The organism is Vibrio kagoshimensis, from assembly GCF_050337535.1.
Classification (GTDB): Bacteria; Pseudomonadota; Gammaproteobacteria; order Enterobacterales; family Vibrionaceae; genus Vibrio; species Vibrio gallaecicus.
This window is the reverse complement of the sequence record NZ_JAKJSZ010000009.1, coordinates 173,015-230,685: the sequence shown is the minus strand read 5'-3', so window position 1 is coordinate 230,685 and position 57,671 is coordinate 173,015. Positions and strand designations below refer to the sequence as shown.

55 protein-coding genes and 1 pseudogene (2 of these 56 running past the window's edge) are annotated in these 57,671 nt (G+C 39.8%); 28 read left to right on the top strand and 28 right to left on the bottom strand.

All coding sequences use genetic code 11. From position 1 onward, the window contains the following. Together L4C37_RS10920 and L4C37_RS10915 are read right to left on the bottom strand one after the other, a co-directional pair. Positions 1-1,137, bottom strand: the 5' portion of a protein-coding gene (locus L4C37_RS10920) for a PqiA/YebS family transporter subunit (RefSeq protein WP_429768584.1). 105 nt of this gene lie to the left of the window's left edge; only the first 1,137 of its 1,242 coding nucleotides appear in the window; the start codon lies at positions 1,135-1,137; its stop codon lies off the left edge, out of view. 111 nt (positions 1,138-1,248) lie between these two features. Continuing rightward, positions 1,249-3,045 (bottom strand): ABC transporter ATP-binding protein, encoded by a 1,797-nt coding sequence (locus L4C37_RS10915; RefSeq protein WP_137373311.1) that lies wholly within the window; start codon positions 3,043-3,045, stop codon positions 1,249-1,251. 91 nt (positions 3,046-3,136) lie between these two features. On the opposite strand from L4C37_RS10915, the gene L4C37_RS10910 reads away from it, so the two are divergent. From L4C37_RS10910 to rmf, 14 genes are all read left to right on the top strand, one after another. Next, the gene (locus tag L4C37_RS10910) at positions 3,137-3,610 is read left to right on the top strand and encodes a GAF domain-containing protein (protein WP_137373264.1); all 474 of its coding nucleotides are present in this window, start codon (positions 3,137-3,139) and stop codon (positions 3,608-3,610) included. A gap of 97 nt (positions 3,611-3,707) precedes the next feature. Then, a complete protein-coding gene (gene proQ, locus L4C37_RS10905) occupies positions 3,708-4,331 on the top strand; it encodes an RNA chaperone ProQ (RefSeq protein ID WP_137373263.1) in 624 nt (207 codons plus the stop codon). Between the two features lie 17 nt (positions 4,332-4,348). After that, positions 4,349-6,346, top strand: a complete 1,998-nt coding sequence (prc, locus tag L4C37_RS10900) for a carboxy terminal-processing peptidase (RefSeq protein WP_429768583.1) — start codon at positions 4,349-4,351, stop codon at positions 6,344-6,346. A 231-nt stretch (positions 6,347-6,577) separates the two neighbouring features. Then, the gene (locus L4C37_RS10895) at positions 6,578-7,240 is read left to right on the top strand and encodes a hypothetical protein (protein ID WP_429768582.1); all 663 of its coding nucleotides are present in this window, start codon (positions 6,578-6,580) and stop codon (positions 7,238-7,240) included. A 198-nt stretch (positions 7,241-7,438) separates the two neighbouring features. Beyond that, on the top strand, positions 7,439-10,045 hold the full coding sequence (gene pepN, locus L4C37_RS10890) for an aminopeptidase N (RefSeq protein ID WP_429768580.1): 2,607 nt from the start codon (positions 7,439-7,441) through the stop codon (positions 10,043-10,045). A 134-nt stretch (positions 10,046-10,179) separates the two neighbouring features. Continuing rightward, positions 10,180-10,398 carry a DUF2835 domain-containing protein gene (locus tag L4C37_RS10885; protein WP_429768579.1) on the top strand — a complete coding sequence of 73 codons (219 nt, stop codon included), beginning with the start codon at positions 10,180-10,182 and terminating at the stop codon, positions 10,396-10,398. Positions 10,399-10,614: 216 nt separating this feature from the next. Next, entirely contained in the window at positions 10,615-15,468 is a 4,854-nt protein-coding gene (locus L4C37_RS10880) for an NAD-glutamate dehydrogenase (RefSeq protein WP_429768578.1), read from the top strand. A 371-nt stretch (positions 15,469-15,839) separates the two neighbouring features. Beyond that, on the top strand, positions 15,840-16,850 hold the full coding sequence (gene pyrD, locus L4C37_RS10875; RefSeq protein WP_372267702.1) for a quinone-dependent dihydroorotate dehydrogenase: 1,011 nt from the start codon (positions 15,840-15,842) through the stop codon (positions 16,848-16,850). A gap of 205 nt (positions 16,851-17,055) precedes the next feature. Next, positions 17,056-17,601, top strand: a complete 546-nt coding sequence (locus L4C37_RS10870; RefSeq protein ID WP_137373256.1) for a cell division protein ZapC — start codon at positions 17,056-17,058, stop codon at positions 17,599-17,601. 510 nt (positions 17,602-18,111) lie between these two features. After that, complete coding sequence (gene rlmKL, locus L4C37_RS10865; RefSeq protein WP_273296120.1) at positions 18,112-20,232, top strand: bifunctional 23S rRNA (guanine(2069)-N(7))-methyltransferase RlmK/23S rRNA (guanine(2445)-N(2))-methyltransferase RlmL; 2,121 nt, start codon at positions 18,112-18,114, stop codon at positions 20,230-20,232. A gap of 35 nt (positions 20,233-20,267) precedes the next feature. Beyond that, positions 20,268-20,510, top strand: coding sequence for a glutaredoxin family protein (locus L4C37_RS10860; protein WP_429768576.1), 243 nt, complete (start codon positions 20,268-20,270; stop codon positions 20,508-20,510). Beyond that, positions 20,488-22,404, top strand: a complete 1,917-nt coding sequence (locus L4C37_RS10855) for an ABC transporter ATP-binding protein (RefSeq protein WP_429768575.1) — start codon at positions 20,488-20,490, stop codon at positions 22,402-22,404. Before L4C37_RS10860 ends, L4C37_RS10855 begins: the two co-directional genes overlap by 23 nt. A 6-nt stretch (positions 22,405-22,410) precedes the next feature. After that, positions 22,411-24,111, top strand: coding sequence for a DUF3466 family protein (locus L4C37_RS10850; protein ID WP_429768574.1), 1,701 nt, complete (start codon positions 22,411-22,413; stop codon positions 24,109-24,111). 147 nt (positions 24,112-24,258) lie between these two features. After that, a complete protein-coding gene (rmf, locus tag L4C37_RS10845) occupies positions 24,259-24,432 on the top strand; it encodes a ribosome modulation factor (RefSeq protein ID WP_137373251.1) in 174 nt (57 codons plus the stop codon). Between the two features lie 124 nt (positions 24,433-24,556). Here rmf and fabA read toward each other — a convergent pair whose 3' ends face one another. Then, positions 24,557-25,072 (bottom strand): bifunctional 3-hydroxydecanoyl-ACP dehydratase/trans-2-decenoyl-ACP isomerase, encoded by a 516-nt coding sequence (gene fabA, locus L4C37_RS10840; RefSeq protein WP_137373250.1) that lies wholly within the window; start codon positions 25,070-25,072, stop codon positions 24,557-24,559. Positions 25,073-25,157: 85 nt separating this feature from the next. After that, the gene (locus tag L4C37_RS10835) at positions 25,158-26,807 is read right to left on the bottom strand and encodes a S16 family serine protease (RefSeq protein ID WP_429768573.1); all 1,650 of its coding nucleotides are present in this window, start codon (positions 26,805-26,807) and stop codon (positions 25,158-25,160) included. Between the two features lie 188 nt (positions 26,808-26,995). Between L4C37_RS10835 and matP the strand changes: the two genes are divergently transcribed. From matP to L4C37_RS10810, 5 genes are all read left to right on the top strand, one after another. After that, positions 26,996-27,448: a macrodomain Ter protein MatP gene (matP, locus tag L4C37_RS10830; RefSeq protein ID WP_429768572.1), complete on the top strand. Its 453-nt coding sequence runs from the start codon at positions 26,996-26,998 to the stop codon at positions 27,446-27,448. An 8-nt stretch (positions 27,449-27,456) separates the two neighbouring features. Next, a complete protein-coding gene (locus L4C37_RS10825; protein ID WP_137373247.1) occupies positions 27,457-27,765 on the top strand; it encodes a DUF3634 family protein in 309 nt (102 codons plus the stop codon). Positions 27,766-27,887: 122 nt separating this feature from the next. Further along, positions 27,888-28,196 (top strand): hypothetical protein, encoded by a 309-nt coding sequence (locus L4C37_RS10820; protein WP_429768571.1) that lies wholly within the window; start codon positions 27,888-27,890, stop codon positions 28,194-28,196. A 135-nt stretch (positions 28,197-28,331) separates the two neighbouring features. Further along, positions 28,332-29,552, top strand: a complete 1,221-nt coding sequence (locus tag L4C37_RS10815; protein ID WP_429768570.1) for an HDOD domain-containing protein — start codon at positions 28,332-28,334, stop codon at positions 29,550-29,552. A 289-nt stretch (positions 29,553-29,841) separates the two neighbouring features. Continuing rightward, positions 29,842-30,210 (top strand): phage protein, encoded by a 369-nt coding sequence (locus L4C37_RS10810; RefSeq protein ID WP_171734765.1) that lies wholly within the window; start codon positions 29,842-29,844, stop codon positions 30,208-30,210. Positions 30,211-30,248: 38 nt separating this feature from the next. Here L4C37_RS10810 and L4C37_RS10805 read toward each other — a convergent pair whose 3' ends face one another. From L4C37_RS10805 to L4C37_RS10745, 13 genes are all read right to left on the bottom strand, one after another. Next, positions 30,249-30,959, bottom strand: a complete 711-nt coding sequence (locus L4C37_RS10805) for a phospholipase D family protein (RefSeq protein ID WP_429768569.1) — start codon at positions 30,957-30,959, stop codon at positions 30,249-30,251. 226 nt (positions 30,960-31,185) lie between these two features. Next, the gene (locus L4C37_RS10800) at positions 31,186-32,079 is read right to left on the bottom strand and encodes a DUF4435 domain-containing protein (RefSeq protein ID WP_429768568.1); all 894 of its coding nucleotides are present in this window, start codon (positions 32,077-32,079) and stop codon (positions 31,186-31,188) included. Continuing rightward, a complete protein-coding gene (locus L4C37_RS10795; protein ID WP_429768567.1) occupies positions 32,076-33,185 on the bottom strand; it encodes an AAA family ATPase in 1,110 nt (369 codons plus the stop codon). Before L4C37_RS10795 ends, L4C37_RS10800 begins: the two co-directional genes overlap by 4 nt. Positions 33,186-33,666: 481 nt before the next feature. Continuing rightward, positions 33,667-33,912 carry a hypothetical protein gene (locus tag L4C37_RS10790; protein ID WP_429768604.1) on the bottom strand — a complete coding sequence of 82 codons (246 nt, stop codon included), beginning with the start codon at positions 33,910-33,912 and terminating at the stop codon, positions 33,667-33,669. A gap of 144 nt (positions 33,913-34,056) precedes the next feature. After that, on the bottom strand, positions 34,057-35,481 hold the full coding sequence (locus L4C37_RS10785; protein ID WP_429768566.1) for a zonular occludens toxin domain-containing protein: 1,425 nt from the start codon (positions 35,479-35,481) through the stop codon (positions 34,057-34,059). Between the two features lies 1 nt (position 35,482). Next, positions 35,483-35,827 (bottom strand): hypothetical protein, encoded by a 345-nt coding sequence (locus L4C37_RS10780; protein ID WP_429768565.1) that lies wholly within the window; start codon positions 35,825-35,827, stop codon positions 35,483-35,485. Between the two features lie 4 nt (positions 35,828-35,831). After that, positions 35,832-37,172, bottom strand: a complete 1,341-nt coding sequence (locus tag L4C37_RS10775; RefSeq protein ID WP_429768564.1) for a hypothetical protein — start codon at positions 37,170-37,172, stop codon at positions 35,832-35,834. A gap of 120 nt (positions 37,173-37,292) precedes the next feature. After that, positions 37,293-37,511: a hypothetical protein gene (locus tag L4C37_RS10770; RefSeq protein ID WP_429768603.1), complete on the bottom strand. Its 219-nt coding sequence runs from the start codon at positions 37,509-37,511 to the stop codon at positions 37,293-37,295. Between the two features lie 16 nt (positions 37,512-37,527). Then, positions 37,528-37,755 carry a hypothetical protein gene (locus L4C37_RS10765; RefSeq protein WP_061033427.1) on the bottom strand — a complete coding sequence of 76 codons (228 nt, stop codon included), beginning with the start codon at positions 37,753-37,755 and terminating at the stop codon, positions 37,528-37,530. Between the two features lie 15 nt (positions 37,756-37,770). Then, on the bottom strand, positions 37,771-38,112 hold the full coding sequence (locus tag L4C37_RS10760) for a DUF1293 family protein (RefSeq protein ID WP_137373238.1): 342 nt from the start codon (positions 38,110-38,112) through the stop codon (positions 37,771-37,773). Continuing rightward, positions 38,100-39,212 (bottom strand): replication initiation factor domain-containing protein, encoded by a 1,113-nt coding sequence (locus L4C37_RS10755; protein WP_429768562.1) that lies wholly within the window; start codon positions 39,210-39,212, stop codon positions 38,100-38,102. The genes L4C37_RS10760 and L4C37_RS10755 overlap by 13 nt, the downstream gene beginning before the upstream one ends. After that, positions 39,202-39,402, bottom strand: a complete 201-nt coding sequence (locus L4C37_RS10750) for a hypothetical protein (RefSeq protein WP_137373236.1) — start codon at positions 39,400-39,402, stop codon at positions 39,202-39,204. Before L4C37_RS10750 ends, L4C37_RS10755 begins: the two co-directional genes overlap by 11 nt. 3 nt (positions 39,403-39,405) lie before the next feature. Beyond that, entirely contained in the window at positions 39,406-39,597 is a 192-nt protein-coding gene (locus L4C37_RS10745; RefSeq protein ID WP_429768561.1) for a hypothetical protein, read from the bottom strand. A 212-nt stretch (positions 39,598-39,809) separates the two neighbouring features. Between L4C37_RS10745 and L4C37_RS10740 the strand changes: the two are divergent. Together L4C37_RS10740 and L4C37_RS10735 are read left to right on the top strand one after the other, a co-directional pair. Continuing rightward, a pseudogene (locus L4C37_RS10740) lies at positions 39,810-40,163 on the top strand (DUF3693 domain-containing protein); the annotation flags it as partial. Between the two features lie 79 nt (positions 40,164-40,242). After that, on the top strand, positions 40,243-40,611 hold the full coding sequence (locus L4C37_RS10735; RefSeq protein WP_429768560.1) for a regulator: 369 nt from the start codon (positions 40,243-40,245) through the stop codon (positions 40,609-40,611). A 348-nt stretch (positions 40,612-40,959) separates the two neighbouring features. Here L4C37_RS10735 and L4C37_RS10730 read toward each other — a convergent pair whose 3' ends face one another. The 11 genes from L4C37_RS10730 to L4C37_RS10680 all read right to left on the bottom strand — a co-directional run bounded on the left by L4C37_RS10730 (position 40,960) and on the right by L4C37_RS10680 (position 48,816). Further along, a complete protein-coding gene (locus tag L4C37_RS10730) occupies positions 40,960-42,180 on the bottom strand; it encodes a secretin N-terminal domain-containing protein (RefSeq protein WP_429768559.1) in 1,221 nt (406 codons plus the stop codon). A gap of 5 nt (positions 42,181-42,185) precedes the next feature. Continuing rightward, entirely contained in the window at positions 42,186-42,407 is a 222-nt protein-coding gene (locus L4C37_RS10725) for an antitoxin MazE-like protein (RefSeq protein ID WP_429768558.1), read from the bottom strand. Further along, on the bottom strand, positions 42,404-43,555 hold the full coding sequence (locus L4C37_RS10720) for a zonular occludens toxin domain-containing protein (protein WP_429768557.1): 1,152 nt from the start codon (positions 43,553-43,555) through the stop codon (positions 42,404-42,406). The genes L4C37_RS10725 and L4C37_RS10720 overlap by 4 nt, the downstream gene beginning before the upstream one ends. A gap of 3 nt (positions 43,556-43,558) precedes the next feature. After that, positions 43,559-43,918: a hypothetical protein gene (locus L4C37_RS10715; RefSeq protein WP_429768556.1), complete on the bottom strand. Its 360-nt coding sequence runs from the start codon at positions 43,916-43,918 to the stop codon at positions 43,559-43,561. A 2-nt stretch (positions 43,919-43,920) separates the two neighbouring features. After that, on the bottom strand, positions 43,921-45,450 hold the full coding sequence (locus tag L4C37_RS10710; protein ID WP_429768555.1) for a hypothetical protein: 1,530 nt from the start codon (positions 45,448-45,450) through the stop codon (positions 43,921-43,923). 65 nt (positions 45,451-45,515) lie between these two features. Further along, on the bottom strand, positions 45,516-45,752 hold the full coding sequence (locus tag L4C37_RS10705; protein WP_429768554.1) for a major coat protein: 237 nt from the start codon (positions 45,750-45,752) through the stop codon (positions 45,516-45,518). Continuing rightward, positions 45,745-45,867 (bottom strand): hypothetical protein, encoded by a 123-nt coding sequence (locus tag L4C37_RS10700; protein ID WP_429768553.1) that lies wholly within the window; start codon positions 45,865-45,867, stop codon positions 45,745-45,747. Before L4C37_RS10700 ends, L4C37_RS10705 begins: the two co-directional genes overlap by 8 nt. A 111-nt stretch (positions 45,868-45,978) precedes the next feature. After that, a complete protein-coding gene (locus L4C37_RS10695) occupies positions 45,979-46,293 on the bottom strand; it encodes a chemotaxis protein (RefSeq protein WP_429768552.1) in 315 nt (104 codons plus the stop codon). Between the two features lie 74 nt (positions 46,294-46,367). Continuing rightward, complete coding sequence (locus L4C37_RS10690) at positions 46,368-48,350, bottom strand: replication endonuclease (protein ID WP_429768551.1); 1,983 nt, start codon at positions 48,348-48,350, stop codon at positions 46,368-46,370. A 2-nt stretch (positions 48,351-48,352) separates the two neighbouring features. Continuing rightward, complete coding sequence (locus L4C37_RS10685) at positions 48,353-48,622, bottom strand: hypothetical protein (protein WP_429768550.1); 270 nt, start codon at positions 48,620-48,622, stop codon at positions 48,353-48,355. Between the two features lie 2 nt (positions 48,623-48,624). Further along, positions 48,625-48,816, bottom strand: coding sequence for a hypothetical protein (locus L4C37_RS10680; RefSeq protein ID WP_429768548.1), 192 nt, complete (start codon positions 48,814-48,816; stop codon positions 48,625-48,627). A gap of 247 nt (positions 48,817-49,063) precedes the next feature. Here L4C37_RS10680 and L4C37_RS10675 point away from each other — a divergent pair, with 247 nt between their 5' ends. The 7 genes from L4C37_RS10675 to L4C37_RS10645 all read left to right on the top strand — a co-directional run. Continuing rightward, positions 49,064-49,432, top strand: coding sequence for a DUF3693 domain-containing protein (locus tag L4C37_RS10675; protein ID WP_429768547.1), 369 nt, complete (start codon positions 49,064-49,066; stop codon positions 49,430-49,432). A 215-nt stretch (positions 49,433-49,647) separates the two neighbouring features. Beyond that, the gene (locus L4C37_RS10670; RefSeq protein ID WP_429768546.1) at positions 49,648-51,084 is read left to right on the top strand and encodes a site-specific integrase; all 1,437 of its coding nucleotides are present in this window, start codon (positions 49,648-49,650) and stop codon (positions 51,082-51,084) included. A 38-nt stretch (positions 51,085-51,122) separates the two neighbouring features. Beyond that, complete coding sequence (locus L4C37_RS10665) at positions 51,123-52,679, top strand: hypothetical protein (protein ID WP_429768545.1); 1,557 nt, start codon at positions 51,123-51,125, stop codon at positions 52,677-52,679. Further along, positions 52,676-55,177 (top strand): hypothetical protein, encoded by a 2,502-nt coding sequence (locus L4C37_RS10660; RefSeq protein WP_429768544.1) that lies wholly within the window; start codon positions 52,676-52,678, stop codon positions 55,175-55,177. Before L4C37_RS10665 ends, L4C37_RS10660 begins: the two co-directional genes overlap by 4 nt. 150 nt (positions 55,178-55,327) lie before the next feature. Continuing rightward, positions 55,328-55,804 (top strand): hypothetical protein, encoded by a 477-nt coding sequence (locus L4C37_RS10655; protein ID WP_429768543.1) that lies wholly within the window; start codon positions 55,328-55,330, stop codon positions 55,802-55,804. Positions 55,805-56,339: 535 nt separating this feature from the next. Further along, positions 56,340-56,894: a hypothetical protein gene (locus tag L4C37_RS10650; protein ID WP_429768542.1), complete on the top strand. Its 555-nt coding sequence runs from the start codon at positions 56,340-56,342 to the stop codon at positions 56,892-56,894. 531 nt (positions 56,895-57,425) lie between these two features. Next, a protein-coding gene (locus tag L4C37_RS10645) for a hypothetical protein (RefSeq protein ID WP_429768541.1) crosses the window boundary here: on the top strand, positions 57,426-57,671 show its start. Its footprint extends 1,122 nt past the window's final position; 246 of the gene's 1,368 nt are visible here — the first part of the coding sequence; it begins with the start codon at positions 57,426-57,428; its stop codon lies off the right edge, out of view.

Here is a 57,671-nt window from a genome sequence, read left to right as displayed (position 1 = left end):
AACTGCACCAAAGCCCGGTGTAAAGTTCAAAATTTGTCCACGGTCAACTAATGTCATCATTATCGAAATAACGAATAAATCCATCACAGACCATTTTCCAACCCATTTAACAACGAAGTAAACAATCATCCTCTGCTTATGGAAGACGGAACGTTTAAATTGGATGCATAGCAAGATGTAAGCAAGCCCTAAAATTTTCGCAACAGGTACAACAATACTAGCGACGAAAATAATAATGGCGATGCCATACATTTCACTTTTGATTAATGACGCTACACCAGAAAATATGGTGTCTTCTAAGCGCTGACCATTTGTTATCAGTATAGAAATCGGAATGACGTTCGCAGGTATTATCGCAACCGATGCCGCTATAAGCAGTGCCCACGTTTTTTGAATCGAATTGGGTTTTCTGTGGTGAAGCTTTTGATGACAACGCACGCAAGCTCCGTTTTCAGGCTGTGAAAGGTGGCAATTGTGGCAATGCACGGTTTTATTCTCGAAATCATATTGAGACTCTTGGGTCCACGACTCCCAGTAACGCCTTACACTGATTCGAGTGATCAACAACACGCAAAACAATTGTAAAAGTAGCAATCCAACTAAACCTACACCAATAAAAATATCGGAATAATCTTGCAGCTTAAAACATGAGATCGCGACACTCACTAAAAATACATCGAGCATCATCCAGTGCTTTAAAGTCTGAATAGTCTTTAGAGATAACTTAAGAGGTATAAACCATCTGAAATGCAGGGAAGCGTGAGCCACTAAAACTGAAAAGCAGACTAGAAACGGGGCGATCGAACTGCAGAATAGGATTAAAAGGGCGAGCAGAGGGAAGCCTTCGCCCATTAATGTCACCATACCTGAAGGTAACGTTGCAGGGATCATCACCCCTATAAGACGAATACTAATAAAATCAAAAAAATGAGAGGGTATAAATAGCAATAAGCATGTTACTGCTAAAGCTAGGTTTCCGGATAAACTAGGGCTCCCGCCTCTATAAAGTTGTGTACCACATCTCGGGCAGTAAGCTGTTTTACCAGAAGGAACAGAGACGCGCTCTACAGGTAGTTCGCAACCCTGACAAAGACGGACATTGGTTGTATCACATTGATGCTTGGTTGAGACGGTCATGCAGCCTTCCTGATAGGTGAGAAGGCAACAAGGGCACGTATAAGTGAAACGTGCCCGACAAGGTTTATCAATGACTGCTCAAATGAGCAGGCATTCATAAAATGTAAAACGCTAGGCGTGCGACTGTACACTCCCATAAAGTGTTTGATAGAGACCTTGTTGTTCAACCAGTTCGCCATGTGTTCCTGTTTGGGTAACTTGCCCATCTTCCAATACATATATTAAATCAGCTTGTTTCACGGCTGAAAGTCTATGAGCAACAATGAGCGTTGTTCTATCTTTAAGAAACTCACTTAATGCTTTATGAAGAGCGGCTTCAGTTGCGGTGTCTAAAGCCGACGTTGCTTCATCAAGAATAACAAACTTCGGGTTACTGAGCACCATTCTAGCAATAGCTAACCTTTGTCTTTGCCCGCCTGATAAGCGAACACCACTACGACCAATCTGAGTATCTAACCCATCACTTAGCTGAGTAATGACATCTTGCATTTGTGATACTTCAAGTGCACGCCATAAAGCCATTTCGTCGTAGTCTTCACCAAGAGTCAGATTATGCCTTAAGGTGTCGTTAAAGAGTATAGGTTGTTGTAATACAACTGCTATTTGATTTCTTATTATGTCGAAGCTGATGTCTTCTGTCGTCTCACCATTGAAACGAATATTACCGGAATCTGCTTGGTAGACACCAATCAAAAGCTGTATCAACGTAGATTTACCACCACCACTTGCGCCAACAAGTGCGACTTTCTTCCCTGCGGGTATTTCCAGCGATAAATCATTTAAAACAGTGTTTTCTAAATTGTAAGAGAATGTAACGTTTTCTATGGAGACGTCAACTTCTTTATTAGAAGTAAACGGGTTGACCTTACTAATTGGTCGGTACTCTTCCTCAAGTAGTAAAAGGTCATTGATTCGTTTCAAGGCTGCCTTAGCGCTATACCAAGAGAATTGAATACCTAATAACTCTTGTACAGGACCTAACATAAACCATAGATAGCCAAAGACAGCGAAGATTTGACCGATAGTTAAGTCGCTGAATAACACCATCAGCATAGCAACAGCTCTAAAAAGTTCGAAACCCAATAAAAAGAGAAGGAATGAAACTCGGCCTGCCGCTTCCGATTGCCAAGCATATTTATCAGCATCTATACGAACCTGATTAGCTTGCGCTTTTAATTCGTCTAAAAAAATTCTTTCTTTATTCGCGGCTCTTAGTTGGTAAATGCCGTCTAACGTTTCAACTAAACGATTTTGAAAATGCTCAAATGATTGGTTCTCACGTTTCTTTAGGTGCTTAACCTTACTGCCTAGCTTTCTTGAAAAGTAAATAACAATGGGGTTAACAAGTAAAATGAAAAGTCCTAGTCGCCATTCAAGCCAAAGCAGCACGCCAGCTGTACCTATTACTGTAAGAAAACTGACTATGAACTTAGAGAGCGTTGAACCAATGAATTTATCAATGGTCTCTATATCCGTAATTAAATGAGCATTGATACCGCCGCTGCCTTTGGTCTCATATTGTCGAATACTGATCCGTCCCAGCTTTTCTATCATTTTGCTACGCATATGATAGGTCACTGTTTTAGATACGAGAGTGAATTGGCGCCCTTGTAGAATATTTAATGCTTGGCTGACGGAGCGCATTAAAATAACTAGAAGTAGGGTAAGTGCAATATAGCCAGTAGGGGTTTGCATGGAAGTGGGTAATAGCATGTTCATCATGTCTAACCCAGAAGCAGGCTTATTTAAGAGCACTTCATCAACCATTAAAGGCATTAATAGAGGGATAGGGACACTAACTAGTGTCGCAAGAATAGCGATTACGTTAGCAAACAGTAATTTGGACTTGTGCTTTTTTACTTGTTTTATTAGCCAAGAACGGCTAATAGTGTCATTTGAATTTTTCATTTGCAATGAGAATAAGTCCTATTTAGGTGTTTTGGTCGCATTTTACGGAGTTCTCTTAATAATGGAAGTGTCAATTTAACCGGAAGTTAATATGAAAATAGAACATTACCAGCGCTTAACCAAACAGGCAGCAGCGTTAATTGAATCTGAACCAGATTTTATTGCAAATCTAGCCAATATCAGTGCATTACTGTTTATGGAGTTAGATGACCTTAACTGGGCTGGTTTTTACTTACTAAAAGAAGATGAATTGGTTTTAGGCCCTTTCCAAGGTCAACCTGCTTGTGTTCGAATTCCTGTGGGTCGTGGCGTTTGTGGAACTGCGGTTTCAACAAACAGTATTCAGCGTATTTATGATGTGCATGAATTCGAGGGACACATAGCATGTGACGCTGCAAGTAACTCTGAAATCGTTATTCCTTTTTCTATTAATGGAAAAGTGGCGGGCGTATTAGATATCGATAGCCCAAAAATTGGTCGATTTAGTGAAATTGATGAAGAAGGTTTAACGTTTTTCATGGTGGAAGTGGAAAAGCTGCTCAATTCGCACGCGAACAAAGCATAAATTATTCTCTTACTGTGGTTTTTCCTCTGCATGTCTCTATAATACGTAAAAATATTTTCTTAATGCTCGCGGAAGACCGCAAAAACCAGGAACCCACATGGAAAACACTGAAAAGTTAAAAAACAGCAAAGAAGTTATCGCATATGTTGCTGAATGTTTCCCTAAATGCTTTACTTTAGAAGGTGAAGCAAAACCACTTAAAATTGGTATTTTTCAAGATCTTGCTGAACGTCTTAGTGAAGATGAAAAAGTAAGTAAGACACAGCTTCGCGCAGCGTTAAGACAGTACACTTCATCATGGCGTTACCTGCACGGCGTAAAAGTTGGTGCAGAACGTGTAGATCTAGACGGTAACGCTTGCGGTGTATTAGAAGAAGAACACGTTGAGCATGCAAAAACTACGCTTGCTGAAAGCAAAGCTAAAGTTCAAGCTCGTCGTAAAGAACAAGCACAAAAAGCACGTGAAGAAGGCAAAGCAAAACCAAAAGCGAAGAAAGCTCAACAGCCTCGTCGCCAAGCGCCTAAAGCACCGAAAGTAGAAAAACCTGTAGAAACACGAGCTTTAAATGCTGATGAGTTCATCGCTGGCAAAGAAGTGAATGTGAACATGGGTAAAGGAAACATGGCTGCGACCATTGTTGAAATCAATAAGGAAGATGTGCGTGTTCAGTTAGCAAACGGCCTACAAATGGTTGTTAAAGCGGAGCACTTGCGCGCTTAAAGGAGATACTCCTACGCATGAAATGCCGTTCAAAATTGACACTGATTGCTGCTAGCTTATGGCTAGCGGCATCATCAGCTCAGGCTTTAGAAGCCAAACTTAACCTAGATGACTTACCTCTTCTTGCTCCAGAAGTTCAACACGAAACTGCGAGCAAACGCGTTACTTCTCGATTTACGCGATCTCACTATAAACATTTCAATCTCAACGACGATTTTTCCAAAGCTATTTTTAATCGTTACGTAGAGATGCTTGACTACAACCGTAATATTTTTACGCAAGCCGACATGGATTCTTTTGAGCCTTTATCTATTCAATTAGATGAGCAGCTTAAGTCGGGTAATAATCAGGTAGCTTTTGATGTTTATAATCTATCCATGCAGAAGCGTTTTGAACGTTTTCAATTTGCCTTATCACTTCTTGATACTGAAATTAAGTTTGATGTAGATGAAAGCATTGAGTTAGATAGAAGTGAAGCAGCTTGGCCTGCCAATACCAAAGAAGTTAATGAATTATGGCGAAAACGCGTTAAATATGACGCATTGAACCTAAAATTAACGGGTAAAGAGTGGCCTGAAATTCAAGAAGTGTTAGAAAAGCGTTACAACAATGCGATGAAACGTATCACTCAATCGCGTAACGAAGATGCTTTTCAGCTTTACATGAATGCTTTCTCTAGAGAAGTCGATCCTCATACTAGCTATCTTTCTCCTCGTAATGCAGAACAATTTCAGTCAGAGATGAATCTATCTCTTGAAGGGATCGGTGCTGTTTTACAAATGACTGACGATTACACTGTTATCCGTTCTTTAGTTGCTGGTGGACCTGCGTCTAGCAGTAAACAACTAGGCGAGGGTGATAGAATTGTGGGTGTTGGACAAGATGGCGAAGAAGTGGTTGATGTCATTGGATGGCGTCTAGATGATGTTGTCCAGTTGATCAAGGGTCCTAAAGGGACAAAAGTGAAGCTGCAGATCTTGCCTGATGGTAAAGATGCAAAAAGTCACGTTGTCACTATTGTTCGAGATAAAATTCGTTTAGAAGACCGTGCTGTTAAGTCCGAAGTGATTGAAAAAGATGGACGTAAGATTGGTGTTTTAGAAGTACCAAGCTTCTATGTTGGCCTATCGAAAGACACTGATAAGTTAATTACTGAACTTAAGAAAACCGGTGTTGATGGCATTATTGTTGATCTTCGTAACAACGGCGGTGGTGCATTAACTGAAGCAACGGCTTTATCTGGCTTGTTTATTGAAGAAGGACCCGTGGTTCAGGTTCGTGACAGCTACGGTAGAGTTAAAGTTAACAGTGATACTGACGGTGAAATTAGTTATCAAGGTCCACTTACTGTTTTAGTTAATCGTTACAGTGCTTCTGCGTCTGAAATTTTTGCTGCAGCATTGCAAGACTACGGACGTGCGATCATTTTGGGTGAAAATTCATTTGGTAAAGGTACCGTGCAGCAACACCGTTCTTTGAATCATATCTATGACTTGTTTGATAAAGAGTTAGGGTACGTTCAATATACTATTCAGAAATTCTACCGCATTAATGGTGGCAGTACGCAGAATAAAGGTGTTATTCCGGATATTGCTTATCCAACTCCCGTTGATCCTGCTGAAACTGGGGAAAGTGTTGAAGATAATGCTTTGCCTTGGGATAGCATCGATAAAGCAAAATACCAAGTGTTACAGCGTAATGAATCTGAAATAGCTAAATTGACGAAAGCTCATGAGTTACGTATTTCTGGTGATATGGAATTTGGTTTTATTGAAGCAGATATTGCAAAATTCAAAGCTGATAAGGATGACAACCAGTTATCGTTAAATGAGAAAGTGCGTAAGCAAGAAAGTGATGACGCTGAAACACTGCGGTTAGAGCGTATCAATTTACGTCAGAAAGCAAATAAGTTAGATGCTTTTGCTTCACTTGATGATGTACCTAAAGACTATGAAGTTCCTGATGCCTATCTTGATGAGTCAGTGTCAATTATGGTCGACATGATCAAAAAGTAGCATTTCTTGTAACCTTAAATGATTACTTTTACTAAAGACTGATTTTAGTTATCAAAAAGGCGAGCTTTTAGAGCTCGCCTTTTTCAGTTTTAGCTGGAGTAAATGCCGCTAGAATTAATACCACTATTGAGTGAATTCTTTATTCACGAGCTTAAATTAGTGATTCAGATCAAATTTTTTCGCGTTCTATGAGTTAAGTGCCTAAGCTTAAAGAAAACATAGGGGGTGACTATGAAATGGATACTAATACTTTTGATTTGCTTTAGCTTGAATGCTTGGAGCAGTGAAGTGAAAGATAATACTGATCTCTCACACTTTGACTTACCATTATTACTTGGTGATTGGTATTTATTAAACCCAGAGCCTGATAGTGCTGCGGAAAACTTTTTAGCGATAAAGTTAACGTTAGAATCAAACTATACGTTTAAAATCGACATTCAGAAAAAAGATTACAGCGTTGATCACTGGGAAGGAATGTATACCGCTAATGATGACACGATCATTCTCGGCTTAAACACTTCTGAGCCACAAGTTTATGCTTATAGCAGTAATCATAATATGCTGAACTTAAATGGCGTGATGTTTACCAAAGCACTACCGAATGCTTTAGCTGGTATCTGGTCAAGCGCTGAATTATCAGGTGATGATCTCCGAGCCAGTAATATTAAAAAAATGGATTTGGTCTTACAGCCTGACTTTATATTTATGTTTAGAGTTTCTGACGAACTAGGCGGAGAAGTTGTACATCGAGGCGTTTATTACACGGAAGGCAACCACCTAGTACTTCTCTACGAGAATGGCGAACATGACACAACGTATACCCTTAATAGTGATGTACTGACTTTAGAGGGACAGGAAGGTGATATGTATGCGGTATTGAATCGAATTCGCTGATTGTTGTCGATAAAATATACTGAATTATATCTTGTGGTTGGTGTTTCATATTTATAGTTTGGTTTTTACTAGCTAAAATGCGAGGTGTTTTCTAAAAACACCTCGTTTTTTTACATTTGTCCTTGAGTTATGTGTTCAAAGCCCTTAGATATAGGTTGTTAGAATACTATTATTAAAAATGCTCAAAAGGACTAAGACATGGCGCATAACCCGCAAGCCAAATTTCGTAAAGATTACCAATCACCTTCACATCTTATATCAGACATCGATTTAACTTTCGACCTGCATGATACTGCTTCAATTATCACTGCAGTTTCAAGCGTCACTCAACAGAAAGAAAGCTCAACGTTAGTATTAGATGGTGAAAACCTTAAGCTTGTATCCGTTTCTGTAAACGGCCAGCCGTGGGAATCTTTTGAGCAATCAGATACAAACCTGACACTCAATGACTTACCTAAAGAGTTTGAACTAATAATCGTAACGGATGTTGACCCTGAAGGTAACAGTGCCTTAGAAGGTCTGTACAAATCTGGAGGTGCCTTCTGTACTCAATGTGAAGCAGAAGGCTTCCGCCGTATTACTTATTACATGGATCGCCCTGATGTTCTAGCAAAATTCACGACAACGGTGATTGCAGACAAAGCTGTTTATCCATTCTTACTTAGTAACGGTAACCGAGTAGACGAGGGTGAAGCTGAAAATGGTCGTCATTGGGTTAAGTGGCAAGACCCGCATCCAAAACCAGCATATCTATTTGCTCTAGTTGCAGGTGATTTTGATGTACTTAGAGATGACTACACGACAAAATCTGGTCGTAAAGTTGATCTAGAAATTTTTGTTGATAAAGGAAATCTAGACCGAGCTAGTCATGCGATGGTTTCGCTTATTAATTCGATGAAGTGGGATGAAGATCGTTTCGACTTAGAATACGATTTAGATATCTACATGATTGTTGCTGTAGATTTCTTCAACATGGGGGCTATGGAGAATAAAGGGCTAAATATCTTTAACTCTAAGTTTGTTCTAGCTAATGATCAAACGGCAACAGATACTGATTACTTAGGCATTGAAGCCGTTATTGGGCATGAGTACTTCCATAACTGGACAGGTAACCGTGTTACTTGTCGTGACTGGTTCCAACTGAGCTTGAAAGAAGGTTTAACGGTATTCCGTGATCAAGAGTTTTCTTCTGACTTAGGTTCTCGCTCAGTTAATCGAATTAATAATGTTCGTACTATTCGTGGTCCTCAATTCGCTGAAGACGCAAGCCCGATGTCTCACCCAATTCGTCCTGAAAAAGTGATTGAAATGAATAACTTCTATACGCTAACTGTGTATGAGAAGGGTAGTGAGATCATTCGTATGATGCATACACTACTTGGTGAGACTAATTTCCAGAAAGGTATGAAACTTTACTTTGAGCGTCACGATGGCACAGCTGCAACTTGTGAAGATTTCGTTCTTTCAATGGAAGATGCTTCAGGTGTGGATTTATCTCAATTCCGTTTATGGTATAGCCAGTCTGGTACGCCTACATTAGTTGTAACAAGCAGTTATGATGAGGATGCTAAGACTTATACATTAAAAGTAGTTCAATCAACTCCTCCAACGCATGAGCAAGAAGATAAGCAGCCATTACATATCCCGTTAGATATTGAACTATATAATCAGTCTGGCGATGTTGTTGAGTTACAATGTAACGGAAATGCAGTGCGTAACGTACTTGATGTCAAAGATTCTGAGAACACATTCGTGTTTGAAAACGTATCGGTAAGACCAATTCCTTCTCTGCTACGTGAATTTTCAGCGCCAGTTAAACTGGAGTATGATTACTCTGACGAAGAACTTATTTTCTTAATGGTTAATGCTCGTAATGAGTTTTCTCGTTGGGATGCTGGTCAAATGTTACTGGCAAAGTACATTCGCATGAATATTCTTAATGTACAACAAGGTAAGCCGTTTGAACTTTCTGCGGGAGTGGTTGATGCATTCCGTGGAGTTTTACTAAGCGATTCACTAGATCCTGCATTCATCGCTGAAATGATCGCTCTACCAAACCATAATGAAGTATTTGGCTGGTATGCTCGTGTCGATATTGATGCTATTGCTTCAGTTCTAAAATCGATGAAACTTACCCTTGCTGTAGAGTTAGAAGGTGAACTTGCTGCGGTTTACCATAGCCATGCGCAGGCAGAATATAATGTAGAGCATGCATCAATTGGTAAACGCACATTAAGAAAGGTTTGTTTAGGGTATTTAGCATTTACCGAGCAAGGAAATGACTTAGTTGTTGCTCTGTATGAAAGTTCTAATAACATGACTGATACAATGGCAGCTATGGGCGCTGCAAATGCTGCCCAGTTAGAGTGCCGTGAATCACTGATGTCTGATTACAGTGACAAGTGGAAACATGATGGTCTGGTTATGGATAAGTGGTTTGCTTTGCAAGGAACTAACCCTGATGAAAATGTGCTAGATAAAATTAAAGAAAGCATGAATCATCAGGCATTTAGCTTGAAAAATCCTAACAGAACTCGTAACTTAGTTGGTGCATTTTTAAATCAGAACCCTGTTCATTTCCATGACAAATCAGGTAAAGGTTATGAGTTTGCAGGTGAAATATTGAGAGAACTCAATAGCAGTAACCCTCAGGTGGCTTCACGTCTTATCGACCCGCTACTAAAATATCGTTTATATGATGAAGCACGCCAAGCTTTAATCAAGAAAGAGCTTGAATCTCTAAAAGCGATGGATAATTTAGCAAAAGATCTTTTTGAGAAGGTTACAAAAGCTTTAGAAGCTTAAACTCAAAAAAATCAACATTTTTGAGATAAGCACAATAAACTCTAACTAAGAGAACAAGTGGTGTACCTAGGTGCGCCACTTTTTATTTACTCGCATTCTTAGGATAGTTACATACACAAATAGGTAGGAGAGTCATGAATCATTATCACTTTTCATTGAACATTACTTATCAGAATTTTTTAGCACATTACTCAGGAGCAGCAAGTAGTGTGCAAGTTATAACGACAACGGGTTTAAGGCTTCAATTGCCAGCAACTCGTTTCAGACCATTTCTTACACAAATAGGGGTTAAAGGGCTATTTAGACTAACAACTGACCATAATAATAAGTTTATAAAGTTAGAAGCTCTGTAAAGCTCTCGTTATTCAGAGAGTTAAAGGGAACCTTAATCACATAATCAAACATTCACCTCCCGCTATTACTAAAATTATTAACCATTTCTCAATAATGCTTTTACAATAAATAAATGCATTATCATTACTTACTGAGCTTTTACTTAACAAATGTTTTGTTCAGCGAGTGAGTAATCCCCCTATAATAAAATACAATAAAAATTGTGGAGTGTGACTATGACCGCACGTGAAACTGTGGTTCCAGTTTTACTTGAAAAAGTGTACAAACTGATTCAAGACAAACTTGACCTTGCTCATCGACCTCTAGTAACGCAACTTGCTCAACATTTGTTTAGCAATGTTTCTCATGATGATTTAATCCAGAGAAACGAATCCGATTTATATGGTGCTGTAGTCAGCTTATGGCACCACATCAATGAAAAAAAAGCCGACGATATTTCTGTTCGAGTATTTAATCCGGCAGTCAGCAGACAGGGTTGGCAATCAACTCACACCATTGTAGAAATTGTTGTTCCAGACAGCCCATTCCTTGTGGACTCTGTCAAAATGGCATTGACTCGTCTTGATCTTTCTTCTCACCTTATGCTTCATAACCCAACGCAAATACTGCGCTCTGATAAAGGGGAAGTCGTTGGTGTAAGCCGCGATGAGGGTGTCTTCCAATCATTGTTCCATATCGAAGTAGACCGTCTAAGTAGTAAAGCTGAAATGACGGCACTTAAAACAGAACTACTGGATATATTTACAGATGCCAGCTTAGTTGTGAATGATTGGCTATTGATGGTTGAAAAGCTTGAAGAAGTCACCAATCAAGTTGAAGCACAAAAAGAAACGATTCCAGTGGATGGTCAACGTTTCGATGAAACATTAGAGTTTTTACGTTGGTTGGGTGAGCATAACTTCACATTCATGGGTTACAAAGAGTATGATCTTGTTTCTATCGATGGTGATACTGAGCTTCAACCGACTAAAGATAAAGGCTTGGGTCTTTTTGCAAATGATGAACGTGTACGCAGTACGAAACTGTCTGAGTTTTCCGATTCAGCTCGCCTTGAAGCTAAAAAGCCTTACGTGCTAATTGTGACGAAAGGCAATACAGCATCACGAATTCATAGACCAGCTTACACCGATTACATTGGCATTAAGAAATTTGATAAAAAAGGCAAAGTAATTGGTGAGCATCGCTTCACTGGTCTTTACACTTCCGCGGTATATAACCAAACGGTAGAAAGCATCCCATTAGTTCGTGAGAAAGTAGAGCGAATCTTAGAGGCGAGCGGTTACCGAAATGGCTCATACTCATATAAAGCACTCCACAATATTCTTGAAAACTACCCGCGAGATGAACTGCTTCAAGCACGTGAAGAAGAACTACTAGAAGTAGGTACTGGCGTAGTTCAAATGCAAGATCGTGATTTACTTCGTTTGTTCGTAAGAAGAGATCCTTTTGGTCGTTTCTTCAGCTGCATGGTTTATGTCACAAAAGATCGTTACAACACAGAGCTTCGCCGTCAAACTCAGCGAATCCTTAAGCAATACTTTGGTTGTGAGCAAGAAGTCGAATTTACCACTTACTTTTCAGAAAGCCCTCTAGCAAGAACGCATTACATCGTCCGTGTTGATAATAACAATATGGATGTCGACGTTAAGACAATTGAGCAGAATTTAATGGAAGTATCTTCATCTTGGGATGATCGTTTATCAGAGTCTATCGTTGCGAACTTCGGTGAAAGTAAAGGTTTACCATTGTCTAAAGAATATATGCGTGCATTCCCACGCTCATATAAAGAAGACATGATGCCAGGTTCAGCGGTTGCAGATATAGAACGTTTAGAAGCACTTACAGAAGACGATAAACTTGGGATGCTTTTCTACCGCCCTCAAGAAGAGGCTGCAGACTCTAAAGCTGTTAAATTAAAACTGTTTTACCATAGTGATGAGCCAATTCACTTATCAGACGTCATGCCGATGTTAGAGAACCTTGGCTTGCGTGTAATTGGTGAATCTCCTTATGAAGTACGTAAAACCAATGGTGTTACTTACTGGATATTAGATTTCTCAATGCTTCATAAGAGCGAGAAGACGGTTGATTTACGTGAAGCTCGTGATCTGTTCCAACAAGCATTTGCGGCAATTTGGGCTGGTGAGTTAGAAAGTGATGGCTTCAACCGTTTGGTGCTAGGCGCAGCACTATCTGGACGTGAAATTTCAATTCTTCGTGCTTATGCTCGTTACATGCGTCAAGTTGGTTTCCCATTTAGTCAGCAATATATTGAAGACACACTTTCTCATTACCCTGAATTAGCTAAAGGGCTGGTGGCATTATTTGAGAAACGATTTGATCCAAAACTGAAAGGCAGCAAAAAAGGTCAAGCGGATCTGATCAAGAAGATCACAGAGCAGCTAGACCATGTTGAAAGCTTGGATGATGATCGTATCATTCGCCGTTACATGGAAATGATCAGCGCAACTCTACGTACTAACTATTATCAGCTAGATGCTAATAAGCAATTCAAACCTTGGTTAGCATTGAAAATGAAACCAAGCGAGATTCCTGACATCCCAGCGCCGGTTCCTGCATTTGAAATTTTTGTTTATGCACCTGACATTGAAGGTGTGCATTTACGAGGCGGTAAAGTTGCTCGTGGTGGTTTACGTTGGTCAGATCGCCAGGAAGATTTCCGTACAGAAATCCTAGGTTTGGTGAAAGCGCAACAAGTTAAGAATACTGTTATCGTTCCTGTAGGTGCGAAAGGCGGTTTCGTTTGTAAACGTCAGCACACAATGACAGGTCGAGATGAAATCTTCGCTGAAGGTCAGCGTTGTTACAAACGTTTTATCAGAGCATTACTGGATGTTTCGGATAACATTATCGAAGGGGAAGTCATTCCGCCTAAGAGTGTTGTTCGTCATGACGAAGACGATCCATACCTAGTTGTTGCAGCAGATAAAGGTACGGCTACGTTCTCAGATTTAGCAAACTCTGTTTCAGATGAATACAATTTCTGGCTGGGCGACGCTTTTGCTTCTGGTGGTTCAAATGGTTATGACCATAAAGCAATGGGCATTACTGCCAAAGGTGGCTGGGAGTCAGTTAAGCGTCACTTCCGTGAAATGAACATTAACTGTCAAACCACTGACTTTACTGCTATTGGTGTTGGTGACATGGCGGGGGATGTATTTGGTAATGGTATGTTGCTTTCTAAGCATATTCGCCTCCAAGCTGCGTTTAACCACATGCATATTTTCATTGACCCTAATCCTGAGTCAGCCCCTAGTTGGGAAGAACGTGATCGCTTGTTCAAGCTACCTCGCTCTAGCTGGGAAGATTACAATAAAGATCTTATCTCGCAAGGTGGTGGCATTTTCTCTCGTCGTGCCAAATCAATAGCCCTGACTCCAGAGATTCAGAAGATGCTTGGTACAAAGAAAGCATCAATGGCACCTAATGATTTGATCAAAATGATCTTATCAATGCAGGTCGATCTTCTTTGGAATGGTGGTATCGGAACTTATGTTAAGTCGTCGAAAGAGACTCATACAGATGTTGGTGACCGCGCAAATGATGTGCTCCGTATCGATGGTCGAGATCTTAAAGCTAAAGTTGTAGGCGAAGGTGGTAACTTAGGTATGACTCAATTGGGTCGTATTGAATATGCGCTGACAGGTGGACGCGTAAATACCGACTTTGTTGATAACGTTGGTGGTGTAGATTGTTCAGATAATGAAGTGAACATCAAAATCTTCCTTAATGGGCTGGTTTCAAACGGCGATCTAACAGTTAAGCAGCGAAATCAAATTTTAGAGTCAATGGAAGATGAAGTCGGCGTTATTGTTCTAGATGATGCCTACTGCCAAGCTGAATCAATTTCTGTAACTGAACACCAAGGTGTTGGTTTAGTAAAAGAACAAGTTCGATTCATTCACACTATGGAGAAAGCAGGGTACTTAGATCGCGGTCTAGAATATATCCCTGATGATGAAACCCTTTTAGAGCGAGAGAAACTAGGGCAAGCATTAACTCGACCTGAGTTATCTGTATTAGTTGCTTACGGAAAGATGGTTCTGAAGGAAGATCTAGTTTGTGATGAAATCGCTAACGATGAGTTCCATGCACAGCAGTTGACACAGTACTTCCCAACTGCGTTACGACGTAACTATTCAGAGCATATGGATAACCATCCATTACGTGCTGAAATTATAGCGACAGCATTAGCTAACCAAATGGTTAATGAAATGGGCTGTAACTTTGTGACCCGATTACAGGAAGAAACAGGCGCTGATATTGTTGATATCGCTAATGCCTATGCCGCTTCTCGTGAAATCTATGGCTTTGGTCAAGTCCTTAAAGATATTCGAGAGTTAGATAATGTTGCTACATATGGTGCTCAATATGAATTGATATTCCATGTACGACGTACAATGAGAAGATTAACTCGTTGGTTACTAAGAAACCGTACAGGGAAACAATCTGTAAAAGCGTTAGTAGAACTCTATCAAGGTGATGTTCATGCAATAACTGAAACACTTGATGAAATGTTGGTGGAATCAGAGGTTCAAGAACATAACGCAATTGCTCAAGTTTGGATTGAGCAAGGTGTTGGAGGAAAATTGGCTAATTTTGTTGCTCGTTTGTCTAGTCTTTACTCAGCACTGGATATATCCACAGTGTCCCGTGAAACAGGTAAAAACATCCAACAAGCATCTAAACTGTACTTTAATTTAGGCGACAGACTGTCTCTGCATTGGTTCTTAAAACAAATTAATGGTCAAGCGGTGGATAACAACTGGCAAGCACTGGCAAGAGCTGCCTTTAGAGAAGATTTAGATTGGCAACAACGTCAATTAACAGGTCAGGTACTTAACTGCGGCTGCGCGAGTGACTTTGATGTGATTAAAGCATTAGACGAATGGATGGAAAGTAACTCCATTTCATTACATCGTTGGGAAAGTATTCTAAATGAGTTCAAAGTTGGTTCTGTACATGAATTCGCTAAGTTCTCAGTTGCACTGCGTGAATTGATGTTACTTAACTTAAACTGTTCAGCAAGTTCAGACAAAACAAGTTAATCGCATTTTTACAGTTACTAAGTTCTTAAAGCTTTAAGCTTAGATTTAAACATATAATAATTGAGACAAGGATAGGGTAGTTAAACGCTACTTTACCTTGTCTTTTTTGTATCTAACAATTGTATTCAATACTTTTCTGACATGAGTAAACGTTTGCTTGATTAATCTAAATAACATTTAGATGTTAGATTAATATCTACTTTCTTGTATATAGGCTTTTTACTAGAAGAAAGTAGACTAGATTGCTAAAAATCAAATACTCGGACGATATTTGAAATAAATAGGGTATAACTTGCTATTAAGTTTGTATTGTTCGTGAATTAAGTAAATAATACCGCCCCGTTCACACGGGTTTTTCTATCGGAGGCACAATGCTTTACCGTCTAGCCAGAACTGGCTTTTTCCAACTTGATGCCGAAAAGGCACATGATCTTGCGATTCAAAATTTCAAACGCTTTACTGGCACACCTATTGATCTTTTGTACCGTCAACAATTACCTAATCGACCTGTAGAGTGTATGGGTTTAACTTTCAAAAACCCTGTTGGTTTAGCTGCCGGCTTAGATAAAAACGGCGAATGTATTGATGCATTTGGTGCTATGGGGTTTGGTTTTGTTGAAGTAGGTACGGTTACACCTCGCCCACAATCTGGTAATGATAAGCCACGTTTATTCCGTCTGGTTGAGGCGGAAGGCATTATTAACCGAATGGGCTTTAATAACCTAGGTGTCGATAACTTAATTGAGAATGTAAAAAAGTCGAATTATGATGGCGTTCTTGGTATCAACATTGGTAAAAATAAAGATACGCCAATAGAGAAGGGTGCAGACGACTATATTATCTGTATGGAAAAAGTGTATCAGTACGCTGGCTACATCGCGGTAAATATTTCTTCTCCAAATACTCCAGGGCTACGCTCACTACAATATGGTGAGGCTTTAGATGAACTTCTTGCAGAGCTTAAAGCTAAGCAGTCAGAACTAGAGAAGAAACATGGTAAGTATGTACCATTAGCACTGAAGATCGCCCCTGATCTTAGTGATGATGAGATCTGCCAAATTTGCGAGTCGTTGATCAAAAATAAGATCGACGGTGTGATCGCAACAAATACAACTTTAGATCGCAGCATTGTAGAAGGTATGAAACATTGCAATGAAGCGGGTGGGTTAAGTGGACGTCCAGTTCAATCACGAAGCACTGAAGTTGTTCGTCGTTTACACGAAGAGCTTGGCGATGCCTTACCAATTATCGGCGTAGGTGGTGTGGACTCTTACGTTGCTGCTAAAGAAAAAATGATGGCGGGCGCTAAGCTAGTACAGGTGTACTCTGGCTTTATTTATAAAGGTCCAAGCTTGGTTCGTGACATTGTTAAAAATCTATAGTGACTTTGTTGAAAACCTACAACAAAAGCATACAAACTATAATTTGGTCATAAGGTACAGTGTAACTATCTGACTTTTAGCTAATTTACATAAAAAAGAGGAATTCATTTCCTCTTTTTTTTTGCCTATTCAACAGTAAAATTACTGCAAAGGAAGGTAATTAAGCGTTTTACCTAATGGATTATTGACTAGTGTGAGACGAGCAATGCTTAAACCCAGCGATACATGGAATTGGTACTACGATGAACAGCTACGTTCATTGATGCTAGATCTAGGACAAGATATGGTTTTCAAAACTAATCTAGTTAAGAAAACGCTGGTGGACTGCGCCTTCAAACACAATGAATTTACCGTTGATGATGCCTCCTCATATCAAACCTTTAAAGAGCAAATTAGTGGCTTGGGTCTTACAGAACCTCGTCAAGCTGAGCTAGCTCTGTATTGCGTTGCCGCTAAACGATTCCACAAGCCTGTACAGCCTAAAAGTTGGTTCTTCGACCAGCAGAATAGCGCTTATTGTGAACCAGTAGAAGGTGATATTGTCAGGTTAAATAATGAATATAGTCTAGGCTATTTTATTATTTTAGAAGTGGGGGATTCATCAAGTCTATGCGCTTCTGTTGATTTAGACGAGTTTAACTTATCGCCCTCTAAAGTATTGAAATTTGGTGACTCTATTAAGGTCATGCATGACAGAATGGTGTGTGCAAATATGATACTCCACTCAGCTCCAATTGCTCTTGTCGGTTAATCCTCCCTTAAAAAAGTAATAGACTCTCTTCTTAGTCTTACCCAAACTAGATTTATCCTACCTCTATCGGCTTATATGCCGATTTTTTTTATCCAAAATTTAATGAATAAAGCAGACGTATACTTCTAGTTTTGAGATATATGCAGTACACCGCAAAATTTTTTTGAATTGCTTTTACCCCTTAAATCACCTTAGTCCCCCTGAATAATCAAAATAATTCCCCATTACTAGTGCTTATGTTGCTGAATTACATGTTTATTTTTTTCTGGTATAGTCCAGTTTTACATTGAATATAAATTCACTTTGGTAATTGAATAGAAGTACTTTAGTGAAAGTGATTAAAAGTTTTGAAAAGGACTGCTTCTGATATAAGCGCGGCGACATGGGGGTCTTTACTGGTGAATTGGTAAGCAATCATTTGGAATATTGCGCTAAAAGAAGTGTTTAGTGTGACGCTTAACTCAGAAATTCAGGTATAATCGGGTTCATTTTTATCAATAAAAGAACACTATGAATCAATATCTAGCGGTTACCTCAAACGGTCTTGAGAATTTATTAGTTGAAGAACTAACCCAACTAGGCATTACTAATGCAAAACCTGTTCAAGCAGGTGTTAAATTCAAAGCAACTAATGAGCAAATTTATCGTTGTTGTTTGTGGAGTCGTTTGGCTTCTCGATTTGTACGTGTTTTGTCTGAGTTTACTTGTCAAGATGACATGGACCTCTACCTTTCAACGACAGCGGTAAATTGGGTCAATCAATTCCACAGCTCAAAACGATTTGTTGTTGATTTTAATGGTACCAACCGTGAAATTCGTAACAGCCAATACGGTGCGATGAAAGTTAAAGATGCCGTAGTTGACTGTTTTGAGAAGAAATCTCTACCTCGCCCTTCGATCAGCAAGGAAAGCCCTGATATTCGTATTCACGTCCGCCTTCATAAAGATAAAGCGATTCTAGGCGTTGATATGGTAGGCAGTGGCTTACACCAACGTGGATACCGTCCTGAATCTGGTCGTGCTCCTTTACGTGAAACGCTTGCTGCAGCAATCCTGTTACGCAGTGGCTGGGATGCAACAAAACCTTTCTTAGACCCAATGTGTGGTTCAGGCACTTTGGTGATTGAAGCTGCGATGATGGCTGCGAATATGGCTCCGGGTGTAAAGCGTCAGAAGTGGTGCTTTGAGTCATTAGAAGATTTTGATGCAGAGCTTTGGGCTGAAGTTAAAGCTGAAGCCAATGTTCAAGGTCGACGTGGCGTGAAAAAGGTAGAATGCAAATTCTATGGCTATGACAACGATGCTCGTATGATTCAAACTGCACGAGACAACGCTCGCAGAGCCGGTGTTGAAGAGCTTATTGAGTTTGAGGTTGGCGATGCTGCTCTATTGAAGCGTCCTGCAACCTTTGATAACGGTGTTATCGTTTCTAACCCACCTTATGGTGAGCGTCTAGGAACCGAACCTGGACTAATTGCTTTATATACTGCATTTGGAGCACAACTTAAATCAGAATTTGGTGGCTGTAATGCTTCCATTTTTTCTAGCTCTGACGAATTGCTAAGTTGTTTACGTATGCGTGCGGATAAACAATTTAAGTTGAATAATGGTGCATTACCTTGTCACCAAAAGAATTATTCAATTTCTGACCGTCCAATGTCTGATCGCCCAACACAGCAAGAAGAGCAGTTAATTGCTCCTGATTTCGCTAATCGTCTAAAGAAGAATATTGGAAAAATCGGTAAGTGGGCTAAGAAAGAGAAGTTAGAGTGTTACCGTATTTATGATGCCGATCTTCCTGAGTACAATGTAGCTATCGATGTTTATCCCGGTCACCTTGTGATTCAGGAATATGCAGCGCCTAAAGACATCCCTGAAGAAAAAGCAAAACGCCGTCTAACCGATATTATTCGTGCTGCAATTCAAGTAACCGGTGTTGAAGCGAACAATGTTGTGCTTAAAGTACGTCAGAAGCAGAAAGGTCGCTCTCAATACCAAAAACTGTCTCAAGACTCTTCAAAGATGGAAGTGAATGAGTACGGGGTTAAATTGATCGTTAACCTTCATGATTACCTAGATACCGGCCTATTCCTTGATCATAAACTGACTCGCCGTCGTCTTGGGGAAATGTCAGCAGGAAAGGACTTCTTGAATCTATTTGCTTACACAGGTAGCGCGACGGTTCATGCTGCAGTAGGTGGAGCTCGCTCTACAACAACGGTTGATATGTCGAACACTTATTTAGAGTGGGCAAAAGAGAACATGTCTTTGAATGGTCGAGTAGGTCGTCAACACCAATTTGAACAAGCTGATTGCTTGCAATGGCTTGCGAATGCTAAAGGTGAGTACGACTTGATCTTTATTGATCCGCCAACATTCTCTAATTCAAAGCGTATGGATCAAACGTTTGATGTCCAGCGTGATCATATCCAATTGATGGAAAACCTGAAAAGGCTCCTAAGAGAAGAAGGGACAATTGTTTTCTCAAACAATAAGCGCCAATTTAAAATGGATTTGGAAGGTTTAGAGTCATTAGGTCTTAAAGCGGAGAATATCTCATCTAAGACTTTACCTTTAGACTTTTCTCGAAATAAACATATTCATAATTGCTGGTTAATTACACATAAGTAATAACCTCAATTATTTAGATAGTAAGGACAGTTAAAGTGCTGACACTATACAGTACTGAAGGGTGCCATCTTTGTGAGATGGCATTTGAATTGACGGAACAACTTAACATTAGTCACCTGGTTGAAGTTATAGATATTGCATTTGATGATGTTTTATTTTCTCGTTACGGGGTAACGATACCGGTGCTTAAATTTCAAGAATCAGAACTTAATTGGCCATTCGGCCTTCAAGAACTTAACGATTGGTTAAACAATAATGGCATTACTGACAATACATAACGGGCAACTTGCCTTTGGTGATCACCCACTACTTGATCATGCTGACTTCACTCTACAAGAAAACGAGCGAGTTTGTTTAGTTGGACGTAATGGTGCAGGTAAATCAACGTTAATGAAGATCTTGTCTGGCAATATCATCATGGATGACGGCAAGATGCAGATCACTCAAGATGTTGTTGTTTCTCGTTTAGAGCAAGATCCACCTCGCAATGAACAAGGTACAGTTTATGAATATGTATCTGGTGGTTTGGCTGAAGTAGGTGAGCTGCTTAAGGAATATCACAACTTGCTCGATATTATCGCTGAAGATCCAAGTGAGAAAAACTTAAACCGTTTGACTCGAGTTCAAGAGAAACTTGATCACGCTAATGCTTGGCGTTTTGAAGATCGAGTGAGTAATGTACTTGCGGCGTTAAAATTGACGGCGAATACAAAATTGACCGAACTGTCAGGTGGTTGGCAGCGTAAAGCAGCCTTGGCACGCGCACTTGTCTGTGACCCTGATGTTCTGCTTCTTGATGAGCCGACAAACCACCTTGATGTTGCAACTATTGAATGGCTAGAGACATTTCTTAAAGATTTCCGTGGCTCCATTATCTTCATTTCCCACGATCGCGCTTTTATCAAGTCAATGTCAACGCGCATCGTTGATCTTGATCGTGGCAAGTTAAGCTCTTTCCCGGGTGACTATGAAAATTATCTTCTCGAAAAAGAAGAAGCTTTACGTGTTGAAGAAATGCAAAACGCTGAGTTTGATAAAAAGTTAGCCCAGGAAGAGGTATGGATTCGTCAAGGAATCAAAGCTCGCCGTACGCGTAACGAAGGGCGTGTTCGTGCACTTAAGAAGCTGCGTGAAGAACGACAGAGTCGCCGTGAAGTGCAGGGCAAAGCAAATATTCAAATTGATACATCATCACGTTCGGGCAAAATCGTATTTGAAGCAGAAAATCTTAATTTTGCGTTTGAAGGTAAAACCATTGTTACAGATTTCAGTTTCAATATTATGCGTGGTGACCGTATAGCACTGATTGGTCCAAATGGTTGTGGTAAGAGTACCGTTCTTAAGCTACTTCTTGATCAACTAAAACCTGATTCAGGGCGACTGCATTGTGGCACTAAATTAGAGGTTGCGTATTTTGACCAATATCGTGAGATTCTTGACCCTGAAAAATCAGTAATTGATAATTTAGCGGATGGCAAACAAGAAGTCACAGTCGGTGGCCGCGAGCGTCATGCTCTTAGCTATCTTCAAGATTTCTTATTCTCACCAAAGCGAGCTCGAACTCCAGTTAAAGCGCTATCCGGTGGTGAGAAGAACCGTTTATTGCTTGCACGTATCTTCCTTAAATCTAACAACTTGTTGATTCTTGATGAACCAACCAATGATTTAGATATCGAAACATTGGAACTTTTAGAAGATTTGCTTGCCAACTATGAGGGTACATTGCTTCTGGTTAGTCACGATCGTCAGTTTGTTGATAATACAGTGATGACAAGTTGGATCTTTGAAGGCGATGGTGTCGTTGAAGAATTTGTAGGTGGCTACCATGATGCTCAACAGCAACGAGCACAAGCTCTTCAGTACCGAGAGATTGAAAAGCCAGCAAAGGTAGAAAAAGTTGTTGAGGAAACTCCCAAAACAGTATCACCGAAAGTTAAAACTAAGAAGCTATCCTATAAGCTGCAACGAGAGCTAGAAGCATTACCTGCGCGTTTAGAGGAATTGGAAACCGAGATTGAAACTTTACAGGTAGAAGTTAATGACCCTGATTTTTTCGCAAGATCTGTAGAGCAAACTAAACCTATCTTAGACAAGCTCTCTGCAACCGAGCATGAGCTGGAAGTCGCTTTTGAGCGTTGGGAAGAGCTCGAAGCACTACAACAGGAAAGTTAAGAATTAATGAGTTGTACAAAATTTAAATTAACCACAGTTGCTGCTTTAGTTTTAGCAGCAACTCAAGCAAATGCCGCAATTTATGATGTTGTCGAAGTAACCCCTACGGGATTAACGACTCAAGCAACGGAGTATTTTGGTGTAGCAGTGAAGCCTGAAGACATTGACAAAACAACGGCAACACCTGATGAGTTATTAGGTTGTTTCGGTTCAACTTCATGTTCTGAAAGTACTTATCCAATTGCTGTGGAATCTAGAGTGACTCTAGAAGGCGTGAGTTATCGTGAAGAAGTTCCATTTGCTATGGATAACCGATTCTACTATCTCGAAGATTATGGGAATTTCGAAGATTATTGTGCTGGTTTGTTGCAGTATTCTACATGTGAAGGCTGGAGCTCATTACGTTGGAATACATGGGTGTCTGAACAAGACATGTCTCACGTGAATGCGGAAGCTTTCATAGAAGGTGTTGGTAAAGTTGGATCTTATAATACTGTCATTAACTCAATTGATGAGACGTCTCAGCCAGTTGGAGTTCAATCAGACGGTTCTAGTATCAGACACAATGCCCTAGCTACTGCGACAGTTACAGCTTCTACAGAATCACGAGCTTGGGATTCTATAACTGTAAATGGAAAAGTCTTTAACGTAGGCAGCATATCTACTGCTGTAACTAATGATTACGGTAATTATTTCTCATCAAAAGCAGCGATTTGGAACACAGATAGCTCTGTGCCTGTTTTGTCTGAATGGGGCACAAGTGTCGTCGAGAAAAGAGGCGACTATATGGCACAAGGTAGTATGCGTGCAATTACTTACGATAATGCAAGTGATAAACTTTATACGGTTGGTTACAACGCAAACTATGCAAGCAGTGATATCCAAGACATGAATGCTAGTGTATTTGTAATTGATACTTCCTTAACGAATATTGAACCTCTGACTATTTCAGGTCCTCAGGTAGATTCTGGTGGTGATTATAAATATACCAATAGTGTAGCAACAGATATTAACGATAATTTATTGGTTATCGGGCACGCCAAAAGACGAATTGCAGAAGAAGGTACTCTTGATAATAAAATGTTTATTTCTCAAGTAACTTCTAGCAATAACTCAGCATCTTTACCTACTGCTACTTTCATTGCTGGTGGTATTTTCTTCTCTGGTGTTGGCGGTAATGCACGTTCTGTAAATAACTTTAATGAAATCGTAGGACAAGTTGATGCAGAGTCTATACGTGAAGTAGATGGTAAAGAGAGGCGTCATCGTGGGTTTATTTACCCGTATTATGATGCCGCGACAACCGGTACTGAAGTAACACGTAGGGCTATATTCAAAGATCAAGCTTGGTGGCTAGATGATCTAACTAATGACGGTAATGTTTCAGGAAACAATAATATGTATCGTATCATCGATGCATCTGATATCAACGATGCTGGTGTAATCTCAGCAACTGCATATCGATGCTCTGTTGGTGGAGTAGCACAAGGGTACGATACAACGTCACATAATGCAGAGTGTAAGTTTGGGAGCGGTGGTAATGAAGAAATTGTTGCGGTTAAACTTATTCCAAGAAGTAGTGCTTCTTCAGATGATATCCAAGCTCGTGGTACTGAAGTAGCTAAAGTTGAAAGATCAGGCGCAGGCTCTGGTTTACTTTCTATTGCTCTTTTAGGGTTATTGGGTTTCCGTAGAAAGTTCAAATAATTTAATACTATTTAGCACAAGTTCACGCTTTTGAACTTGTGCTTTTTTTTATCTTGAGAAAATTAAGTTAATGGTCAATCTTTAAAGTTGGAGTTAAAAAACTCCATCGTTGTACGAAAAAATTAATACCCGTATGAGGACTGCACTATGAAGAGACAAAAACGTGATCGCTTAGAACGAGCACAATCTCAAGGCTATAAAGCTGGCTTAAATGGAAGATCTCAGGAAGATTGCCCTTATAATCAAATGGAATCGAGGTCTAATTGGCTAGGTGGTTGGCGAGATGCTAGAGATGATAAGCAGGCAGGTCTCTACAAATAACATGATTTAAATAAGGCTTCTATGATGAAGCCTTATTTAAATCATGTTAATGCACTATAACTAAATAGGTTGATAGAAAATTAAAGGCAATCATTGAGATCACCTTTAATAAAAGAAACTTTATTTAAAAAGCAGAGGTATCTTGGAATAATCCAACTTTTAAATCTTTAGCAACATAAATCTCTTTGCCATCTACAAGCACACGACCATCAGCTAGTCCCATAACTAAACGACGGTTCACAACACGCTTCATGTGAATTTCATAGGTTACTTTCTTAGCTGTAGGCAAAATTTGACCAGTAAATTTCACTTCACCTACACCAAGTGCACGGCCTTTACCTTTGCCGCCAACCCAACCTAAGTAGAAGCCAACTAATTGCCACATAGCGTCAAGCCCTAAACATCCAGGCATTACAGGGTCACCAGGGAAGTGACAGTCAAAGAACCAAAGGTCAGGAGTAATATCCAATTCAGCTAGAATTAGACCTTTACCGAAATCACCCTCAGTTTCAGACATTTTTGTAATGCGATCCATCATCAGCATATTTGGTGCTGGTAATTGTGGACCTTCTGGCCACAGCTCACCTTGGCTAGATGCTAATAGGTCTTCACGAGTGTAAGAATCAGGTTTGTTTTGCATTATCAATTACTCCAATTTTTGATAGGTGCATCTTAGTGAACACGTGTACGCCAAACAAGTCCGATGAGTACTAGACAAACCAGTACTACGAAAATAGAAGCTTAATACGTTCCACGAATCCAGGCGGGTGCTCATGTCTTTCAAAGTTTTCAATACGCTCTGCAATTTTACTCAGAACGTTTTCTTCATTCTCATCTCTAAATGGTTTATTCATTATTAGAGGTATAGCTTCATCAACATTAGAAACAGACCAAATATTAAATTGTCCACTTTTAATGCTTTCTACCAATTCATCTTTTAAAGCAAGATGTTTTAAATTTGAGGTCGGTAAAATTACGCCTTGGTTGCCAGTAAACCCTTGGTGTTTACAAACATTATAGAAGCCTTCAATTTTTTCATTTAAGCCGCCAACAGCTTGTACACGACCAAATTGGTCTACTGCACCAGTAACAGCAATTTGCTGGTTAATAGGGTATTCAGATAGGGCGCTCACTAGTGAACAAAGTTCTGCAAGGGATGCACTGTCGCCATCAACTTCACTATAAGATTGCTCAAATACGATGGAGGCAGAGTAAGGTAGCGGGTCCTCTAAATTGAGTGAGCTACTTACAAATGCTTGCATAATCATCATGCCTTTTGCATGTAAATTACCACCAAGCTCGGCTTTACGCTCAACATCAGCAATATCTCCATCGCCGAAGTGAATAACGCATGAGATACGGGCTGGTTCACCGTAAGAAATTGGGTGACCAGGTACATCGATAACTGTCAGACCATTAACCTGGCCAACTTGCTCACCATCAGTTTCGATAATGACTTGCCCATCGAGAATATCATCCATAGCTCTTTCTGGAAGGTAAGACTCTCGGTAATACTTATGCTCTAATGCGAGAGTGATGTGCTGTGGGGTGATCTCTTGATTGCTTGATTCAATTGCAGCTTCACTTAATAATGAGTTATGCCAGATAGGGCAAAGTGGAACATAGTGCTGATCTTCTGTCTCTCTTGCACCGGCTTTCATTATTGAAAGGATGGAATCATTTGAAAAATTAGGGAGATCAAAACGTGCTTTAAGCCATTTTAAATAACCTAGATACTCTAAAAAGTTTTGGTCTGTTAACTTTAAATCTTGTTCTAACTCGCTGAATAAACAGAAACCTGTTTGTACATCACTATCAAGAAAGTCTAAATCACCTAGTTGTACGCGATCACCAACGACAATTAGCTTTACGTTATAAGTACGAGAAGTGCTGACAGATGATATGTGAACCGGATTACTATTTATATCTTCAATACTTTCACCGAGAAGAGCTGACTTTAAAAGTAACCAGCAGCCTGGATTTGCCAGGATCAAGTTCGCCGATATGATTAAATAACCATTTTCAGCCCTAGAAAGTAACCCAGTACGATGAGCGATGACTTCATTATCTTTCACTTCGACTTGATCAAATAAACTTTCAACTTTGAGAGATTCAGTTCTAATTATTGGTTGAGCTTTATCAGCGGAACAAACCGATAGAGACTCTGAAACAAGCTGACGATAAATTGAATTATCAGGAGCATTAACTAAGAGAACCTTAGATAGATTAGAAAGGCATTCAAATCTTCTAAGAGCTGGCTGAAAGCGTTTTTGAATATCTAAAAAAGAATAAGGAGTAATCTTAGGGAACTGTTCTAACTGAGAACTAAATTGATCGTATTGAGGCGTTACATTTCGCCAGTCTACTTGAGTCATCGAGAATTCTAAAAAAGATAAAGAGGTAGGGAGTATATAGAAAAAGCAATGGGGCTAATAGATGAATATTGAAGCTTGATTCAATATAGTAAAAATAAACATGAAGTTAGTCTGCTTTTCATCCACATTGATTGTTAAAACCAGAAACTTGGGTTACGCTGTCACCATGGTTTAAATTGAGTAGCAATATGAAATATCAACAGTTAGAAAACTTAGAATGCGGTTGGAAATGGCAATATCTAGTCAAAAAATGGAAGGATGGCGTAGCGATTACTCAGTACGTTGATAGTAGTGAAGCTAAAAATGCGGTTGATGAATTATTAAAGTTAGAACATCAACCAACAGGTGTGCTCGAATGGATTAATGACAATATGTCTCCAGACCTGGACAATAAGCTTAAACAAGCGATTCGAGCAAAACGTAAAAGACATTTCAATGCTGAGCAAATACATACAAAGAAAAAATCGATAGATTTGGATTATCGAGTTTGGGAAAAGTTATCTCAGCGTGCAAATGAGCTAGGCTGCACTTTATCAGATGCTATTGAATACCTTGTGAGTGAAGCTTCACGTAGTGAAAAGGCAAGTAAAACGGTTACTAGTTTAAAAGAAGATTTAAGCAAACTATTAGCGGATGATTAGGTGATTTCATGATGTATGTAATTCTGGCTGGTGCCATTTTATTATTTTGGCTTGTGCTTATTGACAGACCTGTACTCAAAGTATTGTTTAGAGATGGAACGATTGAAAAGTCAAAAGGGCACTTCCCCCCATCTTTTAGACATAATGTGGTAGAAATTGGGCGTATAACCCCATTTACTGGAGAGGTAAAAGTTTATTCAAAACGTTCTGGTTACCAACTGAGTTTTTCAAAAACAATACCTAAAGGTGTTCAACAGCGGGTTAGAAACGTTTTTCCTCATAATGGTTTTAAATCGAAAGGCGGCAAGAAAGCTTAAGCCTTTATTAACAACCTCATTTCAGGGTTGGGTTATATCTATCCAAAGTTCAACTTATTAGTCTGATTTATCATAGCCATAGCGACATACTTTGTATTTTAAATGTTATGGAAATTAGAAAAATGAAAGTACTGAGCATATTATTCTTTTTGATAGCACCAGCATTAGCTGATGACTCTGAAATCAACCCCATCGCAAAAAAGATCAAATCCCAAATAGTTAAAAGTCTGGATAAATCTACAATGGAATATCAAGGCTATTGCGATGTTACTATTGAAATGAGACATTTTGATACCCGCGCTAAAATACATAGAGTAAGGACTTCAGGTGATAGAAAGCTTTGCAAGTTTGCCAAAAAATCAGTCAGAATTGGAAAGACTTATAAATATGTATTCCCTGAGAAATTCATAAGGTTGCATATAACCCAATAGCCTTACGCACTATAACTAAAAGTTTTAAAAGAAACATACTGTAAACCGTGAAACATAGACTGAATTACATTAATATATCAGACATATAACTCTGTATCTAAAGATACAAATTACAGCAATATAAAGGGAAATAGGTTGCTTTTAACAAATAAACATTACACACCTGAAGCAATTGAAATTACTAGGAAAATAACAGAACAAGTCCAACACAGGTTCAATCAATGGCTAATTAGCCCTAAATATTCAGTTAATCACGATGATGTAGACTTGCTATTAAGCCTAGAAGGACGATATTGCGAAGATGTTATTTTCGATGAAGCCGACCGAATTTCTCGAAACCAAAGAATTTTACTTCTATGTGAGCAGGAACGAGTCACCGCTAAAAATGAAAAAATTGCCGCGAAGCAAAAAACACTGAAAAGTGTTATTGATGATGTAAGTTCTGCTGCAGAAGATATGTTGTGTGCTAAATTTGATTCTACACTGGTGAGCTCATTGTATACGCACTTGCCTGATTTTAGCCTATTTGCCTCCAGTGCATTTTCACCATCCCTAAGCTTTACTAAACTAAATACTCTGGCAGAATCCAGCCGGCAACTAAGCTCGAGCTTAATTGAATTTGTTTCAAACCCAGAGTTTAGTGAGAAATTCGGAAAAAAGCCTAGATTAATTTCCGATCCCAAAGTCGCTATTGGTCTACTTGGCATAGAAAACTGCCGCATGTTATTTCCTGTAATCATGGCGCAGTCAATGCTTAAATGGTCTGATGATAATACGAAACATATAGCTCCCAAAGTCTGGCAACACCTGGTCGTTACTTCATCAGCTACCAAACTCAGACTACAAGAAACTGTAGCTAAAGAAGAGGACGTAGGAATACTATTAGGGGTTTTAAGAACTTTGCCTCTTTTTCTAATTTGTAATCACTTTACCCAAGTATTTGAAGACGCTCTCGTGACAACGATGATGAAGTATAGAGAAGCTATTGATCAGCGAGAAAAGTACTACGCATGTTCAGAAGTGATGCCAAATCTAGAGTTTTTAGCAGCTGTTATTCAAAGAACGGAATTGAAGATAGCCAAAAAACTAATTAAACATATTGACTGGGATGCTAATAGCTCTTACATCCAACAAGCGTTACTAGAAGATATTGACGATCTACCAATCTCTGAGCGCAGCGTTTACGGAGCCGCTTTAGCACAAGCGAGAGCTTTTTCAATCTATGATTCGCTTGAGAGTAGTCAAATATTTAACGTTAAGCATAAACCATATTGGTTCGCAAATGTTCAAATGTCCAACTCATCGATATCGAAGGTCAAAGCTCACAAGCCTGGTAAACTAACATTACAAATGTAATACACCTTCAATTCTCAGACTTGCTTATGTGACGATGTAACACAAGCAAGTTTTACCTCAAATCGCAGTATTTGTTAACGATCAATTTCAAGCGCTCAAGACAGCGGTTCTACCTTTTATCAAAGGCAAGTGCATACCAACTTCTTTAGTCCTAAGCTTTTTTAATGGTTAGATCTGATTGTAGCAACCCCAAATAAAGCATTAGCCGACTGCGTATTATGTCTGTTTATGTTTAATTCCTCACTCATTTGTAAAATCATGCAACCTCTTGTATTTAGAGGTTTAATTGATGAAGTACAGCGAAATGAGTAGAAACTATATTTTTCGCGCAATGGAATGCCAAATGACCAAGGAAGAGGTCGCAAAATTGTGTTTTAAATCTGTGAGAACAGTCACAGGATGGGACGAAGGAAAACCGATGCCACCTGAATGTAAAAGGCTTATGAGGATGGCGAAAGGTCGGGAACTGAGTGCTAGTGAAGACTGGGAACAGTTTAAAATGCACTATGACAAGTTAGAAACTTCTACAGGGCAGCGAGTAACACCGCAACAAATTTTAGCTGGAATAGCATTATTAGAAATACAATCTGAGTTAGAGATAAGGACTTCAACATACTTAATAAGGGTTGCTAGGGCGCTGGCTAAAATTATGAGGTAAAAATAAAGCTCCGAAAGGAGCTTTTTAGTTTGTTTAGATTAAACAACCTCTAGAGCTTCAGGCCAAATAAAGTAAGGCCCAAAGCGTTTGCTGTATTTGGATTCAGCACCTTGCTCTTTACCGGATTCCGTTAGAGTGTGTTTTCCACCTTCTAATGAAAGGTATCCTTTAGTCACACAGGCTTGAAGAAAGTCGTCAGTTTTAAGCCTATGTTTCTTAGCAAGCTTAGAAGAAGTAATCTTGGCTTGTTCAACAACTGTATTTGATTCTTCAGTAGCAGCTGGTTCGGCAGAGTCAGATGAAACCTTTTCTAATGAAATTCTAACCTCATCACTAATACGAATAATGCGCTGAGCTTCATCGTAAGAATCTTTATAAATCTCTGAGTCTTCATCTCTATCAATGAAGATACCCATCTCATTGTTATTCACCTGGCTGAACTCATACAGGTTCAAGCTAGTGATGATGCAAGAGCTTTCATTCATGTAGCACTTAGCATGAAGGTTCTTGCAGAAACTAGTGCGAACGAAAGATAAGCCTTTAAGCCAGTTAATCTCATCCGGTTGAAGTTCGCTTTTTCCATAAACAATTCTGATGTCGATTTTCAATCGATCTTTATCTTCTAATAGCTCTCTGATTCGGTCATTCAGCTTAAGAAAAGGGCTGATGAGTATCAGTCTTTCTGATGCATTCTTAATGAGCTCTTCGAGGTAGTAATTTGTAGCACTTGTGTTTAAAAACTTAGCCATTTCATATCCTTGACATATAAAAACTAACTCATACAAATTACGATGAGAATAAAGCTAAATCAAGGTGGTCAGCTAATACATCAAACATCACGCACAATGTCTATCTATAGAAATCATCTAGAGTATAAGTAAGCAATGAGTTAGTTACTTCAACTGGGCGTTAAGTATTGAGTCTTCATCAAGAAGAAAGAAGCCGGACTCATTGAGTTCAGCTTTTTCATAAAGGCTAAGCGTATTTATTTTTGTATATTTGGATATCTGAAACTATTTTTGGAAAGCAGACCGAATCTGGAATATTGCGTAAAGCAACAGCTGTTTCTAGATCCAACACATTCTTACGGCATTCTTGAATTAAAGCTTTTTTCTTATCTTTAGGTTGATGCTGGGATATTTTATCAATTACTGGCTTATTTAGAGCGATTATTGCTCTATTTGCTAGCCTTTTCATTTGAGCTTCAAAATTATGACCGCGATAAAAAAGAAACAAATTATCTGGCTTTAATCCCATTTCGTCGAATTTAGAACAATCGACATCTGAGATGTCAACTGCTGGAGCTAGCTGGACGCCTGTATGGGTTGCTTTGAGAATTAGCTTTTTAGCTTCTTCTCTCGAACCTGCTTCAAGTAGCTTAACGAAACTTGGATAGTACTGCTGGCTCCAATCTTTAATTAAATTTTCGAAACAAGGAATTTCGTCTACTATATAGCTACCTGCAATATTACAGCAAAGGTCAAGGAAACCTTTAGGATGATAATATAAGTTTTCAATAGAATATGCATAAGTTTGAAAACAAAATTCACTACTTAGTATTTCCTGATTCAAACTATAATAATTATCATAATCTGAATCCATACATACTAAATAATACTTTCCTAACGTTATCTTACCTTCTTTTAATAAGTTGAGAAGGGTACCTTTACCATTTGCTTTAGCTTCAACTCCAACGGCATCTATGTTAAATCCAACAATGCCTTGTTCTGAAAAAACTCTCCCCCAAAACCTTTTGTCATCGAACCCTTCTACATAAATGTTTATCACAGGAGCTATGCCAAAGACATCATATGCTTCTTCTAGCTGATCATCTTCATCGAAATCTGAGCCACCTATATTGATGTTCATTTGACGCCAACCTCAATACACCTGCTTCTCCACCCGTCCTTAACTAACGAGGGGGAGTGTGTAGCAATAATAAATTGGCTTTTCGGTGCGATATTACGCAAATCATTTATCAGTCGCTTTTGCCATCTTACATGAAGTGATATTTCAGGCTCATCTAATAGGAAAACTTTTACTTTGTCCCTGTAATAATAAGTAGAAAATAATAAATATATTATGGTTTTTTCACCACGGGATAACAATCCCCAATGGATTGGTTCGCCAGAACTGGAACTTGCTAACGTATACTTATTTTGCTCATCTCTAACTAAATATTTATTACTGTCTTCAAAGTATGCGTTCAATATTTCAACGATTTCTTCTATTTCTTGCGAACGCTGCGACGCGTAGTTATATTCTTCAGATAAAACAAGATTGGCAAAGTTATTGCCAGAACTTCGAAGTTCTTTTGCTACGAGTTTATCTAAGTGTGATTCAAGAACTTGCATGAAATCACGACAATAAGAAAAACGCTCGTCAATAGAACTTTTGTATAATTTCCAATAATTACCTGTAAATTCGATACTGGAATTAGCAAGATTGTGCATGCTTTGACGATCTTCTTGAAATAGAAACGCAAGAGGAGCTTTAGTCAAATTTTCACTAAATTCATCAGTATCTAGGTCGTTAGGGATATCAACAGTTTTAAGCCACCGTTCACCTTGTTCATTCTTAGTGTAGCTCACATAATTTTGTGAAAAGTCGTTACTATGAATCGTAAAGTGATCTTGGAGAGAGCACAAAAAATCAAAATCATGAGTATCATCAACTGACTCAAGTATTTCCTTAGTTGCGCTATCGAACTCTTTATCATCAAATGATACTGGCATGAGTAAAGTAGTCATATTTACATCATTTGTAAAAGATACTTTAGACGACCAAAATCTATTTTTTGAAGTAGATGGTTTTCTATTTTTTGCTGTGCTATTTAGACTATCAAAGAGAATGTTTAACAAAGAGCTTTTCCCTGAACCATTAGCACCAGTCAGTAGTGTAACGTCTTCATAGAATGGGATAGTAATTTTTTCTTTGCCCCATAAGTTTAAAATTTCAGCACTAGATATAAACAAAGTCATTCCTAAATGTTAAAGCCTTAACCACTTAAGTGGAAAGCGATAATGTTGGGAATATTTTGCCACAAAAAGTTTGTAAACTATAGCAAAATGCAATTTCAAATCAGTAATGACACGCATCGATAGGAGTTTCTACTATCGTTACCGTCAAAAACCTCAAGCAAGGATTGATGGATACTGATAGATAGGTCGAATTTACCCCCGTGATACAACACGGGGGTTGCTGCCCACAGCGTCGCGCTCGCTGTTCAGCTCTCACGACTCACGCGAAGCTGTGAGCAGAGTAGGAAGAGTTGTTAATTATATGGGTTGCAGTAGCAAAAAGCCCCACTGATGTTGTGAGGCTCTGCTAGGGTGATCTTGGCAATGAAAAGGGCGGGTAAGGTGGTTTCATCGAATCAGCTACGCTGCGCTACTTATCGGGAATTCAACTACATCACACCGAGTTACTTCTGTGGTTTCCCTTATCCCTTCGGGACTATTCAACGACAGACTCAAGTCCTTTTAATGCATCGAGATAATCATTTACTGCCATTTCATTGTTGTAGAGCTTGCGCTTCAGCTTTTCATTTAGCATTCGTTCTTTCTGATATAGCTCGTGATATTTAAGTGCATCATACCCACCTTGAACTAGAGCTTTAGACATCGTAGACGTTCGCGTTAATTCTTTTAGCTTGGATAGCATTTCTTCGTGTTGGTCAGTATCTCTAATCGTAATAGCCATCATTTCCCCTCAATGCCGGTTTGTCCTGATTTTATTATGATAGCATTTTATCCATTTCAATCCAGGCTAAACCACCGATTTGATTGCAGTGATCCTAGGGCAAACAACTTGCCGGTTCGCTTTTTGATAGCATACATAGTTATTCTACATACTGAAAATATCAACCGACTTTTGAACATCTTCAACTCTATTACCCATCAAACCATCATTCTCCGATGCTAACGCAACTCCGCTTGATGTTGGTGGGCACGTTAAAACCCTTGATACAGATTTAGAGCGCACTTGAATCAAACAATCATCAATCAAATTGAAGCGGTAGCCGTAGCGATTTAAAACAGAAGAGCGTATATAAAAGGTGTCTACACCTTTATCTATCCTAAAAACAAAATCAGAATACTCACCAAACCCCTTTGGATAAACCGTTCTACTTACTGACGTAAGATAGACCGCAGTTGAGCCATTGAAGACTGGAAAGGCATCAAAGAAAGGATTTACAGCATCAAAAAGACTTTCAGCAGAAGTTTGAGAATCAACATTGCTAGAATCCAACCGAACAGCACTTTCCCCACTTTCAGTAGGAACGTTTTCAGGTACAGGAACGTAAGCCGAATTGGGTAGAGTAGGCGAGTTGGTATCGGGAGCTGGCGCATCAACCGTTTGAACTTCACCCACATCAGAATCAGATAGTACATTAGTTAAATCCCAGAAAAATTTACCGATAGCTAAAACACCAATAAGCATGGCAAGAATAAATTTAGGTGACTTCAATACCGAAATGTCAGACTGAGTAGAGTTGAAGCCGCCCGTTCCTGTCGACTGATAAAGAGCGAATACATCAATAGGAATTTTCTTATTAGTACTGCTAGCCATATCAGCTTTAGTAGAAGGTGCAGTTTTCGTAGATTTGGGAGGATGGTTATAAATACGAGGCTTACGACTTCGAAAAAAAGTATCCGTGGAACGGTGAGAATAAGCTTCACCAGCACAACCTTTTAGCCAGGTTGGGATTGCAGTGTAATCTGGTGTGAGCATAACAATATCCCATTGATATTTTCTATGTCGCATAAACGCACCATAGAAATCGAACGGGTAGAGCAGTCTGTTATTTTCATCCAATTGAGTACGTTCACAATCATCAACATCACCAACATCGAAAGAGTTAGGGTCTACGGGAAGCCAGCGTGAATAGAATAATTCGGTGAAGTCTTTAGGCAGGTAATCTACAAAGTCTGAGAATGGTTTTTGAAGAAACTTCTCACGTTTAAAACCAGCTTCTGGGCAATATAAATCCTGACATTCATCAATCACAACAAATGCACCAAGAGGCATCCAGTTAAACCAGTTTTGCCAAAGCATTACCCCCTCAGAAGATCGAGTAAAGATCCTAATTAAACGAGCTGATTCAGGAAACTTTTCACCCAAAATTTCCTCTATAGACTCTTTAGGCTTTAAACCTTCAATATTGGTTACAACGATACGACCATCCCTTAGAGCTGGGAGAATTTCGAACCATGTAACATAAGCCGTTTTGTAAGCACCATTAGAGCCATGACGAAAGGAAACAGCCATATCACCACCCCATAATTCTTAAAACAAATGCCGTTGCAAACGCATCGACAACAATCCGAACAGCATCAACCACACCAAGCTGATAGCATGAAAATCGAAGGTCTGCAGGCAACTTATTAAAAGCCATATTTAACACCGTATAGACCTCATACTCAGAAAGAAGTAATGACGCTACGCTATAAGCCATCTTCAACATTTCAATTTTTAAATAGATATAAAGCTTAATGAACCAAAACCAAGCATAAGTAAACGCCTCTAAAATCAGGTCTGGGATTGAAGCAAAAAAGTCATAAATACTGCCAAAAACAGTGACAATATAATCCAGTGCATTGTAGAAATATTCCATAGACTTAACCTTTAGAGCGACCAGAAGAAAGTAAAATAAAACCAGCAAATAGAGTGGCAATGAACAAGATAACCGTTCGAATCATTTCAGTATTATCAGCCCCAAGAGAGCTAAAGAGATTGAAACCAACGTCAACGTCCCAGCGACTTAAAGAAAAGGATGTACCATCATAAGAACCATTAGAAAATGACATTTGCCCGAGCTTTAAAGGGGAATCTTTAAGTTTGTTTTTTAGCTGTATTTCTAATTCTTCAATTTCAGTTTGTATAGTTGTTAGAGAGTTAGTGAGAACCGTACCGGATGAGAAACCATCGCCACCCGTAGGACTTGAAAATGAACCAGATTTACCGAGAGCATCTTCAATAGCCCCTTTGATATCACCCTTAGTCAATCCTTTTTCTGAACCATCGCCAGAACCAGAGTTACCACCAGAGCCAGAGTCACCACCAGAGCCAGAGTCACCACCAGAACCAGAATCACCGCCAGAGCCAGAGTCACCACCAGAACCAGAATCACCGCCAGAGCCAGAGTCACCACCAGAACCAGAATCACCACCAGAACCAGAATCACCGCCAGAGCCAGAGTCACCACCAGAACCAGAATCACCACCAGAGCCAGTATCACCGCCAGAGCCAGTATCACCGCCAGAGCCAGTATCACCGCCAGAGCCAGTATCACCGCCAGAGCCAGTATCACCACCAGAACCAGTATCACCGCCAGAGCCAGTATCACCGCCAGAGCCAGTATCACCACCAGAACCAGTATCACCACCTCCAGTACCTTCTGAACCATCACAAGATTCACCAGTAAAATTGTAATGACCGAAAGGGCGAGGGTCACCATTAACGCCACTCGAAATCCAAGTCCCACCAAGTAAATTGGCACGGCAACTATTACGGCAAACAGCACTAACAGTAGAAGTACCAGCAGGGAACGCGATCGTTCCTACAGAGTCACCCTCTAGTTTTTTACATACCTTTTCACATAGACCAGTTTCAGTATTAAGCTCAGTACCTTCTGGACATTCACCAGCTGTAAACATAGTTGTTGTATAAGAAGATTTTCTACCATAACGCTCAGTGCAATCTTTATCGTTATACCAAAGCAGATTATGACGAATATTATTAGACTGAATTTTCCGACCGCCACTAGTTTTCTTATATCTCCCGTAATATTTACCTGCGGTCACCTTTGAACAAATTCCATTCCCTTGTGCAATGATTCCAGCAATAGTACCCGTTTGCCCTTTAAGTTCGTCAATCTGACTTTGATAAACATAAATAGTTGAAGCTAAGGTTTGGAATGAGAATGTAAGGAATAACAAAAACGGTATAAGTCTTTTCATAATAAACCTAATAAAAAAGGGAGCCGAAGCTCCCAATTAATCAACCTGCTATAACCCCCGTATATACGCCATATAGAAATGAGGCGCACATTAAAGAACCAAGGACAACAGAGATAATCATTACTTACGGAGCCAAGCGACTACCATCCCAAGACCGAAACCAAGAGCGGCAATACCAATCACACCAGAAGTGGTTAGCTCGACCATACCTTTACCAGCATTAACGGCAGCAGTAATAGCTGTTTCATTTGCACTCGGGTCAGCGACCGCAGAGCCAGAAGTTAAAGCCACAGAAGCAAGAAGAATTTTGTTACTAGCGATTTGACGTAATTTCATAATAATTTTCCTAAAAGGATTAACGAAAGTGTTTTAATACTCGACCTAATACATGCCCACCAATGAACGTGATTAAGCTTTGCTGTACAACGAATTCATACAAGGATTTGTCGAATTCCAATAATGACCAATCAAATTGACCATCAACCAAGTGCGTTAACTGCTCTTTAGAGACCAAGACATATTCACAAACGTCACCAGACGATTGTTGCAAAATCCCATCAATAACAGTTACGCAAATAGACATAGCACCTAGACCTGATTACTTAGCTTTCATAAAGCTATCGAAGTGCTTTTTAACTTCTTCATCAACCGGAGCCAGTTTGTTTACCAAAATATCGAGCGGATCATTTGGGTTTGCACCAAAGCTCAATTCATACTCTCGGTTAGCCACGAACGCGCGGGTTTGGATAAGTTGACGTGCATAGTCCACATCAATTTTCAGTGCTTGTTTGTTGAAAGGAATGTCAGTCGAAAAGCCAATTCCAGTTTGTTGGAATTTTTCATGTTCGACTTCTTCTACTGCACGAAGGACGCAAAGTTCCGCAAATTCCATACCAGATTTAGGAAAGCGCTTTATGGCAATACCAGTTATTGTAGGCATATTCTTGACTCCAAAATTTCGATTTTATGTTTAGTGTATTCGTCAGGAACTCCCAACGAGGTTTCAAAGTTTGCTCTGCGATGATGCGTAGGAATTAACAAACCAAACGCTTCACCCAAATCGCCTTCAGTCATGGCAACCACTTCAGAAATGGCTTTACCACATTGGCGGCGAACCCAAGCGATTCGAGCCATAAACTCCAATCCAGCTTTCTTTTTGTTGAGTTCAATTTTCATAGGTTCGGCTGGGTCGATACTGGCTGAAAAGTCACAAAGACCAGCGAACGCAGAAGCGGGCGAGGCGAGTAGTGTTAAATCGCACTTCTTTAATTCCACTTCATTGCGGTACCAAATTACTTCAGGGTCAGAAATGTTTTGTTCGAATTTCTTGTTATAAACACGCCAGTAAACCGCAGAAGTTCTAGAGCCAACGAGCACTGCTTCTTCTGATAATTCACCTGATTGGGAGATGCGCTTATGAGGAACCATTGTTGGCCCGCGTCCACGAGAAGCAGTTCGAAATGCTCCCTCATAAAAACATTTCTCAGCATACTTACAGTCAAAAATTCCGGTGTAGTCATCAACACAAAGATCCAAACGGGCTAGGCGAGTGATACCTAAAAGTGACAGCCACCAATACAGCTTTTTGTGAGTGGTGAACTCGAACAACTTAGAGCAACCAGTACCATTAATTTGCACGTATACCGTGTCATTGTTGCCACCGACACCAACCAAGCCACATTCAACCGTTCCAGTTGAGTCATAAATGACCATTGAATCTTCATAACCATGTAAGCCGCGACCGCGCATTGGTGATAAATGAAAATTGAAGACCCTAGACATGAAGTCATCAAAGCGATGAGCCAAAACCTTACGACATTTGTTACGATGTAACTCGATAGATTTGTCGATTGCTTCAGGTGAATTGACGCGACCATCAACACTTAGCTTTTTAAAAACAGGAAACTGTAAGTTGATAAATTCTTGGTCATTAGAACTGTCTAAATGTTTTAACGAACCATAAGAAAATGAGAACGCTAGATGATCAACTTGCACAGGACGAATTTCATCATGGTACTTGTGAGGTTTTTTAGATGGCATGGAAAACACCTTTAACTAAAAGCTCTTGATAGTTGTCGTCAGTGATTTCAATAATCTGAAATGACACCATGCCGTAATGAACTTCGATGAACTGAAAGAAATCACGCTGAGTTTTAAAAAAGTTATGACCCCAAGGAAAGTAAGCATTGATTCCATGGTTCGGTTCATTGTCGAAGTAGATTGAATCCATGAGTTAAGCCTTAATAACTTTCATTAGAGGCCAAGCAGGAAGAAGTCTATTGAAAGCGTCTTTTGAATCGGCATCAGTCAAAGGCATTGCCTTAGATTTGTTAACTGTAATAACAGGAGTAAGACCAGTATCAGTAACAAGATAATGAGAAAGATAACGAGGAAGAATCCCAGAGCAAACTTGAATAATGTACATAACAACCACCATGACTGATTATTGGAATTGACCGACCAAGTGAGCCATTAACGTCAAGGGCAAACAGCCCAGACTTAGCCGGTCAAAATAAAGCCCGTAAACTGAACGAGCATAAATGCGATATGTCGCAACAGTACATGCGATTAATCGCAACTGTAAAGTGCGAAAAATCGGACTTTTCAGGCTATTATTGAGGAATTACGGAGGAAGTTATGTACACGAATGAACTGTTAGATGCCTACAAAAAGGCTCAAAACTACGTACAAGATAAGCAAGTTGCCCATGATTTGGCACTAGAAGCGAATAAGATTAGTAAAATAAGAAAAGGTGTTCGCCAACTTACTGATGAAGAAGCAGTTTTTTTAGCTTCAGGTGCAGGAGTTGACCCTGAGCTAGCATTGCTTGGTTGCCACGCTGACCGCAATGAAAATCCACAGATTAAGCAGTTATGGGAACACATAGCAAAAAAGTACAACGGGCTAGGATTTAGAGCAATATCAATGGCTTGTACAGGATTGGCGCTGGTTGTAGCGACCCCTAATAAAGCACTAGCCAACTGCGTATTATGTCCGATTATGTCAAATGAATTTAGTTACATATCAACAACTAAGGTATATGAACCCTTTTATAATGAAAGGGTATTATATGCACCATCGAGAAATGACCGAGAATTACATTTTTCGTGAATTTATTTGTCGTTTAAGCAAGGACGAAACGGCAAAATTATGCTTTAAAACTGTGAGGACAATCACAGGATGGGACGAAGGAAAACCCATTCCGCCAGAATGCAAAAGGCTTATGAGAATGGTTAACGGGCGTGAATTGTGCACCAATGACGACTGGAAACACTTCAAAATGCATCATGAACGGTTAGAGCTACCAAACGGGCAAGCGGTCACTGCACAGCAAATATTAGCAGGAATCGCACTATTAGAGATTCAATCAGAAGCAGAAATAAAGACCTCTACATATCTATTAAGGATGGCTAGGAGTCTAGCAAGAATTATGAAATAGACGGGTTCCAGTAGGAGAACGCCCCTCTATTGTTGAGAGGCTCTGCAAGGGTATCTTGGCAGTAAAAGGGGTGTTTTTTATTATGCTTCAAGTGACTAGGTTTTCGCCTAATCACTGACTGGGACATACTTTAAATCATGTGGGCGGCTTATCCCTACGGGGTATCTCCGTGACTCCGCTACGCTACGGGGCGATGCCCAAGTATGCGTATAAATACGCACTAAGAAGACTTAGAAAACCAATCAATAAAACGCCAAAAACCAATAGCTATAAAAGCCCCTAGAAACGAGTCTAAAGCTGACATATGGCTCAAAGCATCAACCAAAAGTAAAACTTGATCATCAGTCATCATAGAATCGTTGTCTTAATAACAACCTTTAATTCTTTCTTAACCTGATTCGTACCCTCTGAGCGAAAAATAGCACCGAGCCACGGTATATCCATAAGCAGTGGAACACCCGAAACAGACTTTCTTTCCTCACTTGATATTAAACCGCCTAGAGCAATGGTTTGCTGGTCTTGAACCTTAACTACAGTGCTTAGTGTTCGCTTATTGGTGATAATATCTGTAGCAATAACTGAATTAGTCACAGAGCTAGATTCCTGATTAATCACAAGCACTACATGATCGCCCATAACATGCGGTGTAACTTCTAGTGAAACCCCCACGTCTTTACGTTCTATCTGCTGAATGGTATTGCCTCCGTCAGTAACTTCACTCGAAGTTAAGAAAGGGACGTTTTGACCAACCGTAATATAGCCGCGTTCTCTATCCATGATGAGCATATTTGGACGTGATAGTAGCTCAGTGTTTTCACTTGATTGAACAGCTTTAACCAACGCTGAGAAATCACCACTATTAAATATGAATAAGTTGTCTACGGCTTTATCAATAGAAGTGGGCTGCGTGACAAATCCAGCTTTTCCCATAGCCAGCTCTAAGTTAACCCCAACATCTTTACTATCACCTAATTCATTTTCTGTAATGATTGCCTCTATGAAAACTTGCTTTTGAYGGCGGTCAATCCCTTGTATAAGCGTATCAATTTTTTCTAATTGCTCAGGCGTACCCGTGACAATAATAGAATTACTCGTTGGTAAAATTTGCACATCATATTGGTCTATGGACTGGTCTTTTAACTGAAGGGTTTGAGTAGCCTTTAACATCGAGTTCATTAAATCGACAACCTTAGTATTTCTTACATGCTCCAAACGATAGAGCTTAACCAGGGGAGGATCTAAAACTTGAATTTGTTCTGAATTAACAGACACAGTATAAACACCATTTGAATACTCAAGAGCATAACCATGTGACCTTAAAACAGAATCAAAGAAAGAGGCATATTCATTAGGCTTTAACTCAGGAGCAGTAAAGCTCACATTACCCGTAACACCTTGACCAAGAACAACCGTCTGACCCGTGTAGCTGGCGAACCATGAGATAAACTCAGCAATAGGCGTATCTTTAGATTCAAAAACTTGTGTTGATGGAGCAACCGCAAAAACTGGCGATGATGTTAAGACAGCAAAGCAAAGAAGTATCGATTTAATAAAGTTAGACTTAACCATGGTATTTACCTTTTTTGTGTCACTGGTGACGGGGCATTAAAACGCTCAATTGACACAAAGCGACCAGTGGCAGAATCACGAAGCGTTGAAAGAACTAAAGTAGGGCGAACACGACAAGCTGAAGCACATTGGTGGAACTCCGCACTCATTGAATCAGGAATCCATAACGTGATTTTCTTAAAGCCTAAATCACGCATTCTCTTTTCATAATCTGCATTTCTACTCATTTGCAATACACCGTTTGAGATTGTTTACCAGCTTGCACCGTTACATTGCAACGCGATAAAGCCTGTAATTCGAAGCCCATAGCCTGCAATTCATTACTGGTTAAAAGCTCACCTTTATTGACCAACTCAAAATATGGAGAAGTGTTAGGCGCATTCATAAAACTTTTAATTGAATAGCCAGCCAGCAAATCTGACAAGTTAACCCCTGAAGATTGAGCTGATTCAACTTGTGTGATTTTTTCCTCATCTACTGGCGGAGCAATAAGCAAGAAGTAGGAAACGGCAACAGCAAACCCAAAAGTAAAAGCCATTGGGCGTGACCATTTTTTTAAATATATTTTAGTGAGTCGCATAAACTTACTCATAGTTAAAGGCATCGAATAACGCCCGTGAGTGTAGTAAGGAGGGAGAACCGAATAAACGCCTGCCGTTCCATGATTCGTTTTATCAGTAAATAAAAAGTCACTGGTGACGGGATGTTTAAAAGCCGAAGTGACAGGAACAACAAGGTGATCAACAAAAGCTTGTTTAGTGTCATAAGCCCAAAATAAAGAGGTGCCGAAAACCCACCATTTATCAACCGTGATGGCTTGAGCGTTATCCCCATATTTCACAATACCCATATGGATTTTAGGCAAACGTCCCTTTAGAACCCCAAAGGAAATCAACTTAATCAAATTAGAAACAATAGGTATTTTCATGCGGTCAAAACGTCTACATATTACAAGGTGCTCACCAAGAGCCAAGCGTGCCTGTTTATCAACAATCGCAATATCTTGAACAATGAAAATAACGTCCCAGCCTAACTTTCGAGCATGTAAAAGCCAGTTGATAACAGGTGCTCGACTTTTATCATTCCAAGTTCGAGAGTTGAACCAAGTGCCGCATTCATCGAGCACTAATAATCCATTTTTACGTTCATCATAAGTTTTATTTCCTTTACCAATAGCAAGCAAATCAGGCAGCGTTGGCTTATCTGGAACTCGCAACAAACGAGCACTTCTAATGTTTTTATTAAACATGGATTTAAGGTTGATATTTAAGTTAGTAGCAACAGGAACGCCACGCTCCAAAGCCTCTCGAATACGACCAACAGCGGTTAATGATTTACCATTGCCTAATTTTCCAGTTACAAAATAAACAGGCATGTATTAGCTCCCTGATAGTTTTTCAATTGCATAAAATTGCCATACCCAAACCCAACGTAAGGCTTTGGCTGAAATAATTGCACCGACTGAAAAGATAGAATTATCAGGTACAACCAAGCTGATCGCATGATCCCATTCAGGTGGGGTGAAAAAATTAAAAACTGAAATCATGCCCAAAATGACACCAATAAAACTAGTCGTAATAAAGGCGACAAAAGTAAAAGTTGCTAAATTCACAGCCACATTGCGACTGACAAACTTGGCAATGTAAACCATCAAAGAGCCAGCCATACCAGCTAAGAATGAGCCAGCCGCAGGTAAAGTAAGGTAGCCAGCAATAGCACCAACAATTGGTAATGGCATAATTAACGCCTCACTGCGATATTAGGAACAACGTCATATAGAATTAAGTCCAAGAACGTCATTAAGGTGACAAAAAACAGGAACAAACCAAATATTTCTTTGAACTTTACAAAAGGCTCACAAGGTAAATATTCGTCATAAAACTTGATTGGCTGACACGCTTGAGCGTCAGGAATGAAGCCCACTATAGAATCTAAGAAATCCGTCAAATCGCTTTCACCAAGAAATGGTGCATCAATCTGACCTTGTATTTCAGTCATTAGAGCAGTATCAGCCGCACTAATGGAATCATCTGTAACCTTGGTAATCTGTGAATAAGCATCCTCCGCAAAAGCAGAGGTTAAACCATGCTCACCTTGACAATTTCGAGGGTCTTCATCAGGGTCACAAGGCTTTATTTTTTCAGACAAACTATCTAAAGCCCCCTCAATTGAAGTGGTTTGACCTTGAATAGCACCTTCGAGAGTGGAGGTTTGACCATCAATTGCATACTTTAAAGTGGAAGTCTGACTCTTAACGGAATTAACAATATTGTTACCATTATTATTAATTGCACCAGTTTGCTGTAACAAAAGTTGCTTCTCAGCGCTATGAATAGCAAAGTCTTGATTCATCTGGTCTACGACTGACTCACCAATCCCAAAAGCATTAGAATTAAGCGTAGACAACTGACCATTAATATCACCAAAACCTAAATTCATATCTTTATTCAATGCATTAGCCGATTCATTGGAATCACGATTCAAGTTACGAATAGCGGTAAGCACTGCCGAATCTGTAGTTTCAGTTGGTTCAACTACGTCAGGCTCAGGTTTCTCAAATGATGGTGGATTAATCTCAACAGGTTTTGGGTCAGGCGGCTCAAAGCCTGAAAAAGGAGGGTCAACAGGGTCAGTAGGATCTAAACCGCCTAAACATTCCGGCCAGTTAGGCATACCAAGAGCGCAATGATTTGGTTGAGTGCAACGAGTCTCCAAAGACTCTAAAAAGTCCGAACATTCAAATGTGAAAATGCCACTCTCAGCAGCACATAATTGCTCTGCCTCAAAAATAGTATCAGTGGTTGATTCACGCTCACAAAAAGGCACATCCACACACTCAAAAGTGTCAGGGTCTAACTCTTGAGGAGCTTCACATGTTTCACACATACCAGTTATAGGATTCAATAAGTCTGGCAATTCACACTCAGGCGGGGGAAGCTCACAAACACCCGTATCAGGGTTAATTTCCTTAGGCAAATCACAAGAAGAACGAGAAGCGGTATAGATACTATGAGTGTACCCACCATTAACAACCACTCTATAGTGATTAGCAGAACGATAGAATCTTACAACTTCTAAATTTGGGTAATTACTTGATTTAGTCCCTGCGCAAGTTGAAGAAAGGATATCATCATCCACAATCATTCCAGAAGATATACAGGGAAAACGATAAGGTCCTAATTTACTACCTATAGCAGAAATACCAGCATAAACATTAAAAGAAACACCCATCATCAATAGGAAAAGAGAGAGGCTTTTTTTAATGCTCATAGTATTAGACCAATTTGAGAGTAAGAAGGAATTGGATGCCTTGACCATCCAAACTTTTAAGCGAATTAGTTGATCGCTTTGCCTGCAAATTTCTTGAATAGGGCAATTAGAGCAAATGCAACAACGACTAAAGTAATGATCGGCCAAGTTGCGGTTTCAAGCTCTGTTACCATCGTACTGATAGACGCAAAAGCATCAGTAACAGGGGTAGGTAATGCAGCATTAGCCGAAGCCGATGCACCAAGAACGATTGCGCCAACAAGTGATAGGCGTAGTTTATTTGCTAAAGTTTTCTTATCCATGAGTAGATACCTCTATTGCTTGTTTAAAAGTTAGGAATTGTTTCCCCAAAACCCAACCGAGTCCCAAAGCACCGACAAGTGTCGATGCCAAGTATTCAATATCTAAAGGGCTCATCGTTGACCTCCAGCGATAAAACCAACACCAATCAATAAAGCCAAAGAAGCCATATAAACCAGCATGTAGAGTTGTTCAAATTGCTCAGCAGTCATGACAAACCCCTAAATATTATTTGTTTTGCTGTGCTGGTAAATCGAATAGGTGGAAGCCGTTTAATGCAACGTGCTTACCATCTTCATTACCAAAACTAAATTCTTTGTATTCAACGTTGAATTGCATTCGCTTACCAACGCATGAATTTAAAACTTCACCTGCTTTACCACCGGCCCAAAGTTCTTGGCTGATTTTTACTTCGATGGTGTTCGTTGGATTAGTTGTGATTAGCTTTAATTTACCGACCGTAGTAGCTTCACCCGTTCCACGAATTGCCTTTGTTTCTTGAATGATATCGGTAGCGTCTAAAATCAAACCTTCTAGTTTCATAATGTATTTCCTTTCTTGACGTAAAATTTTTAAAGATAAAAGCGGGAGTTATTGACACAAGTCCAAGGGCGAAATTAATGGTATGTATCCGGCGGGGCTGCGCCCACCGAACACACTCCATTAAAATCGCCAAAGAGCATCATGGCTTCAAGCTCCTCGACATATTCCATATGAGCTTCATATTCTTGAAAGCGTTTGTCTGCCATACGTTCATATTCCTGTTCAGCCTCAAGAGCATCAAAGAAGTCAGTCACACCGCGCATGATGGTTTGTTGCGATGCTAAGAACTTCTCTTTGTTCTCAACTTTCCAATTGCGGAAACGAGTACAAAGGTAGACTTCTTTGAACAACAAGCCAGAAACACGGGCAGGGGCTTTATCACCAAAGCGAGTGTATTCCTGGCCATCGTGTCCTGTTTCTTCTAGCAGCAATTTTTGAACAGCTTCAGGCGCACCATATTGGAGACGAACGTTTTGAGATTGACGCTTGACCATCACGCCACCCATAGCAAAGCAAAAGTCTTTCCAGTCGCCAACATCGGCAGCCTTTCGAATTTTTTCGAGCATGTAATGCTCTGTTTCATCTAAATCTGATAACACAGCGTCATCCTCTTTGAATTCTTCTCGTAAGCGTCTAAATTCACGCCACACCGAAACAGAAGGCCCACCAATAAATTGAAATTGGCGAATCTGATTTACACGCGCCCAGGTGACAACACGCTCAGCGGCTTCAATACCATTCAGGTTTGAGCCTTTATCTTTGTCGATGTGCTGACCATCAATATTTTTAGAGAGGTATTTGGCGACATACCCAACGGCAGAGCCTTTTGATAGGTCGATGTTTTCAGCCTTGAAACGGTACTTGTCTGCGCCTTTTTCATTAGGGCAATCGACCATGCAAATGCTGTTAAATTTTTTGGTTACGCGGTCACGGTCTTTTGATTCCATGAACAGCAAAAAGTGATGGTGTGGTGTACCGTCTTGGTGTGGCTCAGCGATTCTCATCCCATAAACTTTGATGTCATGCTTAGAAAGCCAGCGTCCTAATTTTTGCCAGTTCTCTAATAAATATTGGTGAGTCTGCTTTGCTGTAGGCTTGCCAGCTTCCAACCATTTAGGATTAACTGAGCCTTTAGAATTAGCATGGAAGCGGCTAGGGGATGTGACCGTATAGAAAACTGAAGAGTGATTTTGTTCAGCGGCTATTTCTTCAAAACCACGCAAACGGACAAACATTTCACCGCGTCTAATCTCAGGGTTAGAAACTGACTTAGCCGCTAAATCCGCAATCGTGAACCAGTTATCAGTATCATTACTGTCATAAGCTACGGTTTGCTCTAATGCTTCGGCATTGGAGGCTCTACGCTCACGAGTACGGTTAACCGAAAAGTCAGAGCAGTAGACCTGCTTATGACGCTGAACTAATGCCAAGTCTCTCGCCACTTGTTCAACATGATAAGCGCACTTTCTGCGAAGTTGACGTCGTAAAAATATCTCATCACTCACACGTTCAACCAGAGATAAAAGCTCACCCTTTAAGCACTTATCTATGATTAATTCGTCCGAAAATTCCAACCCAATTGAATCAAGCAACTGACACGCTTTCATAAAAAGAAACTGAGGCGATTCAATACCGATAAGCTCTTTAGTGAATTTACGTGACTTTGAAAAAGCCAACTCTTTAATTTCATCGTCAGACATAGCCGCGCTATAACCGTATTGATTCAAACGCTTATTGGCATCTTCAATTTGGTGTAAAGCTTCTGTGTAGTTCTTATCATCACAAACAGAATGAAATGATCGCGTCATATGACGGCTAAAATCACCATGACGGAAACAAGCGCGAAAAACATCATCACGCCAGTTTGTAAGAATGTTGAGTTTTGATTGGCGGTAACGCTCAGGAAGATTAAACGATTCAATGTATTCACCGAACGCAGACAAGCGAGGCTTTGTAACGTGCTTAACTGTAGAAACAAAACGCTTATTGGGAACTGGCAAACGAGGCGCAGAGAAATGGCGTGCTGGCTCAACTTGAGGCGAATACAAATGATCCATGATTATTGCCCCACAGCTTCAAGAAGAAAACGCTTACCAGACTCTTCAATAAAAGTTTCAATATCTACCTTTTCAGAAATTGAAATCTTACCATCAAGCAATGCTTCATCAATCAATGGACGGGAAGAAGGATTTTCAAGGTAAATTATTTTGAGTTCATGATAAGAATTTAGTGAGATTTCCTGCTTAGGAGCAAAATGAGCAACAAGAGTTATTAGGATAAACACAATAACAATAGCAGCAAACAATTCAGGATTAACTGATTTAAACATAATCAAGCCTCAACCACTTTCATTAGAGGCCAAGCAGGAAGAAGCCTATTAAAAGCATCTTTTACATCAGCATCAGTGCAAGGCATTGCTTTAGATTTATGAACGGTAATAACTGGAGAAAGACCCGAATCGGTCATTAAGTAATGAGAAAGATAACGAGGAAGAACCCCAGTGCAGACTTGAACAACAAACATAACAACCACCTTGACTGATTATTCTGAATTGGGTTTTGACCGACTAAGCCGAGCTATCAGCGTCAAGGGCAAACAGCCCAGACCTAGCCAGTCAAAAGAGAACCCAAACGACCTAGAGAGAGTCAATCAAGAAGTCGCTTGGGGTTTGATACCGATTTATGGGGATTGTAGTAGCTATTAATGGGGATTGTAAATAGCGCAAATTGGGGATTAAAAGGCTACAATAAGTACAAACGGGAGATTAGACATGTATGCAAACAAACTGTTAGATGCCTACAAAAAGGCTCAAAACTACGTACAAGACAAGCAAATAGCACATGATTTGAACCTTTCACCTCAGAAACTAAGCAAAATACGCAAAGGTGTTCGCTATGTATCTGATGAAGAAGCAATTTTTCTTGCTGAAAATTCAGGAATCGACCCAGAGCTAGCATTGCTTGGTTGTCACGCTGACCGCAATGAAAATCCACAGATAAAACAGCTATGGGAACACATAGCAAAAAAGTATAACGGGCTAGGTTTTTCAGGCATATCAACGGCTTGCGGAGGTTTTGCGTTATGGATGATGCAAGCCAAGGAAGCAGTAAGCCAGTGCGTATTATGTATATTATGTTAAATCTTGAATGAGTGTAATGTTGTACACCACCTCTTTTGCATCTTTTCATTGAACATAAGCTATTTACCATAAAGTATATAATAATCAACAGCTTATTATCTTCGATATAAGTTGTTGATTATTAATGTCACAAAACGTTGAAGAGACTTAGCAATGTTAAATCTTCCAGTCTATTATTGTACATTAGCGTTAAATCTACGAGAGTAAATTTGTTCATGTATAAGGTTGAGAAATGTGGCGACGAGTTTTGGTGTATTCTCGATGTGCAAACCACAATGCCACCACTGCTTTCATTTCGTTGGTTAGAATCTAAGTTAAAAGAAAAAGCACTTGGAACCCAAAAATCTTACATGGACTCAGTCAAGCTGTTCTATGACTTTTGGTTACAGAAACATGGAGTTTCTCTGGATTACTCTTTCTATCGTACCGATTATCAAGACGTAGAAGCCATTATTGTTGAGCTTGATGCCTTTTGGGATTTCCTTATGGCTGACAAGCAAATCACTAATATCACAGCACTCCCGTCTTCTATTATCGCAACCGAAGAAACTAACAGAAAAAAACGTACTGCTGCCAAACACTGTGGCGTGGTATGCAACTTTATTAAGTTCTTAAACTCCAACTACATATCAGCCTCTTACGTAGATGAAGACCGTAACACTCTTCGCAGATTAAGAGCGGAAACCGAGTCGAGATTGAATGAAGCTCGTGAAAAATTCAATAAGTTCAATAACTCTGCCGTTAAAGCCTCTAACAACTTCGATGACTTAAAGAGTTTGACTGAAGAACAATACAAAGATTTCTTCAAGGTACTCCTGCCAAATGTGATGAAGCCGCTCAAAAACGACAAAATGGGAGTTATTGAATGGGAGATGATCAAGCCGAACCCTCTCAATCCTATCGTTACTTATCAAGTTCAAATGCGAAATTACCTCTTAACAAATTTACTTGTTAAATACGGATTGCGCATTGGTGAGTCCCTACTCCTTCGAAAGAACTCGTTTAAAAAGTCACGAACAGTCGAAAACAGTTGGATAATGAGCGTTAGGAATCTAACCGATGATGCATTAGATGATGCTGCCATTGAAGATGAACGAAATAACAAGCCTCAGATTAAGACAAAGTTTAGTAACCGACACATTCACATTACTGCTTATGACTACAAGAACTTGATGACCTATTACAGTTTCATTAGATCGCCAGAAGCCAAGCATGACTTTATCTTTTCATCGAGCACCCGCCCTTTTAAGCCATCGAGTTATTCGACTGTAATGACTCAGTTTAAAGTTTTCACTGAATCGTTTAAGAAGCACTTCCCTGAGCATTTTGATCCCGAGTATGCCGAGTCTATAACAAAAAGTATCTCTCCTCACTGGCTCAGACACACGTGGGCTTTCGGCACAATGGAAAACTTATATGGTGAGCTAAAACAAGAGTTTATTGAGGCTGGCGCAGTGAACATAAAAGGGATAATGGCAGAGGTTAGAGATGAATTAAGGACTCTTGGTGGGTGGTCTGTCAATTCAACCATGCCCTCCAAATATGCTAAACGTTTCGAAATGCGCAAAGCAAATGAAACGCTAATGCGCGTCTACAACAGCCATAAAACTGGCGTTACCCTTTATGAGTTCGATGAGGAACTTCCATGGTAAAGCCAATACAACATTCAACCTTCTAGCAGGTGGCAATAATGAGTAACGTAACGCATCCGCATCTAACGAGTAGCCTAAGCCTTATTCCATCCTTTACTGTAGCTCAAAAAGCCTTTATTGATTGCTTAGATTTGCCTACCGTGTTGGCTATTGACATAGCAGCTCAAGACGATACCTCCCACGTTCAGACAAAAAATGACCGTTGGGAGTATGTAAGGTTGGGACGTATTCATGTTCTCAGGTTTGATCTGTCTCCTGAGTGGAACAGGTTACTGAAATTATTGGTAATAAAATACTCTTCTGGTCACTTAGCCCCAGTTTCACAGGAGAAGTTTTCCACAATTAAGACGTCTATCAAAACGTTAGAGGGCGTCTCCTACGAGGCATTTTATAAATGGCTAAAAGTTCGTGCTGCAGCTGACAATGCCTTCGGATATTTCGAAGTTAAATCGATCACACGATACCTTGTAAGAATGGGGTTCCCAGACTTTGACATTGACGATCTAGAGTCATTGGTGCGCATTCCTGTCCCATCAACTACCGATCCATTCCTTCGCTATCAAGATGTCGAAGCCACAATGCCGACTCATTTCAAAAACCTTATAGTTAATCGGTTGGTTGAGTTCGGCACGCAAGAAGGACTTTCAGCCCTTAGCAACAAACAGCTAAAGGATTTATCTGTCCTCGCCATTTCTTATGCTGTCGGTTGCCGCCCCCAACAGTTTGCAAAGCTGATCGGAGGCTCTGTTAAACTGCATGCAATGAATCATAAAACTGGCTTAAAACGATATTTAATAGCGGTTCCATTGGTGAAACAAAGCGCAGTGACTGACTCTACCACACCCATCGCGTTGAGTAGCGAAATCGGTCGCATTATTGATGAATACAAGAAGAGGTTTGATATTGAAGATGGCGATACTTTGTATCCCTATGATGGCGATAAGAAACATTCATTATCCCAACAAATGCATAAATCTCTCAACGAAGCTCTGCTGTTTATTCAACCTGATGACGTAAAGGTGGCTATCGAAAATGAGCGGATGGATCCCCCTACTTACACGCTCTATGATTTCCGACACAACATTGGTCATAGTATGGCAATGCTTAATGCGTCAGCGGAAGAAATTGCAATGGTGCTTGGTCATGCTTCTACAGTTGCTGCCAGTTATTACATCCAAGCTACCCCAGATATAGCCCTATTGAAACATAAAGCGCTTGGCTCGAACCCTGTTTGGAAAGGCATGATGGGACTGCTTTTAACGGGCTACTCTGTGGGTGAAGCGGAATGGAAGGGATATTTTGTCTCGGGGATCATTCGGGGTACGTTAATAAAGCGCGTTGGGGGATGTAAAAGACACCAAAAAAAGTGTCATCTTCAGAAGGTGCGTAGCTGCTATGGATGCTTTTACTTTAGGCCATTCAGGGATATCAACAAACATAGAAAGGTTCTCGATATCATAACTGAAGAATTGATTGATGTTGTTGATGTGTCGCAGGAAGGTCAAGGTGTACTTAACCCTCTTATTGATACTGCAACCCAGACTAAAAACGAAGTTGAAATGGTGATTAACCGCCTTGAGGGTGGCTTTCGATGAAACAAAACTACGAACAGCTAAATAGTTTTATATCCCTGAATAAGTCGTTCTTCGAGGATGCACTTTTACCTGAGATTAATGCAAGTAACGAAAAATACTCTTGGGATTCTAATTACTGGACACTGGGAGGTGCTTCCTCAGGCGTGTTTGCGACCAACCTAGCACAAATAAATTTTGTTCAAATCCAAAGTAATAAGACGAAAGGTCTCTTCAAAGATGATGAAGATAAATTAGATACTGTTGGCCTAAATCCAGTTTTTTCTGAATTTATAAAGGCTTATTGTGCGTCACTGTTCCGTGATAAAACAGCATCTGGTTCGGTTGTACGTAACACGCACTTGTTCTTTAAGCGTGTCTATGTGCGTATGTTGATGAATGGAATTGAACCTCATCCTGTTAATATCACTTCAGAATTTGTGCAGGAAGCTGTTGACCTATGTGCTCAATCCCGAACAGGCAAATCAGCAGATATTAATGCGTCTAATGACTACATACTAGCGAACCAAATTATCAAAGAATTGAACTATCTTGGAATAACCCAAACCGTATTAGAGATTGAGACAAAACAAACGAGCATTTCACTGAATTACACTGAGCAAGTTAAGAATGAACAGAAGCGAAAAGGTGAAGCTAAAAATAATAAAGATAAAAATCTGTCCATTCAAACCTTCTTAAATATCGTTGCATTACGTTCTTTAGTTCAAAATGATGGAGAAAAAATCGTTCTCAACTTTGTATTGTTACTGATGGTGACAGGCTTTCGTCATATGGAAGCTGCAACTGTCCGATATAGCAACTTTAAAGTTGTGGAAATTAGTGACCCTCACACGAGAGATGCCATGGAGAAACGTGGCTTAACTACCTTTTTTGTGGGGCTCAAATACGGTGGTAGAAAACAGGCTGGGGTTCGGACACACTGGTTTGAGCCGATGACCGTCGATTTACTCGAAGAAATTTTAGTCGACACGATATGTCTCACCGAGAAACTTCGTCGTCAAGTAGAACATATAAGAACCACTGATTTTAAATCGCTTCTACCGTTTTCATGGGTTGGCAATCATATTCCTGAGGTTATTGATTTACGCCCCTACTTCGCTAATCTCGATTTAATCGTCGATGATGTTTACGAGTCTTATGCGAAAACAGTGGTTTCGCGTGGTCGCAGTGCGGCACGAGACTACGCCAACAAAAAAATGTTGGGCTTTGGAGTACACCCCGCTTCAGAAGTTGATACCGGAAAAAGTCATGGTAAAGAAAAGCGATACAACTACAGTGATATCGATACGTTCGTTAAAGCGTGCTTGGAGGCAGATGTTGGGACTTCATCGGACTTAATTTGGCGATATACAGACTCTGGTAGTAAAGAAGTTATTAGCACGTCATACGAAAAACTACTGTTTATCATCCCCTTAGGTAGTGCGAACCTAACCCGACAAGCCGCTCTAAAAGTTCTTCCACAGGTAATTGACGTAGGCGTAATCAATCCTTTTTTAGGATATGGACAAACTGGGAATCGTAAGCGCAGTATTTTTGCGAAATACAATTTGACCAATGAGAATGGCGGGATTGACATGATGTATTCACACTGCCCAAGGCATGGGATCAATACATTTTATGCATTAGCCGATGTTTCCGACCATCTTCAAGCGATGTTTATGGGGCGCAACGATATCAATCAAAATAAGAGTTATCAGCACCTTAGCTTTGAAGATCGTGTTGTTTCTACCGAGCTGGTTTCGTTTGATAATGCTAAACAGATTGCCACCGAAGGAAAAGCTTTGGAGGCGGTGAAGGAGCAAGCTTCCATAAAAATCAACCCAAACCTTACCCCCTCAAATGCACTTGCGCAAACACTCGGCACACAGACGACAAGCGAAGATAAAGCCTCATTCATAGTCGATTTGTCTAGCAATAGTTCAAGCGATGTATTCGCGGAGTTTGGTGAACTGTTTGACTTGATCGATGAAGAAGAAATGGATGATAAGTCATCCCTATCCAGAAAAGAAACTGAAGTTGGTCCCCACTCAGATCTACACGAAATGTACCTTGGAAACTGTATGCGTAAAGTGTCAACGTTTCAGTGCCCTTATAATATGAAGTGCCAAGACGGAGCGCCCTGTGCTTATTTTACCCTCACTGGAAGATCTGATGAGGAATACAAAATTAGGCAGCTCGGTGAAGGAATTGCTTCTCAAATTGCTATCGTTAATCATATGGAGTTAACTGGAGAACTTTCTTTCGAGGAGTGTGAAGAGATACTTGGTGAGCTTCACTCTCGTCAAGATAATGTCTCATATCATGAGAATCAGTCTGATACCCTAGCCAGAGAGAAGGTATTTATAAATTTGGCGGCATTAGATGGGAATCGAAAACCAAAAATGCTTTCAGAAATATTTGCGGTTGCCCAGCGTGAAATAAAAGCTATGAAGGTATTGGAGTCCAAACGTAATGAGGAACTCCATGTTACTCCTATCTCAACGAATATCGCGAAGCTTTAGCTATACTCTCAAGGAAAATCGGTGAAGCCTAACGAATACTGAGCTTTACGAGTAGCTCAAAGATTTTACTTGAACGCAAAAATTTGTAAGAGGCATTGATTACACAAAGTGTCATCGATGCTCTACCAGACCATTCGGAGTTAATCAAATATGAGTAAAAAACTCAAAGGTAACGAGCTTGATACTCGAATCGAGCATGAGCTATTAGACATGCTTAGTGAAGGCTACGAGCGCTCTCCAATAACTCAGGCAAATCTCTACAGAAGGCTCAAAGATAAGGGCTTAATCAACAGTAAAGCCACGTTAACTAGCCGCAAAGACTTGATAGAAAAGTTTGCAAAAGACCAAATCGATTCACTGGGTGGAACGTTTGGCGAAAGCGTCAAAAGTTCGCGCTCTATGAGTAGGAAGGAGCTGGAGACAGCTAATGCTAATCTCAATGACCAAGTTAGAGAATCAAGGCGCATGGTTCAACAAAACACGGTTTGTATTTTGAATATGATTAAAGTGATTCGCGCACAAACCACAGTCAAGAATATAGAGCGCTGCTTGTCTCCATATCTTATCCGAGAACTTCATGAGCTAAAAATGACTGATAAATCAAATGATGATGACTCATTTAAATAAGTTTCTCTCCGCAGATTCTACGACACTTGAGTGGATGACTTATGGTGGAGAACCGAGTAAGACTGAGATTTTTCTTCAATGAAAAATAGGATCAAGTGCTCTCAATAAAGTGACAGTAAAGTTGAAACTAATTGTTGCCCTCTTTCCCGCTGGGAAATAGGGAAAAACTTCTCAGCTGCTTTCCAAATCATAAAAATTTCTTGCAGTTGAACTGTTGTCAAATTTGCAATACTTGCCTAAGCGACGAAACAGTTCAGTTGTTGCTGATTTTGAAACAGGTCTCACCTGCTCCAATTGTGCAACAGCTTGTTGCACAATTTTCCTAAAGCACTTCTGCTCCAAAACGTGTTTGCGCAACAAAACAAGTGTTCTCAGTTGCTTGGACTGTATTTTCAAAATGTGTTGTGCGCTTCACTTTCATAACGATAAATCACTACTCACATAGCCATGCTTGTCACTTATATCTGCAATGCACAAAAAGCATTTTTCACCTAAGAATAAATTGAATAATCTTATGCCAACACATGGAGACAGTATGAAGGACGTTCGAAACCAACGAGAAAAAAATATGAACCATCAAGAACAACTTGCTCAAATCAAAGCAGAGAGAAAGATAACTAATCAAGAAGAAAAAGCCGAACGCGAGCTTCTATATATTCAATCTTCATGGTACCAAAAGACAGCCTACACCGTAATCGGATCAATCCTAATTCTGGGAGCTTCTGATCTGATTTTTAACGCACTGTATAGTAGTGGTTACTCCTTCCGATTAAACGCCTTTAGCTTCAGCTTTAGCTCTTCTCTAATCACCTTTTCACTTTTATGGTGGTTCGCATATTCACGATGTAAAACGAAGATTGGCCGAAACATAAAATTGGTTACCATTGGCCTTTGGGCAGCTTTGGCGGCATTTAGCTACTTCATGATTTACGGGGCTGTCCGTAAGGCCGATATCCTTTATGGCCACTTAGAAACTATCCCAACTCCAGATGGTCTCAGCTTATCGATGACTACTGGGATAGTTGTTGGGTTAATTTGTAGCGTTTTGGTTGGCAATTCGATGCGAGAGTACATCTACAAAGCCACATAATCCAAAATGGAATCTCAGTAAAAACTAAGTGCTAAGTTTTACAATAGGTCTTATACATCGACTAGCTCAACTTCTTAATCACAGTTACATCCACTGGTGCTTTGTCTGAACTAGCAAATTGAAATACAAGAGTACTGATATAAGTAAGATACTGTTTGGAATTCTGATATCTACACTCTAGACCAACTACACTAACGCATTTATGTCCAATGGCGTGCCAGATCAATCACAGCTAGCATGTTTGTGCCCCATTGTGTGTTTCGGTCAGTCAGTTAGCAATGTTCAGTATTTGTTAGGGCATCAGAGTCCTAAAACTTCGACTCATTACGCACATCGTTGATATAGGTAAGTACTAATGTGGCTGCGTTGGTTAGTGGAGTTAGTCACGGGTAGAACTGAAAACAGTGGGTATAACGCTCGCTGTTTTTTGGTGCTTTGAGGAAGAATTTGTAGGTATCTGGTGAGCATTAATCAATGTAACATTATGTTATACCTTGAGCATATTAGTAGCTAACAGAGGAAGTGAATAACTTGGATTGTTATAGAAAGAAAATATCAGCAGACGCAAAACTTACTGATCAAGATGGTAAATCGATTATGGTTGATTGCTCTGTTACATTACCCTTGCTTTTTGGTCAGCCTGCAGAGGTCCGAGTTGGAATTCCAAATGAGGCAATGCCTATACCGAACCTCAAGACTCCTTGGCAGATTAAAACTCTTCAAGGGACTGAAATAATTACTTTAGAAGATGTTCATTACCGAAGCTTAACTACCGAT

What these genes read in the sequence shown, in the direction of transcription:
- L4C37_RS10915 (WP_137373311.1), bottom strand. Translation starts at nt 3,045, where the DNA reads ATGAAAAATTCAAATGACACTATTAGCCGTTCTTGGCTAATAAAACAA.
- L4C37_RS10910 (WP_137373264.1), top strand. Translation starts at nt 3,137, where the DNA reads ATGAAAATAGAACATTACCAGCGCTTAACCAAACAGGCAGCAGCGTTA.
- proQ (WP_137373263.1), top strand. Translation starts at nt 3,708, where the DNA reads ATGGAAAACACTGAAAAGTTAAAAAACAGCAAAGAAGTTATCGCATAT.
- prc (WP_429768583.1), top strand. Translation starts at nt 4,349, where the DNA reads ATGAAATGCCGTTCAAAATTGACACTGATTGCTGCTAGCTTATGGCTA.
- L4C37_RS10895 (WP_429768582.1), top strand. Translation starts at nt 6,578, where the DNA reads ATGAAATGGATACTAATACTTTTGATTTGCTTTAGCTTGAATGCTTGG.
- pepN (WP_429768580.1), top strand. Translation starts at nt 7,439, where the DNA reads ATGGCGCATAACCCGCAAGCCAAATTTCGTAAAGATTACCAATCACCT.
- L4C37_RS10885 (WP_429768579.1), top strand. Translation starts at nt 10,180, where the DNA reads ATGAATCATTATCACTTTTCATTGAACATTACTTATCAGAATTTTTTA.
- L4C37_RS10880 (WP_429768578.1), top strand. Translation starts at nt 10,615, where the DNA reads ATGACCGCACGTGAAACTGTGGTTCCAGTTTTACTTGAAAAAGTGTAC.
- pyrD (WP_372267702.1), top strand. Translation starts at nt 15,840, where the DNA reads ATGCTTTACCGTCTAGCCAGAACTGGCTTTTTCCAACTTGATGCCGAA.
- L4C37_RS10870 (WP_137373256.1), top strand. Translation starts at nt 17,056, where the DNA reads ATGCTTAAACCCAGCGATACATGGAATTGGTACTACGATGAACAGCTA.
- rlmKL (WP_273296120.1), top strand. Translation starts at nt 18,112, where the DNA reads ATGAATCAATATCTAGCGGTTACCTCAAACGGTCTTGAGAATTTATTA.
- L4C37_RS10855 (WP_429768575.1), top strand. Translation starts at nt 20,488, where the DNA reads ATGGCATTACTGACAATACATAACGGGCAACTTGCCTTTGGTGATCAC.
- L4C37_RS10850 (WP_429768574.1), top strand. Translation starts at nt 22,411, where the DNA reads ATGAGTTGTACAAAATTTAAATTAACCACAGTTGCTGCTTTAGTTTTA.
- rmf (WP_137373251.1), top strand. Translation starts at nt 24,259, where the DNA reads ATGAAGAGACAAAAACGTGATCGCTTAGAACGAGCACAATCTCAAGGC.
- fabA (WP_137373250.1), bottom strand. Translation starts at nt 25,072, where the DNA reads ATGCAAAACAAACCTGATTCTTACACTCGTGAAGACCTATTAGCATCT.
- L4C37_RS10835 (WP_429768573.1), bottom strand. Translation starts at nt 26,807, where the DNA reads ATGACTCAAGTAGACTGGCGAAATGTAACGCCTCAATACGATCAATTT.
- matP (WP_429768572.1), top strand. Translation starts at nt 26,996, where the DNA reads ATGAAATATCAACAGTTAGAAAACTTAGAATGCGGTTGGAAATGGCAA.
- L4C37_RS10825 (WP_137373247.1), top strand. Translation starts at nt 27,457, where the DNA reads ATGATGTATGTAATTCTGGCTGGTGCCATTTTATTATTTTGGCTTGTG.
- L4C37_RS10820 (WP_429768571.1), top strand. Translation starts at nt 27,888, where the DNA reads ATGAAAGTACTGAGCATATTATTCTTTTTGATAGCACCAGCATTAGCT.
- L4C37_RS10810 (WP_171734765.1), top strand. Translation starts at nt 29,842, where the DNA reads ATGAAGTACAGCGAAATGAGTAGAAACTATATTTTTCGCGCAATGGAA.
- L4C37_RS10805 (WP_429768569.1), bottom strand. Translation starts at nt 30,959, where the DNA reads ATGGCTAAGTTTTTAAACACAAGTGCTACAAATTACTACCTCGAAGAG.
- L4C37_RS10800 (WP_429768568.1), bottom strand. Translation starts at nt 32,079, where the DNA reads ATGAACATCAATATAGGTGGCTCAGATTTCGATGAAGATGATCAGCTA.
- L4C37_RS10790 (WP_429768604.1), bottom strand. Translation starts at nt 33,912, where the DNA reads ATGGCTATTACGATTAGAGATACTGACCAACACGAAGAAATGCTATCC.
- L4C37_RS10785 (WP_429768566.1), bottom strand. Translation starts at nt 35,481, where the DNA reads ATGGCTGTTTCCTTTCGTCATGGCTCTAATGGTGCTTACAAAACGGCT.
- L4C37_RS10780 (WP_429768565.1), bottom strand. Translation starts at nt 35,827, where the DNA reads ATGGAATATTTCTACAATGCACTGGATTATATTGTCACTGTTTTTGGC.
- L4C37_RS10775 (WP_429768564.1), bottom strand. Translation starts at nt 37,172, where the DNA reads ATGAAAAGACTTATACCGTTTTTGTTATTCCTTACATTCTCATTCCAA.
- L4C37_RS10765 (WP_061033427.1), bottom strand. Translation starts at nt 37,755, where the DNA reads ATGTCTATTTGCGTAACTGTTATTGATGGGATTTTGCAACAATCGTCT.
- L4C37_RS10760 (WP_137373238.1), bottom strand. Translation starts at nt 38,112, where the DNA reads ATGCCTACAATAACTGGTATTGCCATAAAGCGCTTTCCTAAATCTGGT.
- L4C37_RS10755 (WP_429768562.1), bottom strand. Translation starts at nt 39,212, where the DNA reads ATGCCATCTAAAAAACCTCACAAGTACCATGATGAAATTCGTCCTGTG.
- L4C37_RS10750 (WP_137373236.1), bottom strand. Translation starts at nt 39,402, where the DNA reads ATGGATTCAATCTACTTCGACAATGAACCGAACCATGGAATCAATGCT.
- L4C37_RS10745 (WP_429768561.1), bottom strand. Translation starts at nt 39,597, where the DNA reads ATGTACATTATTCAAGTTTGCTCTGGGATTCTTCCTCGTTATCTTTCT.
- L4C37_RS10735 (WP_429768560.1), top strand. Translation starts at nt 40,243, where the DNA reads ATGCACCATCGAGAAATGACCGAGAATTACATTTTTCGTGAATTTATT.
- L4C37_RS10725 (WP_429768558.1), bottom strand. Translation starts at nt 42,407, where the DNA reads ATGAGTAGAAATGCAGATTATGAAAAGAGAATGCGTGATTTAGGCTTT.
- L4C37_RS10720 (WP_429768557.1), bottom strand. Translation starts at nt 43,555, where the DNA reads ATGCCTGTTTATTTTGTAACTGGAAAATTAGGCAATGGTAAATCATTA.
- L4C37_RS10715 (WP_429768556.1), bottom strand. Translation starts at nt 43,918, where the DNA reads ATGCCATTACCAATTGTTGGTGCTATTGCTGGCTACCTTACTTTACCT.
- L4C37_RS10710 (WP_429768555.1), bottom strand. Translation starts at nt 45,450, where the DNA reads ATGAGCATTAAAAAAAGCCTCTCTCTTTTCCTATTGATGATGGGTGTT.
- L4C37_RS10705 (WP_429768554.1), bottom strand. Translation starts at nt 45,752, where the DNA reads ATGGATAAGAAAACTTTAGCAAATAAACTACGCCTATCACTTGTTGGC.
- L4C37_RS10700 (WP_429768553.1), bottom strand. Translation starts at nt 45,867, where the DNA reads ATGAGCCCTTTAGATATTGAATACTTGGCATCGACACTTGTCGGTGCT.
- L4C37_RS10695 (WP_429768552.1), bottom strand. Translation starts at nt 46,293, where the DNA reads ATGAAACTAGAAGGTTTGATTTTAGACGCTACCGATATCATTCAAGAA.
- L4C37_RS10690 (WP_429768551.1), bottom strand. Translation starts at nt 48,350, where the DNA reads ATGGATCATTTGTATTCGCCTCAAGTTGAGCCAGCACGCCATTTCTCT.
- L4C37_RS10685 (WP_429768550.1), bottom strand. Translation starts at nt 48,622, where the DNA reads ATGTTTAAATCAGTTAATCCTGAATTGTTTGCTGCTATTGTTATTGTG.
- L4C37_RS10680 (WP_429768548.1), bottom strand. Translation starts at nt 48,816, where the DNA reads ATGTTTGTTGTTCAAGTCTGCACTGGGGTTCTTCCTCGTTATCTTTCT.
- L4C37_RS10675 (WP_429768547.1), top strand. Translation starts at nt 49,064, where the DNA reads ATGTATGCAAACAAACTGTTAGATGCCTACAAAAAGGCTCAAAACTAC.
- L4C37_RS10670 (WP_429768546.1), top strand. Translation starts at nt 49,648, where the DNA reads ATGTATAAGGTTGAGAAATGTGGCGACGAGTTTTGGTGTATTCTCGAT.
- L4C37_RS10665 (WP_429768545.1), top strand. Translation starts at nt 51,123, where the DNA reads ATGAGTAACGTAACGCATCCGCATCTAACGAGTAGCCTAAGCCTTATT.
- L4C37_RS10660 (WP_429768544.1), top strand. Translation starts at nt 52,676, where the DNA reads ATGAAACAAAACTACGAACAGCTAAATAGTTTTATATCCCTGAATAAG.
- L4C37_RS10655 (WP_429768543.1), top strand. Translation starts at nt 55,328, where the DNA reads ATGAGTAAAAAACTCAAAGGTAACGAGCTTGATACTCGAATCGAGCAT.
- L4C37_RS10650 (WP_429768542.1), top strand. Translation starts at nt 56,340, where the DNA reads ATGAAGGACGTTCGAAACCAACGAGAAAAAAATATGAACCATCAAGAA.